At 72.1% G+C, this 55,737-nt stretch carries 53 protein-coding genes, 1 tRNA gene and 1 riboswitch (2 of these 55 running past the window's edge); of the genes, 32 read left to right on the forward strand and 22 right to left on the reverse strand.

Annotated elements, in window-relative coordinates:
* Window positions 1-941, reverse strand: partial view of an acetate--CoA ligase gene (acs, locus tag LTT61_RS20055; protein ID WP_233015613.1) — the 5' end (the start) only. It extends 1,012 nt beyond the left edge of the window; only the first 941 of its 1,953 coding nucleotides appear in the window; its start codon is at window positions 939-941; its stop codon lies beyond the left edge, outside the window.
* A 77-nt stretch (window positions 942-1,018) separates the two neighbouring features.
* Between acs and LTT61_RS20060 the strand changes: the two genes are divergently transcribed.
* From LTT61_RS20060 to LTT61_RS20080, 5 genes are read left to right on the forward strand one after another with little or no spacing between them, the layout of a single operon-like run.
* Window positions 1,019-2,662 carry a peptide ABC transporter substrate-binding protein gene (locus LTT61_RS20060; protein WP_233015614.1) on the forward strand — a complete coding sequence of 548 codons (1,644 nt, stop codon included), beginning with the start codon at window positions 1,019-1,021 and terminating at the stop codon, window positions 2,660-2,662.
* A gap of 6 nt (window positions 2,663-2,668) precedes the next feature.
* Window positions 2,669-3,595 (forward strand): ABC transporter permease, encoded by a 927-nt coding sequence (locus LTT61_RS20065; RefSeq protein ID WP_233015615.1) that lies wholly within the window; start codon window positions 2,669-2,671, stop codon window positions 3,593-3,595.
* Window positions 3,588-4,520, forward strand: coding sequence for an ABC transporter permease (locus LTT61_RS20070; protein WP_233015616.1), 933 nt, complete (start codon window positions 3,588-3,590; stop codon window positions 4,518-4,520). Before LTT61_RS20065 ends, LTT61_RS20070 begins: the two co-directional genes overlap by 8 nt.
* Window positions 4,517-6,163: an ABC transporter ATP-binding protein gene (locus LTT61_RS20075; RefSeq protein WP_233015617.1), complete on the forward strand. Its 1,647-nt coding sequence runs from the start codon at window positions 4,517-4,519 to the stop codon at window positions 6,161-6,163. The genes LTT61_RS20070 and LTT61_RS20075 overlap by 4 nt, the downstream gene beginning before the upstream one ends.
* Window positions 6,164-6,187: 24 nt before the next feature.
* Complete coding sequence (locus LTT61_RS20080) at window positions 6,188-6,937, forward strand: oxidoreductase (RefSeq protein WP_233015618.1); 750 nt, start codon at window positions 6,188-6,190, stop codon at window positions 6,935-6,937.
* A 372-nt stretch (window positions 6,938-7,309) separates the two neighbouring features.
* On the opposite strand, the gene LTT61_RS20085 is transcribed toward LTT61_RS20080, so the two are convergent.
* The gene (locus LTT61_RS20085; protein WP_233015619.1) at window positions 7,310-8,137 is read right to left on the reverse strand and encodes an HAD family hydrolase; all 828 of its coding nucleotides are present in this window, start codon (window positions 8,135-8,137) and stop codon (window positions 7,310-7,312) included.
* Between the two features lie 418 nt (window positions 8,138-8,555).
* Here LTT61_RS20085 and ssd point away from each other — a divergent pair, with 418 nt between their 5' ends.
* From ssd to LTT61_RS20120, 7 genes are all read left to right on the forward strand, one after another.
* Window positions 8,556-9,650 (forward strand): septum site-determining protein Ssd, encoded by a 1,095-nt coding sequence (ssd, locus tag LTT61_RS20090; RefSeq protein WP_233015620.1) that lies wholly within the window; start codon window positions 8,556-8,558, stop codon window positions 9,648-9,650.
* A complete protein-coding gene (locus LTT61_RS20095; protein WP_233015621.1) occupies window positions 9,647-10,846 on the forward strand; it encodes a TadA family conjugal transfer-associated ATPase in 1,200 nt (399 codons plus the stop codon). The genes ssd and LTT61_RS20095 overlap by 4 nt, the downstream gene beginning before the upstream one ends.
* Window positions 10,843-11,763, forward strand: coding sequence for a type II secretion system F family protein (locus LTT61_RS20100; protein WP_233015622.1), 921 nt, complete (start codon window positions 10,843-10,845; stop codon window positions 11,761-11,763). Before LTT61_RS20095 ends, LTT61_RS20100 begins: the two co-directional genes overlap by 4 nt.
* Before the next feature lie 118 nt (window positions 11,764-11,881).
* Window positions 11,882-12,457, forward strand: a complete 576-nt coding sequence (locus tag LTT61_RS20105) for a type II secretion system F family protein (RefSeq protein ID WP_420094822.1) — start codon at window positions 11,882-11,884, stop codon at window positions 12,455-12,457.
* A 57-nt stretch (window positions 12,458-12,514) separates the two neighbouring features.
* The gene (locus tag LTT61_RS20110) at window positions 12,515-12,718 is read left to right on the forward strand and encodes a DUF4244 domain-containing protein (protein WP_233015624.1); all 204 of its coding nucleotides are present in this window, start codon (window positions 12,515-12,517) and stop codon (window positions 12,716-12,718) included.
* Window positions 12,715-13,062: a TadE family type IV pilus minor pilin gene (locus tag LTT61_RS20115; protein ID WP_269821907.1), complete on the forward strand. Its 348-nt coding sequence runs from the start codon at window positions 12,715-12,717 to the stop codon at window positions 13,060-13,062. Before LTT61_RS20110 ends, LTT61_RS20115 begins: the two co-directional genes overlap by 4 nt.
* 56 nt (window positions 13,063-13,118) lie before the next feature.
* A complete protein-coding gene (locus LTT61_RS20120) occupies window positions 13,119-13,568 on the forward strand; it encodes an Rv3654c family TadE-like protein (protein WP_269821770.1) in 450 nt (149 codons plus the stop codon).
* Window positions 13,569-13,837: 269 nt separating this feature from the next.
* On the opposite strand, the gene LTT61_RS20125 is transcribed toward LTT61_RS20120, so the two are convergent.
* Complete coding sequence (locus LTT61_RS20125; RefSeq protein WP_233015626.1) at window positions 13,838-16,237, reverse strand: DEAD/DEAH box helicase; 2,400 nt, start codon at window positions 16,235-16,237, stop codon at window positions 13,838-13,840.
* 442 nt (window positions 16,238-16,679) lie between these two features.
* Here LTT61_RS20125 and LTT61_RS20130 point away from each other — a divergent pair, with 442 nt between their 5' ends.
* Window positions 16,680-16,886, forward strand: a complete 207-nt coding sequence (locus tag LTT61_RS20130) for a cold-shock protein (RefSeq protein ID WP_067648074.1) — start codon at window positions 16,680-16,682, stop codon at window positions 16,884-16,886.
* A 324-nt stretch (window positions 16,887-17,210) separates the two neighbouring features.
* On the forward strand, window positions 17,211-20,108 hold the full coding sequence (gene topA / locus LTT61_RS20135; RefSeq protein WP_420094670.1) for a type I DNA topoisomerase: 2,898 nt from the start codon (window positions 17,211-17,213) through the stop codon (window positions 20,106-20,108).
* Window positions 20,109-20,127: 19 nt separating this feature from the next.
* Here the strand turns inward: topA and LTT61_RS20140 are convergent, their stop codons facing one another.
* Window positions 20,128-20,511, reverse strand: coding sequence for a hypothetical protein (locus tag LTT61_RS20140; protein WP_233015628.1), 384 nt, complete (start codon window positions 20,509-20,511; stop codon window positions 20,128-20,130).
* On the opposite strand from LTT61_RS20140, the gene LTT61_RS20145 reads away from it, so the two are divergent.
* The 3 genes from LTT61_RS20145 to LTT61_RS20155 all read left to right on the forward strand — a co-directional run bounded on the left by LTT61_RS20145 (window position 20,489) and on the right by LTT61_RS20155 (window position 22,296).
* Window positions 20,489-20,956: a hypothetical protein gene (locus LTT61_RS20145; protein WP_233015629.1), complete on the forward strand. Its 468-nt coding sequence runs from the start codon at window positions 20,489-20,491 to the stop codon at window positions 20,954-20,956. The genes LTT61_RS20140 and LTT61_RS20145 overlap by 23 nt on opposite strands.
* 10 nt (window positions 20,957-20,966) lie before the next feature.
* Window positions 20,967-22,163, forward strand: a complete 1,197-nt coding sequence (locus LTT61_RS20150; protein WP_233015630.1) for a DNA polymerase III subunit delta' — start codon at window positions 20,967-20,969, stop codon at window positions 22,161-22,163.
* A 57-nt stretch (window positions 22,164-22,220) separates the two neighbouring features.
* Window positions 22,221-22,296: transfer RNA gene (locus LTT61_RS20155), tRNA-Thr, on the forward strand.
* Window positions 22,297-22,371: 75 nt separating this feature from the next.
* On the opposite strand, the gene LTT61_RS20160 is transcribed toward LTT61_RS20155, so the two are convergent.
* The gene (locus LTT61_RS20160) at window positions 22,372-23,145 is read right to left on the reverse strand and encodes a helix-turn-helix domain-containing protein (RefSeq protein ID WP_233015631.1); all 774 of its coding nucleotides are present in this window, start codon (window positions 23,143-23,145) and stop codon (window positions 22,372-22,374) included.
* Window positions 23,146-23,308: 163 nt separating this feature from the next.
* On the opposite strand from LTT61_RS20160, the gene cynS reads away from it, so the two are divergent.
* Window positions 23,309-23,773, forward strand: coding sequence for a cyanase (gene cynS / locus LTT61_RS20165; protein WP_233015632.1), 465 nt, complete (start codon window positions 23,309-23,311; stop codon window positions 23,771-23,773).
* Window positions 23,773-24,609, forward strand: a complete 837-nt coding sequence (locus LTT61_RS20170; RefSeq protein ID WP_233015633.1) for a formate/nitrite transporter family protein — start codon at window positions 23,773-23,775, stop codon at window positions 24,607-24,609. The genes cynS and LTT61_RS20170 overlap by 1 nt, the downstream gene beginning before the upstream one ends.
* An 82-nt stretch (window positions 24,610-24,691) precedes the next feature.
* On the opposite strand, the gene LTT61_RS20175 is transcribed toward LTT61_RS20170, so the two are convergent.
* The 3 genes from LTT61_RS20175 to LTT61_RS20185 form a co-directional block, all read right to left on the reverse strand.
* The gene (locus tag LTT61_RS20175) at window positions 24,692-25,834 is read right to left on the reverse strand and encodes a thiolase family protein (protein WP_233015634.1); all 1,143 of its coding nucleotides are present in this window, start codon (window positions 25,832-25,834) and stop codon (window positions 24,692-24,694) included.
* A 10-nt stretch (window positions 25,835-25,844) separates the two neighbouring features.
* Window positions 25,845-26,264: a Zn-ribbon domain-containing OB-fold protein gene (locus LTT61_RS20180; protein ID WP_233015635.1), complete on the reverse strand. Its 420-nt coding sequence runs from the start codon at window positions 26,262-26,264 to the stop codon at window positions 25,845-25,847.
* Between the two features lie 129 nt (window positions 26,265-26,393).
* Window positions 26,394-26,564 carry a helix-turn-helix domain-containing protein gene (locus LTT61_RS20185; protein ID WP_332909252.1) on the reverse strand — a complete coding sequence of 57 codons (171 nt, stop codon included), beginning with the start codon at window positions 26,562-26,564 and terminating at the stop codon, window positions 26,394-26,396.
* A 315-nt stretch (window positions 26,565-26,879) separates the two neighbouring features.
* Here LTT61_RS20185 and LTT61_RS20190 point away from each other — a divergent pair, with 315 nt between their 5' ends.
* Entirely contained in the window at window positions 26,880-27,371 is a 492-nt protein-coding gene (locus tag LTT61_RS20190; RefSeq protein WP_233015636.1) for an SRPBCC family protein, read from the forward strand.
* Here LTT61_RS20190 and LTT61_RS20195 read toward each other — a convergent pair.
* On the reverse strand, window positions 27,368-27,613 hold the full coding sequence (locus tag LTT61_RS20195; protein WP_233015637.1) for a hypothetical protein: 246 nt from the start codon (window positions 27,611-27,613) through the stop codon (window positions 27,368-27,370). The genes LTT61_RS20190 and LTT61_RS20195 overlap by 4 nt on opposite strands.
* A gap of 74 nt (window positions 27,614-27,687) precedes the next feature.
* Window positions 27,688-28,746 carry an alpha/beta fold hydrolase gene (locus tag LTT61_RS20200; protein WP_233015638.1) on the reverse strand — a complete coding sequence of 353 codons (1,059 nt, stop codon included), beginning with the start codon at window positions 28,744-28,746 and terminating at the stop codon, window positions 27,688-27,690.
* Window positions 28,747-28,993: 247 nt separating this feature from the next.
* Here LTT61_RS20200 and LTT61_RS20205 point away from each other — a divergent pair, with 247 nt between their 5' ends.
* Together LTT61_RS20205 and LTT61_RS20210 are read left to right on the forward strand one after the other, a co-directional pair.
* On the forward strand, window positions 28,994-29,410 hold the full coding sequence (locus LTT61_RS20205; RefSeq protein WP_233015639.1) for a DUF2752 domain-containing protein: 417 nt from the start codon (window positions 28,994-28,996) through the stop codon (window positions 29,408-29,410).
* A 33-nt stretch (window positions 29,411-29,443) separates the two neighbouring features.
* Window positions 29,444-29,632 carry a hypothetical protein gene (locus LTT61_RS20210; RefSeq protein ID WP_233015640.1) on the forward strand — a complete coding sequence of 63 codons (189 nt, stop codon included), beginning with the start codon at window positions 29,444-29,446 and terminating at the stop codon, window positions 29,630-29,632.
* Here the strand turns inward: LTT61_RS20210 and LTT61_RS20215 are convergent.
* Together LTT61_RS20215 and LTT61_RS20220 are read right to left on the reverse strand one after the other, a co-directional pair.
* Window positions 29,617-30,966 carry a M1 family metallopeptidase gene (locus tag LTT61_RS20215; RefSeq protein WP_233015641.1) on the reverse strand — a complete coding sequence of 450 codons (1,350 nt, stop codon included), beginning with the start codon at window positions 30,964-30,966 and terminating at the stop codon, window positions 29,617-29,619. The genes LTT61_RS20210 and LTT61_RS20215 overlap by 16 nt on opposite strands.
* Window positions 30,966-34,940, reverse strand: coding sequence for a Pls/PosA family non-ribosomal peptide synthetase (locus LTT61_RS20220; RefSeq protein WP_420094671.1), 3,975 nt, complete (start codon window positions 34,938-34,940; stop codon window positions 30,966-30,968). The genes LTT61_RS20215 and LTT61_RS20220 overlap by 1 nt, the downstream gene beginning before the upstream one ends.
* Before the next feature lie 245 nt (window positions 34,941-35,185).
* Window positions 35,186-35,299, forward strand: a riboswitch (SAM riboswitch).
* A gap of 44 nt (window positions 35,300-35,343) precedes the next feature.
* Between LTT61_RS20220 and LTT61_RS20225 the strand changes: the two genes are divergently transcribed.
* Window positions 35,344-36,660, forward strand: coding sequence for an aminotransferase class V-fold PLP-dependent enzyme (locus LTT61_RS20225; RefSeq protein ID WP_233015643.1), 1,317 nt, complete (start codon window positions 35,344-35,346; stop codon window positions 36,658-36,660).
* 18 nt (window positions 36,661-36,678) lie between these two features.
* On the opposite strand, the gene LTT61_RS20230 is transcribed toward LTT61_RS20225, so the two are convergent.
* The 3 genes from LTT61_RS20230 to LTT61_RS32980 form a co-directional block, all read right to left on the reverse strand.
* Window positions 36,679-37,143, reverse strand: a complete 465-nt coding sequence (locus LTT61_RS20230) for a flavin reductase family protein (RefSeq protein ID WP_233021106.1) — start codon at window positions 37,141-37,143, stop codon at window positions 36,679-36,681.
* Window positions 37,144-37,213: 70 nt separating this feature from the next.
* A complete protein-coding gene (locus tag LTT61_RS20235) occupies window positions 37,214-37,690 on the reverse strand; it encodes a YbaK/EbsC family protein (RefSeq protein ID WP_233015644.1) in 477 nt (158 codons plus the stop codon).
* Window positions 37,691-37,774: 84 nt separating this feature from the next.
* Window positions 37,775-38,095 carry a 2-oxo-4-hydroxy-4-carboxy-5-ureidoimidazoline decarboxylase gene (locus LTT61_RS32980; protein WP_233015645.1) on the reverse strand — a complete coding sequence of 107 codons (321 nt, stop codon included), beginning with the start codon at window positions 38,093-38,095 and terminating at the stop codon, window positions 37,775-37,777.
* Window positions 38,096-38,215: 120 nt separating this feature from the next.
* Here LTT61_RS32980 and LTT61_RS20245 point away from each other — a divergent pair, with 120 nt between their 5' ends.
* Entirely contained in the window at window positions 38,216-39,037 is an 822-nt protein-coding gene (locus LTT61_RS20245) for a crotonase/enoyl-CoA hydratase family protein (protein WP_233015646.1), read from the forward strand.
* Window positions 39,038-39,150: 113 nt separating this feature from the next.
* Entirely contained in the window at window positions 39,151-39,399 is a 249-nt protein-coding gene (locus LTT61_RS20250; protein ID WP_233015647.1) for a hypothetical protein, read from the forward strand.
* A 98-nt stretch (window positions 39,400-39,497) separates the two neighbouring features.
* Here LTT61_RS20250 and LTT61_RS20255 read toward each other — a convergent pair whose 3' ends face one another.
* Window positions 39,498-39,989, reverse strand: coding sequence for an inorganic diphosphatase (locus tag LTT61_RS20255; protein WP_233015648.1), 492 nt, complete (start codon window positions 39,987-39,989; stop codon window positions 39,498-39,500).
* Between the two features lie 145 nt (window positions 39,990-40,134).
* Here LTT61_RS20255 and LTT61_RS20260 point away from each other — a divergent pair, with 145 nt between their 5' ends.
* The 4 genes from LTT61_RS20260 (at window position 40,135) to hpt (ending at window position 44,484) form a co-directional block, all read left to right on the forward strand.
* Window positions 40,135-41,607 (forward strand): D-alanyl-D-alanine carboxypeptidase/D-alanyl-D-alanine-endopeptidase, encoded by a 1,473-nt coding sequence (locus LTT61_RS20260; RefSeq protein ID WP_420094672.1) that lies wholly within the window; start codon window positions 40,135-40,137, stop codon window positions 41,605-41,607.
* Between the two features lie 12 nt (window positions 41,608-41,619).
* On the forward strand, window positions 41,620-42,717 hold the full coding sequence (locus LTT61_RS20265) for a zinc-dependent metalloprotease (protein WP_233015649.1): 1,098 nt from the start codon (window positions 41,620-41,622) through the stop codon (window positions 42,715-42,717).
* Window positions 42,718-42,928: 211 nt separating this feature from the next.
* Window positions 42,929-43,900: a tRNA lysidine(34) synthetase TilS gene (gene tilS, locus LTT61_RS20270; RefSeq protein ID WP_233021108.1), complete on the forward strand. Its 972-nt coding sequence runs from the start codon at window positions 42,929-42,931 to the stop codon at window positions 43,898-43,900.
* A 26-nt stretch (window positions 43,901-43,926) separates the two neighbouring features.
* A complete protein-coding gene (gene hpt / locus LTT61_RS20275; RefSeq protein WP_233015650.1) occupies window positions 43,927-44,484 on the forward strand; it encodes a hypoxanthine phosphoribosyltransferase in 558 nt (185 codons plus the stop codon).
* Between the two features lie 70 nt (window positions 44,485-44,554).
* On the opposite strand, the gene LTT61_RS20280 is transcribed toward hpt, so the two are convergent.
* From LTT61_RS20280 to LTT61_RS20295, 4 genes are all read right to left on the reverse strand, one after another.
* Window positions 44,555-47,002, reverse strand: coding sequence for a serine/threonine-protein kinase (locus LTT61_RS20280; protein ID WP_233015651.1), 2,448 nt, complete (start codon window positions 47,000-47,002; stop codon window positions 44,555-44,557).
* 157 nt (window positions 47,003-47,159) lie between these two features.
* Entirely contained in the window at window positions 47,160-48,047 is an 888-nt protein-coding gene (locus LTT61_RS20285) for a LysR family transcriptional regulator (protein WP_233015652.1), read from the reverse strand.
* Window positions 48,048-48,403: 356 nt separating this feature from the next.
* On the reverse strand, window positions 48,404-49,231 hold the full coding sequence (locus LTT61_RS20290; protein ID WP_233015653.1) for an SDR family oxidoreductase: 828 nt from the start codon (window positions 49,229-49,231) through the stop codon (window positions 48,404-48,406).
* A complete protein-coding gene (locus LTT61_RS20295; protein ID WP_233015654.1) occupies window positions 49,228-50,781 on the reverse strand; it encodes an aldehyde dehydrogenase family protein in 1,554 nt (517 codons plus the stop codon). Before LTT61_RS20295 ends, LTT61_RS20290 begins: the two co-directional genes overlap by 4 nt.
* Before the next feature lie 153 nt (window positions 50,782-50,934).
* On the opposite strand from LTT61_RS20295, the gene LTT61_RS20300 reads away from it, so the two are divergent.
* Window positions 50,935-52,194 carry a PucR family transcriptional regulator gene (locus LTT61_RS20300; protein ID WP_233015655.1) on the forward strand — a complete coding sequence of 420 codons (1,260 nt, stop codon included), beginning with the start codon at window positions 50,935-50,937 and terminating at the stop codon, window positions 52,192-52,194.
* Window positions 52,195-52,196: 2 nt separating this feature from the next.
* Here LTT61_RS20300 and LTT61_RS20305 read toward each other — a convergent pair whose 3' ends face one another.
* Complete coding sequence (locus tag LTT61_RS20305; RefSeq protein ID WP_233015656.1) at window positions 52,197-52,469, reverse strand: DUF2277 domain-containing protein; 273 nt, start codon at window positions 52,467-52,469, stop codon at window positions 52,197-52,199.
* Window positions 52,470-52,559: 90 nt separating this feature from the next.
* On the opposite strand from LTT61_RS20305, the gene LTT61_RS20310 reads away from it, so the two are divergent.
* Window positions 52,560-53,405, forward strand: a complete 846-nt coding sequence (locus LTT61_RS20310) for a DUF1266 domain-containing protein (protein ID WP_233015657.1) — start codon at window positions 52,560-52,562, stop codon at window positions 53,403-53,405.
* Between the two features lie 22 nt (window positions 53,406-53,427).
* Here the strand turns inward: LTT61_RS20310 and LTT61_RS20315 are convergent, their stop codons facing one another.
* A complete protein-coding gene (locus LTT61_RS20315) occupies window positions 53,428-54,282 on the reverse strand; it encodes a hypothetical protein (RefSeq protein WP_233015658.1) in 855 nt (284 codons plus the stop codon).
* 432 nt (window positions 54,283-54,714) lie between these two features.
* Here LTT61_RS20315 and ftsH point away from each other — a divergent pair, with 432 nt between their 5' ends.
* Window positions 54,715-55,737, forward strand: partial view of an ATP-dependent zinc metalloprotease FtsH gene (gene ftsH, locus LTT61_RS20320; RefSeq protein WP_233015659.1) — the start only. Its footprint extends 1,401 nt past the window's final position; only the first 1,023 of its 2,424 coding nucleotides appear in the window; its start codon is at window positions 54,715-54,717; the stop codon falls past the right edge of the window.

Here is a 55,737-nt window from a genome sequence, read left to right on the forward strand (position 1 = left end):
CTGTGCCCGGTGACCCAGCCGATGTCGGCGGTGCACCAGTAGACGTCCTGCCCCGGCTTGTGGTCGAAGACGTAGTGGTGGGTGTAGGCGGCCTGGGTGAGGTAGCCGCCGCTGGTGTGCAGGATGCCCTTCGGCTTCCCGGTGGTGCCGGAGGTGTAGAGGATGAAGAGCGGGTGCTCGGCGTCGAAGGCCTGCGGCTCGTGGTGCGGGTCGGCGTTCGCGACCGTCTCGTGCCACCACAGGTCACGGCCCTCGGTCCACGGCACCTCGGTCCCGGTGCGGCGCACCACCAGCACGTGCTCGACGCTGTGCGGCACATCGCCGTTCGCGTAGAGCGCCTCGTCGACGGCCTCCTTGAGCGGGGCCGCCTTGCCACGCCGCCACTGGCCGTCGGTGGTGATCACCAGCCGCGCGCTGGCGTCGTCCACGCGCTGCCGCAGCGCCGAGGGGGAGAAACCGGCGAAGACCACCGAGTGGGTCAGCCCCAGCCGGGCACTGGCCAGAATGGCCACGATCGCCTCGGGGATCATCGGCATGTAGATGGCGACCCGGTCGCCCGCCTCCAGCCCGAGCTCGGTGAGGTAGTTGGCCGCGCGGCTCACCTCGTCGCGCAGCTCCGCGTAGGTGATGTCGCGGGAATCGCCCGGCTCGCCCTCCCAGTGGATGGCGACCTGCTCGCCGTGGCCGTCGTCGACGTGCCGGTCGACGCAGTTGTAGGCGACGTTGAGCTTGCCGCCGACGAACCACTTCGCCACCGGCGCGCCGGACCAGTCCAGCACGTCGGTCCACTTCTGCTCCCAGTGCAGCCGGTCGGCCTGCTCGGCCCAGAAGGCGAGGCGGTCCGCCGCCGCCAGCTCGGCGAGCTCGGTGCCCGCGTTGGCCGAGGCCACGAACTCCGCGGACGGTGCGTAGGAGGCCTGGTGTTCCGGATTCTCGGTCATCTCGTCTCGCCCTTCCGTGGTTCGCTCGGCATCGACAGTAGTTGCCCTGACAAGTGCGGCCCGTGTCGATACTGTCCATGACCAAGTTCTCGATCACCGCGAAATGGGGAGATGCGTTGCGATCGACACGAATCACCGCCCTGCTGGCCGCCGGCGTGCTCGCGCTCGGGCTCGCCGCGACCGCCTGCTCCAGCGGCTCGGCGGACACCGAGTTCGTCACCGTCAACGGCGGTGAGCCGCAGAACCCGCTGGTCCCCACGAACACCAACGAGAACCAGGGCGGCCGTGTGGTCGACCGGCTCTTCGCCGGGCTCAAGTACTACGACGCCGACGGCGAGGCGCACGACGAGCTGGCGCAGTCCATCGAGACCGCCGACCGGCGCAGCTACCGGATCACCCTGAAACCGGGCTGGACCTTCACCGACGGCACCCCGGTCACCGCGAAGTCCTTCGTGGACGCCTGGAACTACGGCGCGCTGAGCACCAATGCCCAGCTGCAGAACTACGTCTTCACCCCGATCGTCGGCTTCGACGAGGTGGCCGCCGAGAACCCGACGCAGACCACCATGGCCGGGCTGAAGGTGGTGGACGACCGCACCTTCACCGTCGAGCTGAAGCAGCCGTCGATCGACTTCGAGTCCCAGCTCGGCTACGCCCCCTTCTACCCGCTGCCCGAGGCGGCCTTCCGGGACATGCGGGCGTTCGGTGAGAACCCGATCGGCAACGGCCCGTACATGTTCAGCGACGCGGGAGCCTGGCAGCACAATGTGCAGATCGACCTGAAGCCGAACCCGGACTACCCCGGCGGCCGCCCGGCGAAGAACAAGGGGCTGCGCTTCGTCATGTACCAGTCCTTCGACACCGCCTACGCCGACCTGCAGGCGGGCAACCTGGACGCGCTCGACACCGTGCCGGACAGCGCGCTCGGCACCTACCAGCAGGATCTCGGCGACCGCGCGATCACCAAGCCCACCGCGCAGAACCAGCACATCGGCGTGCAGACCACGGTGCCGCACTTCGGCGGCGAAGAGGGGCTGCTGCGCCGCAGGGCCATCTCGATGGCGATCAACCGGGAGCAGATCGCGCAGAACATCTTCAACGGCACCAGGATCCCGGCCCGCGACTTCACCGCGAGCACGCTGCCCGGCTTCGACGGCAACCTGCCCGGCGCCGAGGTCTTCCGGTACAACCCGGAGGAGGCGCGCCGGATCTGGGCGCAGGCCGACGCCATCGCGCCGTGGTCCGGCCGATACGAGATCACCTACAACAGCGACGGCGGGCACCAGGCCTGGATCGACGCCGTGGCGAACAGCGTCAAGAACACGCTCGGCATCGAAGCGGTCGGCCGCGCGCTGCCCACCTTCAAGAACGTGCGCGACGAGGTGAACGCGGGCACCATCGGCACCGCCTTCCGCTACGGCTGGCAGGGCGACTACCCGTCCATGCTGCAGTTCCTGACCTCGCAGTACTACAGCTACTCGGAGACCAACAACGTCGACTACGACAACCCCGAGCTCGACCGGCTGCTCGACGCCGCGCTGGCCGCACCCACCCAGGACGAGTCGCACCGGATCATCGCGCAGGCGCAGGCCCTGCTGATCAGGGACATGGCCGACATCCCGGTCTTCGACTACGTGGCCGCGGCCGGGCGGTCGGATCGGGTGCAGCGCGCCGAGCTGGCCTGGAACGGGCTCTTCGACTTCGAGAACATCGAGAAGTAACCGCGCATGGGCTGGTACGTCGCGCGGCGGCTGCTGCAGATGATCCCGGTTTTCCTCGGCGCCACCCTGCTGGTCTACGCCCTGGTCTTCCTGATCCCGGGCAACCCGATCCAGGCGCTGGCCGGGGAGAAGCCGCTCACCCCGGCGGTGGAGGCGCAGCTGCGCGCCCGCTACCACCTGGACCAGCCGTTCCCGGTGCAGTACCTGCTCTACCTGAAGGGGATCGTCACCTTCGACCTCGGCACCTCGTTCTCCGGGCGGCCGGTCAGCGCGGAGCTGGCCCGCGCCTTTCCGATCACGCTGCGCCTCGCCTTCCTCGCGGTGCTGATCGAGGGCGTCTTCGGGGTGCTGTTCGGGCTCTTCGCCGGGCTGCGCCGGGGCCGGCTTTTCGACTCGACGCTGCTGGTGGCGAGCCTGGTGGTGATCGCGGTCCCGGTCTTCGTGCTCGGCTTCCTCGCCCAGTTCCTGCTCGGGGTGAAGTGGGGGATCGCGCCGGTCACCGTCTCCGGCCGGGCGAGCCTCGGTGAGCTGCTGGTCCCGGCCATCGTGCTCGGCTCGCTCTCCTTCGCCTACGTGCTCCGGCTGACCAGGAACGCGGTGGCGGAGAACATGATCGCCGACCACGTGCGCACCGCCACCGCCAAGGGGCTCTCCCGGCGGCGCGTCGTCATCGTGCACATCCTGCGCAACTCCATGATCCCGGTGGTCACCTTCCTCGGCGCCGACCTGGGCGCGCTGATGGGCGGCGCCATCGTCACCGAGGGAATCTTCAACATCCCCGGCGTCGGCGGCACGCTCTACCAGGCGATCACCCGGGTCGAGCCGCCGACCGTGGTCTCCTTCGTGACCGTGCTGATCGTGATCTTCCTGCTCACCAACCTGCTGGTCGACCTGCTCTACGCCGCGCTCGACCCGAGGATCCGCTATGCCTGAACGGCCCGGCCAGGAGTACTTCGTCGCGCCCGTCGAGGACGAACCCGTTGTCACCGACGGGGTACGGCTCGCCGGCGGCCCGACCAGCGTCTGGCTGGACGCCTGGCGCAGGCTGCGCCGCAACCCGGTCTTCCTGGCCGCCGCGGTGCTGATCGTGCTCGTCGTGCTGGTCGCGGCCTTCCCGGAGCTCTTCACCGACCAGGATCCGCGGTACTGCAACGGCGATGTCAGCATGGATCCGCGCGGGCCGGGCCACCCCTTCGGCTTCGACCGGCAGGGCTGCGACATCTTCGCCCGCACCGTCTACGGCGCGCGGGCCTCGGTGCTCACCGGGCTCGGCGCGACGCTGCTCTTCGTCGCGATCGGCGGCACGCTCGGCGCGCTGGCCGGGTTCTTCGGCGGTTGGCTGGACTCGATCGTCTCCCGGATCGCGGAGATCTTCTACGCGCTGCCGCTCATGCTGGCCGCCATCGTGCTCATGCAGCTGCTCACCCAGCGCACGGTCTGGACGGTGATCCTGATCCTGGCCGCCTTCACCTGGCCGCAGGCGGCGCGGATCGCCCGCGGCGCGGTGCTAGAGGCGAAGAACAGCGAGTACGTCACGGCGGCCGAGGCGCTCGGCGTCACCCGGCTCCGGGTGCTGCTCCGGCACGTCCTGCCGAACGCGGCCGGCCCGCTCATCGTGGTGACCACGCTCTGGCTCGGGGTCTTCGTCGTCACCGAGGCGACGCTCTCCTACCTGGGGGTCGGGCTGCCGCGCACCATCGTCTCCTGGGGCGGCGACATCGCCACCGGGCAGCGCGAGATCCGCACCGCACCGATCCTCTTCTACCCGGCCACCGCGCTGGCCGTCACGGTGCTGAGCTTCATCATGCTCGGCGACGCGGTGCGCGACGCGCTCGATCCGCGGGCGCGGGTGCGATGACCGGCGACCGGCCGCTGCTGCGGATCTCCGACCTCGACGTCGATTTCGGCACGACGTCCGCGGTGCGCGGGGTGAATCTCGCGGTGTACCCCGGGCAGACGGTCGCGCTGGTCGGCGAGTCAGGCTCGGGCAAGTCGACCACCGCGCACGCCGTCATCGACCTGCTGCCCGGCACCGGCCGGGTGACCGGCGGCTCGATCGAGTTCGACGGTACCGAGCTCACCACCGCCTCGAAGCGCGCGATCGTCGGGCTCCGCGGCACCGGGATCGGGCTGGTGCCGCAGGACCCGATGACCAACCTGAATCCGGTGTGGAAGGTCGGCTTCCAGATTCGCGAAACGCTGACCGCGAACGGCATCGCCACGGGGAAGGCCGCCCGCGAGCGGGCTGTCGAGCTGCTCGCCGAGGCCGGGCTGCCCGACGCCGCGCGCCGGGCCGGGCAGTACCCGCACGAGTTCTCCGGTGGTATGCGGCAGCGCGCGCTGATCGCGATGGCGCTGGCCTGCCGCCCGAAACTGCTCATCGCCGACGAGCCGACCTCGGCGCTCGACGTCACGGTGCAGCGGCAGCTCCTCGACCACCTCGACCGGCTCACCGGGGAGCTCGGCACGGCGGTGCTGCTCATCACGCACGACCTCGGGTTGGCCGCCGAGCGCGCCGAGCACGTCGCGGTGATGTACCGCGGCCGGGTGGTGGAATCCGGTCCGGCGCAGCGCATCCTGCGCGAGCCGCAGCACCCGTACACGCGCAGGCTGGTGGCCGCGGCGCCCGCACTGGTGAGCGGGCGCGGTGCGGTGCGGCGGGCACGCGCCGCGGTGCTGGCCAGGGCGGAATCCGCGGAGCCGTCCGACCACGTGGTGGTGGCGGAGCACCTGGTCAAGACCTTTCCGCTGCGCGGCCGGGTGCCGTGGCGGTCGGCGCCGCTGCACGCGGTGAACGACGTCTCCTTCCGCGTGGTGCGCGGTACCACCACCGCGGTGGTCGGCGAGTCCGGCTCCGGCAAGTCCACGCTCGCGCGGCTGGTGCTCGGCCTGCTCGCGCCGACCTCGGGCAGCGTGACCTTCGCGGGCCGCCCGGTCACCGGGCTCGATCGCGCCGCCGAGCTGGACTTCCGGCGCCGGGTGCAGCCGGTGTTCCAGAACCCGTACGGCTCGCTCGACCCGCTCTTCACCATCGCGCGGGCGATCGAGGAGCCGCTGCGCACGCACCGGGTCGGCACGCCTGCCGAGCGCGCGGAGCGGGTCCGCGACCTGGTCGAGCGGGTGGCCCTTCCCGCCGACGTGCTGCGCCGCTACCCGCACGAGCTCTCCGGCGGGCAGCGCCAGCGGGTGGCCATCGCCCGCGCGCTCGCGCTCTCGCCGGAGCTGGTGGTCTGCGACGAGGCCGTCTCCGCGCTGGACGTGCTGGTCCAGGCGCAGATCCTGGAGCTGCTCGACGAACTGCAGGCCGAGCTCGGGCTCAGCTACCTGTTCATCTCGCACGACCTCGCCGTCGTCCGGCGGATCGCGGACCACGTGCTGGTCATGCGGGACGGCCGGGTGGTGGAGGAGGCGAGCACCGCCGAGGTCTTCGAGAACCCCCGCGAGGAGTACACCCGCGCGCTGCTCGACGCCATCCCCGGCCGGGACCTGCGGGTGGGCTGAGCGTCGCCGGTAGCCTCGTATCCCGTGACCGACCCGCTGCAGCCCCTCGTCGACCTGCCCGGCGTCCGCGCGGCCGCCGACCGCGCCCGCGACGCGCTCGCCGCGGTGCACCGGCACAAGACCAACCGGCGCGGCTGGCCGACCACCGCCGCCGAGGCCGCGGTGCGCGCCGCCCGCTCGTCGGCCGCCATCGACGGCGGCAGCACCGACCTGCCCAGCGTGGACGGCCGGGTCGACGACCCGATCCTGGCTGGCGCGCTGCGGGTCGGGCAGGCGCTGGACGGCGACGCGCTGCGCAATCTGACCGGCACCTGGCAGCGGGCGCCGCTGCAGGCGCTGGCCCGGCTGCACCTGCTCGCCGCAGCCGACCTTACCGAGGAGGCGGCGCTCGGCCGCCCGCGCGCCGATGCCGGGGTCGCCGAACGGCTCGACCTGCTCGCCCAGATCGCGCTGACCTCCACCGCCCCCGCGCCGGTGCTCGCCGCGGTGGTGCACGGCGAGCTGCTCGGGCTGCGCCCCTTCGGCACCGCCGACGGGCTGGTCGCCAGGGCCGCGGCCCGGCTGGTCACGGTGTCCAGCGGCCTCGACCCGCACGCGCTCGGCGTGCCCGAGGTGTTCTGGCTGCGCCGCGGGCAGGCCTACCGGGACGCCGCCGCCGGCTTCGGCTCGGGCGAGCCGGAGGCCGTCGGCGGCTGGGTCATCTTCTGCTGCGGCGGACTGGAAGACGGCGCACGCGAGGCCACCTCGATCGCGGACGCGGCTGCCGGACAGTAGCCGGACACCAAAGCGGGCGGTGTGTCGGCATCGACTCACCGCCCGCGAGCACGGATCACCGGGCTACCAAGCGTGCTCGGTGGGTTGTGTTCTCCGGCCTCGGCGGATGGACCGGACTCCGGCGGTTCATCCCCGCAACCTGTGCGAGGCCATCGCCGCCACCAATCCGGAACCCGCAGGCCCACAACGCTTCTGCCCTTTCGCGGCGCGCTCCGCGTGGGTACCTGGCGTCCGTGCTGGGGAAGGTGGGTCGGGAGACTGAGCCTTCTCTTCCGGCTCCGCCCTTGCCTTCCGTCTTCCCGTGGCACCCATTCTTACATTGTGACCGCCCTCACATCAAGGGCTTCCACCGGCGGATTTGCCAGGCTGTTTCTACCGCTTGCGCAGCAACCGGTAGCTGAGCGCGCCTGCCACCAGCGCGCCGAGTCCGACCACCGCGGTGGCCGCCACCGTCGAGGACGAGCTCGGGAAGCGCGACCACAGCGACACCGGGTTCGAGAAGGTCAGCACCGGCCAGCCGCGCGCCGTCGCCTCCCGGCGCAGCGAGCGGTCCGGGTTCACCGCCGTCGGGTGCCCGACCGCGCTCAACATCGGCAGGTCGGTCACCGAATCCGAGTAGGCGTAGCAGCGCGCCAGCTCGTAACCCTTGTCGGCGGCCAGCTTTTCGATCGCGGCAACCTTGCCGGGGCCGTAGCAGTAGAAGTCCAGCTCGCCGGTGTAGTGGCCGTCCGCGACCACCATCCTGGTCGCCGCCACGTGGTCGGCGCCGAGCGCCGCCGCGATCGGCGCCACGATCTCCTCACCGGAGGCCGAGACGATCACCACGTCGTGCCCGCGGATGCGGTGATCGGCGATCAGATCCATCGCCTCGGCGTAGATCAGCGGCTCGACCAGCTCGTGCAGCGTCTCCGCCACAATGGATTTCACCTGCTCCACGTCCCAGCCCGCGCACATGCTGGTGAGGTGCGCGCGCATGCGCTCCATCTGGTCGTGGTCCGCGCCGGAGAGCTGGAAGAGGAAGTGCGCGTAGCTGCTCTCCAGCACCGAGCGCCGGTTCAGCAGCCCCTGGGCGTAGAACGGCTTGCTGAACACGAACGTGCTGGACTTGGCGATCACCGTCTTGTCCAGATCGAAGAACGCGGCCACGTGCCCGGCCCGAACCGGGGGCTCGTTCCGCGGGGCGGTGTCGTCGGCCGTCATCGGTCCAGAATAGGCATGCCGGGCGCGAGTGTGCCGGTGTGCGCGCGGTGGGTGTCACTGCGGGTTTGCCAGGCCGCCGAACGGCCGCGCGCGAGCGGCTCCCGCCCCGCTCAGGGGGCGACACGGCGGCGGAGAATGTGGCATGTCGGACTTGCGTCCGGTGCCGATCGTGGGTGTAGTATGGCCAGTACCTGGGATTCGTTCCAGGCGTGTTCAGCCCGACCCCCCGGGGCTGAACCCCGACGGCCCCAGCCTCCTCCCCCCCCGGCTGGGGCCGTCCTCTATTTCCAGCCGGGTGACCCGGTTTCGCCGAGTCTCCGCGCCGCGGCCGTCGGCGAGTTATCCACAGGCTCGGAGTTATCCACATTCGGTTGCCGGTGGCTGTCGCGGCCTCCCCGGTTCCACCACGCTGAACTGCATGGATACCGAGAACGGTGGCGGCGCCCCCGCCCTTGCGCTGGTGGCCGAGAGCGCCCTGCGCGCCGAGGTGCGCCGGGTCGCGGCAGCCGCCCAGCGGCCGCTCACCGAGCTGACGCCGCCGGTCGGCAGACATGCCTGGAGCGCGGCCCCGCTGGTCGTGCTCGACACCGCCGCGGCCACCGGCTGCGCGGAGGCCGGGCACCCGCGACGGGTCGGCGTCGTCCTGGTCACCGCGGGGGAACCGGAGCTGCCGGATTGGCGGGCCGCCGCGGCCGTCGGGGCCGAGCGGGTGGTCGCGCTGCCCGGTGCGGCCGTCGAGCTGGTGCAGAAGTTTGCTGAACACGCGGAGCCGCGCGCGGGCGACGGCGTCGTCGTCGCGCTCGCCGGCGCGGTCGGCGGGGCCGGCGCCTCCACCCTCGCCGCCGCCACCGCCCTGCGCGCCGCCGCGCGGCAGTTCCGCGGGCACACCGTGCTGGTCGACGGCGCACCGCTCGGCGGCGGCCTCGACCTGCTGCTCGGTATCGAAACCGCGGCCGGGCCGCGCTGGGCCGACCTCGCCATCGAAGACGGGCGGGTCGCCGCGAGCGCGCTGCACAGCGCCCTGCCCAGCGCCGCGCCCGGCCTCGCCGTGCTCTCCTGCGCCCGGCCCGCTGCCGGGAAGTTGCCCGCCCCGATCGGCGCCGCCGCGAGCCACGCCGTCGTCGAAGCAGGCCGCGCCGCAGGAGATCTCGTGATCTGTGACATATCAGGCGAGCGGGGGCCGCATGCCGAGCAGATGCTGGACGCCGCCGATCTCGTCGTCCTCGTGGTTCCCGCGCGGTTGCGGGCGCTCGCGGCGGCGGGCGCCGTCGCCACCACCATCCGCCGCCGGAACCCGAACCAGGGATTGGTGATCCGCGGCCCCGCACCCGGCAACCTGCGCGGCGCCGAGATCGCCGGTGCCCTCGACCTCCCGCTGCTCGCCGCCATCCGCGCCGAACCGGGGCTCGCCGGGCGGCTGGAGCGCGGCGGCCTCGGCCTCGGCCGCCGCACCCCGCTCACCGGGGCCGCCGACGCCATCCTCGCCGTACTCGGTGAGCGGAGCGGCCGGTGAGCGCCCTCGTCACCGCCGCGCTGCTCGACCGGGTCAGGGAGCGGCTCGCCACCGGCACCGGCCCGCCGGAGCCGGAGCAGCTCGCCGCCGCCATCAGAGCCGAGGCGGGCGGTGTCCTCGGCGACACCGACCTGCTGCGCGCCTTGCGGCTGCTGCAGACCGAGATGACCGGCGCGGGCGCGCTCGAGCCGCTGCTGCACGACCCGGCCGTGGCCGACGTGCTGGTCACCGGCCCCGGCGCGGTCTGGATCGACCGCGGCGGTGGGCTGGAGCGCACCAGCGTCACCTTCCCCGACGAGGCCGCGGTGCGCCGCCTGGCGCAGCGGCTCGCGCTCGCCGCCGGTCGGCGCCTCGACGATGCGCAGCCGTGGGTCGACGGCAAGCTCCCCGGCCACGCGGCCGGAATCGGCGCCGCCTTCGGGGTCCGGCTGCACGCGGTGCTCGCCCCGGTCGCGCACGGCGGCACCTGCCTGTCACTGCGCGTGCTGCGCCCGGCCACCCAGGGGCTCGACGCGCTCACCCGCGCGGGCGCCGTCGCCCCGGAGGCACGGGAACTGCTCACCGCGATCATCGGGGCGCGGCTGGCCTTCCTGGTCGTCGGCGGCACCGGCGCGGGGAAGACGACGCTGCTCTCCGGGCTGCTCGCCACGGTGTCGCGGAGCGAACGGATCATCTGCGTCGAGGACGCGGCCGAGCTCGCGCCGCCGCACCCGCACGTGGTCCGCCTCGTCGCCCGCCCCGCCAATGTAGAGGGTGCGGGAGCCGTGACGGTGCGCGACCTCGTGCGCCAGGCGCTGCGCATGCGCCCCGATCGGATCGTCGTCGGCGAGGTGCGCGGCGCCGAGGTCGTCGACCTGCTGACCGCGCTGAACACCGGGCACGACGGGGGAGCGGGCACCGTGCACGCCAACTCACCGCGCGAGGTCCCCGCCCGCCTCGAGGCGCTCGCCGCACTCGGCGGCATGGGCCGCGCCGCCCTGCACAGCCAGCTCGCCGCCGCGGTCCAGGTGGTGCTGCACGTGCACCGGCGCGCCGACGGATCGCGGGGGTTGCGCGAGATCGGGGTGCTGCGCAGGAGCGGCGATGCCGAGGTCCGCATCGAGGCGGCGTGGAGCGCCGAGGACGGGCCGACGCCCGGCGCCCCCGCCCTGAGCGCGCTGCTGGCCGAGCGCGGGGTCACCGGGTGGTGGACGTGAGCGCCGCATTCGCCTGCCTCGCAGTCGCTCTGCTGCTGGTGCCACCTCCCGCCGCACGTCGGCGGCTGTCCTCGCTCGGTATCGGCGGCTCGATGGCAGGCAGTGGTGGAGTGGTCGGCATCAGCGGCTCGCCGACAGGCAGTGGTGGAGTGGTCGGCATCAGCGGCTCGCCGACAGGCGTCGATGGTCGGGGGCGAGTCATCGGTGGTCGGCACCAGGGGCGGCTTCGCATCATCCTCGCCGACCACCGCGCCGAGGCCGTCTGCTTCCTTGCCACCGCGGCAGCCGCCCTGCTCGGCGTCGGCGCATCCATCGCCACCGGCGTTCTGGCGTGCACCGTCCTGCTCCGGATCCGCCGCTCCCGCATCGACCGCACCCGGGAAACCGGCTCCGCCGACCTGCTCGACGCACTCGAACTGGTCGTCGCCGAACTGCGAGTCGGCGCGCACCCCGGCGCCGCCGCCGAGTCCGCAGCCACCGACGCCTGCGGCGAAGCCGCCGCCGCCTTCGCCGTGGCCGCGGGCCGCAGCAAGCTCGGCGGCTCCGCCGCCGACGGCCTGGAACGCCCCACCTCCCCGATCGCCCCCGAACTCGCCCGCATCGCCACCGCGTGGCGCATCGCCGAGGAACACGGCCTCGCCCTCGCCGAACTCATCACCGCCGCCCGCACCGACCTGCACGCCCGCCAGCGCTTCCGCAGTCGCACCACAGCGGCCCTGGCGGGCGCCCGTGCCACCGCCACCGTCCTCGCCGCCCTCCCGATTCTCGGCATCGCCCTCGGCCACCTCATGGGCGCCGCACCCCTCGACGTCCTCCTCGGCCCCGGCGCCGGAACGATCCTCCTACCCCTCGGCGCCACCTTCGCCTGCGCAGGTCTCCTCTGGACCGACGCCATCACCCGATCGGTACTCCCATGACTGCCCTCCGCACCCCGGCCAGTTCTCGGACCGGCGCTACCGCCCCGCCTGGTGCTCCTTCGACCGGCACCGAACTCCGAGGAGTGGCGTGGTGACCAGCGCACTGATCCCCGCTCCCATGCTGCTGCTCGCACTCGCCCTGCTGGCCACGCCATCGCGGCCGCCGGGTGTGCGCCGACTGCGCACACCCGGCCCCGACGCGGAGCCCGAAGCCGAGAGCACCGCCGACCCGCTGGCGGGCGCCTCCGTCTTCGACCTCCTTGCCGCCTGCCTGCGCGCCGGGCTCCCGATGACGAACGCGGCCCGAGCCGTGGCCCCGACGGCACCACCCGTCGTGGCCGGGGCCCTGCGCCGCGCCGCGGAACTACTCGCACTCGGCGCGGAGGCGAGCACCGCGTGGCAGCGCGCCGCCGCCGAGTGCGCGAACCGCCCCGGTGCCGAGGAGATCGACGCCCTCGCCCGGCTGGCCCGCCGCTCGGCCCGCTCCGGCGCGGCACTCGCCACCGCCGTCACCGAACTCGCCGACCACCGCAGGGCAGCGGTCGAGGACGCGGCCGCCGCGCGCGCCGAACGCGCGGGTGTGCTGATCGCGGGCCCGCTCGGCCTCTGCTTCCTCCCCGCCTTCCTCTGCCTCGGCATCGTGCCGGTGGTGATCGGGCTGGCGGGCCGGGTCCTCGGAAACGGGCTGCTGTGAGGCGGCACAGGAACGGGCGGGCGCGCGGGGCGCCCGCCGGACAGGAAGGGGAGAGGGATGACCGAATCGGAGCGGACCGGGCTGCGCGCGCGGCTCCGGCACGCACTCGGCGCCGACGACGGCATGTCGACCGTCGAGTACGCCATCGGAACGATCGCCGCCGCGGCCTTCGGGGCGGTGCTCTACACCGTGGTGACCGGGGACAATATCCTGGACGCGCTCACCGGCATCATCGATCGGGCACTGCGGACGACGGTCTGACCGTCGCGCTCCGCGGCGATCGCGGCGCCGTCACCGTCGAGGCGGCAATCGCGATCGCGACCCTGGTCGCGGTGGTCGCGCTCTGCCTCGGAGCCCTGCTCGCGGCGTCGGCACAGGTCCGCTGTGTCGACGCCGCCCGCGAGGCCGCCCGGCTCGCCGCCCGCGGCGACGGGCCGCAGGCCGAAGCCGGGGCGCGACAGGTCGCCCCGACCGGCGCCGAGATCACGCTGCGGCAGGACGGCGCACTGGTCGTCGCACAGGTCACAGCGTCGGTGCCGCTGCTGCCCGGATTGCGGCTGCGGGCCGAGGCCGTCGCGGCCGTCGAGCCGGAGTCGGGCTGGTGAGGACGCACGTCAGCGCGAGCGTGCCTGCTGTCCCGGCGCACAGCAGGCGCGCCCGTGTGACCGCTCCGAGCGCGCGAGGCGAGCGTGGCGACGCGCCCGAACGGGCCGTCTGCGCCCACCGTCGTGGTGACGCGCCCGACCGGGCCGTCTGCGCCCACCGTGAGCGCGGCAGCGCGACGGTGATCGCCTGTTTCGCCCTGCTCGCCCTGCTGACGGTGACCGCGATGGTCGCCCAGCTCGGCGCCGCCGTCGCCGCCAGGCACCGGGTGCAGTCCGCCGCCGACCTGGCCGCGCTGGCGGCGGCGGGCGCGCTGCTCGAGGGGCCGGTGGCGGGCTGCGCGGCGGCCGACGAGCTCGCGGCGCGAGCGGGCACCCGGCTGCGCGAGTGCACCGTCGATCAATGGGATGTGACCGTCGTCGCGGAGCTGCGAATACCGCTAGGTCTGTTCGGTGCACGATTCGCCAGCGCAGCTGCTCGCGCCGGTCCGACGGACAAGATCGAGTGATCACGATGCGCTATTGCGCAACCCTCGGGACCGTCGCGATCAGAGTGAATTAATCGCGATTCTGCGGGAAATGCGAACGCTCCCACTAATGTGCGGAGAACCAATCGAAACAGAACGAAAAGAACCAATCGACCGCAATTGGATGACGTGGCAATAGTCCAGTTAACCTGAAATCTATCCTTTTTATTCGTTGGACGCCCTCGACGGCCGCTCGGCGACCGGCTGGGGCGAGCACGACGAGCTTCGACCCAGCGCCGGTGGCGGAGCGGTCACGAGGCGGCGTCGCCACCGTCACGGATCGGCGTTGCGCCGGTGATCTCCCGCAGTACCGCACCGAGCAGCCGAGCAGCGCCGTCCTTGTCCAGCGGATGGTTCCCGCTCCCGCACTGGGGCGACTGCACGCAGGACGGACACCCGGCCAGGCACTCGCAGGCGATGACCAGATCCCTGGTCGCCGCCAGCCAGCGCTCCAGGGCGGCGTACCCCCGCTCGGCGAAGCCGGCGCCACCCGGCTGCCCGTCGTACACGAACACGGTCGGCAGCCCGGTGTCCGGATGCTCGGCCACCGAGACCCCGCCGATGTCCCAGCGGTCGCAGGTCGCGATGAGTGGAAGCAGCCCGATGGCGGCGTGCTCGGCGGCGTGCAGCGCACCGGGAACGTCGACGATCCCCGCCGCGTCAAGCAGCGTGGGGGTCACCGTGTACATCACCGCGACCGAGGGGAGGATCTGCTCCGGCATGGCGAGTTCGACCAGGTCGAGCACGGCGCCGTCGGCCAGGGTGCGCAGGTAGCCGACGACCTGCCCGGTCACCCGGACTTCGGCGAGCGAGGCCACCACGCGACCGGAAACCCGCTGGTCGATGGTGTGCACGACCTCGATCGATGTCGTCTGCCTGGCGTGCGTGGTCCACCCGGGATCCTCCGCCCGGACGAAGGCGACGCCTTCGTCCAGGTCGAGCTCCTCCACCTCGAAGGTCTCGCCCTGGTGCAGGTGCACGGCGCCGGGGTGCAGGGTGGCGAGCGCCCGTCCGGCGTCGGCGGTGCCGAGCAGCCTGCCGGTCTCGCTGTCCACGATCACCACCGGATCGCCGATGCCGCCGCGCACATCCACCCCGTCGTGCGGCTGGCTGCCCGCGGTCACGTGCCAGCGTGCGGGTTCGTCGGCGGTCCGCCCCGGCCGCCGCCGGATCAGCCCGTCGGCGACCAGCTCGGCCACCACGGCGCGGGCGTCGAGCGCGTCGATCTCGTTCTCGGTGAGCGGCAGCTCACAAGCCGCGCAGAGCAGGTGCGGGCCGAGTACATAGGGGTTGCGCGGGTCGGTGATCGTGGCCTCCACCGGCTTGCCGAGCAGCGCCTCCGGGTGGTGCACCAGGTAGGTGTCGAGCGGATCGTCCCTGGCCACGAGCAGGACGAGCGCACCCTGCGTGCGCCGCCCCGCCCGCCCGGCCTGCTGCCGGAAGGAGGCGACGGTGCCGGGAAAGCCGGACATCACCACGGCGTCCAGCCCCGCGATGTCGATGCCGAGCTCCAGCGCGTTCGTGGTCGCGACCCCGAGCAGTTCCCCCTCGGAGAGCGCCGCCTCCAGCGCCCGGCGATCCTCCGGCAGGTACCCGGCCCGGTACGCCGCCACCCGCCCCACCAGCTCCGGATCGACCGCCGCGAGCAGCCTGCGCGCCTCCAGCGCGGTCGCCTCGGCGCCCCGCCGGGAGCGAACGAAGGCCAGCGTGCGGGCGCCCTCCAGCACCAGGTCGGCGAGGAAGCGGCCGGCCTCGCCGGTGGCCGAACGGCGCACCGGCGCCCCGTTCTCCCCGGTCACGCCGGTGAGCAGCGGCGGCTCCCAGAGCGCGATGGTGCGCGGCCCGCTCGGCGAGCCGTCCTCCGTCACCGCCGCGCACTCCCGCCCGATCAGCCGGGACGCCGCGGCCGCCGGGTCGGCGGCGGTGGCCGAGCACAGCACGAAGGTCGGGTCGGCGCCGTAGCGCGCGGCCAGCCGCCGCAGCCTGCGCAGCACCAGCGCCACGTGCGACCCGAAGACGCCCCGGTAGGCGTGGCATTCGTCGACCACGACGTAGCGCAGCCCGCGCAGCAGCCGCCCCCAGCGCTGATGCGAGCGCAGCACGCTGAGGTGCAGCATGTCCGGGTTGGTGAAGACCAAGCGCGCGTTGGCCCGCACCCACTGCCTGACGTCGGGCGTTGTATCGCCGTCGTAGCCGCCCGGGTGCACCTCGCGCAGCGCACCGGTGTGCGTGAGCGCGCCCGCCGCGCGCAGCTGGTCGGCGCCGAGCGCCTTGGTCGGGGCCAGGTAGAGCGCGGTGGCCCGCGGGTCGTCGTGCAGGGTGCTGAGCACCGGCAATTGATAGGCCAGCGATTTGCCGGACGCCGTCCCGGTCGCCAGCACGACATCGGCGCCGGAGAACGCCAGCTCCGCCGCCTGCCGCTGATGCCGCCACGGCTCCGGCACCCCGGTCTCCCGGAAAGCGGCGATGACCTCGGGCGGAGCCCATTCCGGCCAGGAATCCGGCGCCGCGGGCCGCGCGGGCAGCTCCGCCACGTGCGTCAACTGCCCGTCGAATTCTGGACCATTGACCAGAACACGGTTGAGCAACGATCGACCATAGGACAGCGGTAATTCGGGCGCCGCGCACGCCGCGGGCTGCTTGCTACTCATGCGTAACCGCCCCTTCCGGCCTCCGGCGCTGTGAACAGTGTGTATCGGCGTGCCGTCGAGGGTGTATTCGATACCAAATAGCGACCTGCATCACAGCCCGTTTGCCGTACTCGGACTTGGTTATCGACCGGCAAACCGACCTGGAGTATGGATTCCACCAATGGGTTCCGCACCTGCGCATTCGCAAGATCAAGTTTTTTGCAAATTACTGGTAACTCGGCTGTTGAATTCGTGAAGGACATGGTTCACTGGTTCACTGGTTCCTGGTCGCAAGCTTCTGTGTTCGAGGGACGGATCCAAAGTCCAAACCGTCAGCAGGATCGAGTTGCGAACGGTGTGCTCGGGCTTTCCTGCAGGGGGAAACCAACAGTACAGCGGTCTCAACGGGCCCGGTGGACGAACCAGTTGTCCGCCGTTCCGGGTAAGAAAGAGAAGGAACAGAATGGCACAGGGAACTGTGAAGTGGTTCAACGCGGAGAAGGGGTTCGGCTTCATCGCGCCCGAAGACGGCTCCGCTGACGTCTTCGTCCACTACTCCGAAATCCAGGGGGCCGGCTTCCGTACCCTCGAGGAGAACCAGAAGGTCGAATTCGAGGTCGGTCAGGGCACGAAGGGCCCGCAGGCCACCGGAGTGCGCGCGCTCAGCTGAGCCACGCATCAGCGTTCGTCCCTCACCACCGGCGACGGAGGTGAGGGACGAAGCCGTTTCCGGGGGAGGTCCGGGTCCGTCGCGGACCCTGCTCAGGGGGGTGCTCGCAGGGCCGGCGCGTCCGGCGCGGAAGCATCACGCTCGTGGTTCGGTGCATACTGAACCGCTGAGAGGTCGTACGCTCGGTATTTCCACCGCGCTCGCGGTGTGCAGGCCGAGGGTATAAACGTCTCTGGCGGCGACGGTCGTTCCGCGCCGCCCACTGCAACCGCGCCTGGCGTATACGCGCCGTGCGGGTAGAGAACGAAAGGTGTGGAGTCGCCGGTGGCAACACGAGACCGCGGTACAGCCGACCAGGGCCGGCCCCTGCGTCGTCTCGTGATCGTGGAGTCCCCGACCAAGGCCAGGAAGATCGCCCCCTACCTGGGCCGCAACTACACGGTGGAGGCCTCGGTCGGCCACATCAGGGATCTGCCGCGTGGCGCCGCCGACGTGCCAGCCAAGTACAAGGGGCAGCCGTGGGCGCGGCTCGGCGTCGACGTCGACAACGACTTCGAGCCCATCTACGTGGTGAGCCCGGACAAGAAGTCCAAGGTCACCGAGCTCAAGAGCCTGCTCAAGGACGCCGACGAGCTCTACCTCGCCACCGACCCGGACCGCGAGGGCGAGGCCATCGCCTGGCACCTGCTGGAGACGCTCAAACCGAAGATTCCGGTTCGCCGGATGGTCTTCCACGAGATCACCGAACCCGCCATTCGCGCCGCCGCCGCCGACACCCGCGATCTGGACAGCGACCTGGTCGACGCGCAGGAGACCAGGCGCATCCTGGACCGGCTGTACGGCTACGAGGTCAGCCCGGTGCTGTGGAAGAAGGTCATGCCACGGCTCTCGGCAGGCCGGGTGCAGTCGGTGGCCACCAGGGTCATCGTGCGCCGCGAGCGCGAGCGGATGGCCTTCCGCTCGGCCGAGTACTGGGATATCGCCGCCAAGCTGGACGCGGGCGAGCAGGAGGCCGCGAGCAATCCGCGGATCTTCGGCGCCCGCCTGGTCGGCGTGGACGGCGCCCGGGTCGCCTCGGGCCGCGACTTCGACTCCAGCGGCGCGCTCAAGTCGGCCGCCGGGGTCGTCGTGCTCGACGAGGCGCACGCGCGCAGGCTCGCCGAGTCGCTCGACGGCGTCGACCTGACCGTCAGCTCGGTCGAGTCCAAGCCGTACACGCGCAAGCCGTACCCGCCGTTCATGACCTCGACGCTGCAGCAGGAGGCCGGGCGCAAGCTGCGCTTCACCTCCGAGCGCACCATGCGGGTGGCGCAGCGGCTGTACGAGAACGGCTACATCACCTACATGCGCACCGACTCGACGACGCTCTCCGAGTCGGCCATCGCCGCAGCGCGCGCGCAGGCCACCCAGCTCTACGGCGCCGAGTACGTGCACCCGACCCCGCGGCAGTTCACCCGCAAGGTGAAGAACGCGCAGGAGGCACACGAGGCGATCCGCCCCTCCGGCGACACCTTCTCGACCCCGGGCCAGCTGCACTCGCGGCTGGACACCGACGAGTTCCGGCTCTACGAGCTGATCTGGCAGCGCACCGTCGCCTCGCAGATGGCCGACGCCAAGGGCACCACGCTGACGGTCCGGGTCACCGGGCACGCGGGCACCGGCGAGGAGTGCGTGTTCTCCACCTCCGGCCGCACCATCACCTTCGCCGGCTTCCTCAAGGCGTACGTGGAGAGCGTGGACGAGGAGGCCGGCGGCCAGTCCGACGACGCCGAGTCCAGGCTGCCCGCGCTCACCGAGGGCAAGGCCGTCACCGCGGTCGAGCTGAACCCGGACGGGCACAGCACCAACCCGCCCGCCCGCTACACCGAGGCCTCGCTGATCAAGACGCTCGAGGAACTCGGCATCGGCAGGCCGTCGACCTACGCCTCGATCATCAAGACCATCCTCGACCGCGGCTACGTCTACAAGCGCGGCAGCGCGCTCGTCCCGTCCTGGGTGGCGTTCGCGGTGATCGGGCTGCTGGAGGCGCACTTCGGCAGGTTGGTCGACTTCGACTTCACCGCCGCCATGGAGGACGACCTGGACGCCATCGCCGGCGGCAGGGAGCGCCGCGGCGACTGGCTGGCAGGCTTCTACTTCGGCGGCGAGACCGGGGCCGAGGGCTCGGTCGCGCGCTCCGGCGGGCTGAAGCGGATGGTCGGCGAGCGGCTGGATGAGATCGACGCCCGCGAGGTCAACTCGATCGTCCTGTTCCGCGACGACGAGGACCGGGACGTCGTGGTCCGGGTCGGCCGGTTCGGCCCGTACCTGGAGCGGCTCGTCACCGACCCGGACGACCCGGAGGGCGACCCGGTCTCGCAGCGGGCCAACCTGCCCGACGACCTGCCCCCGGACGAGCTCACCCCCGAGCTCGCCGAGAAGCTCTTCGCGACCCCGCAGGAGGGCCGCTCGCTCGGCACCGACCCGGAGTCCGGGCACGAGATCGTGGCGAAGGAGGGCCGGTTCGGCCCGTACGTCACCGAGCTGCTGCCCGCCCCGGAGAAGACCGAGGCGACGAAGACGGTGAAGAAGCCCGCCGCGGCCAAGCCGCGCACCGGCTCGCTCTTCAAGTCTATGGATCCCGCGACCGTCACCCTCGACGAGGCGCTGAAGCTGCTCTCGCTGCCGCGGGTGGTCGGCAAGGATCCCGCCTCCGGCGAGGAGATCACCGCGCAGAACGGGCGCTACGGGCCGTACCTGAAGAAGGGCACCGACTCCCGCTCGCTCGCCGACGAGAGCCAGATCTTCACCGTCTCGCTGGAGGACGCGCTGAAGATCTACGCCGAGCCCAAGCGGCGCGGCAGGCAGGCCGGGGCCACGCCGCCGCTGCGTGAACTCGGCGCCGACCCGGTGACCGAGAAGCCCATGGTGATCAAGGACGGGCGCTTCGGCCCGTACGTCACCGACGGCGAGACCAACGCCAGCCTGCGCAAGGGTGACGAGGTCGAGAGCATCAGCGACGCGCGCGCCGCCGAGCTGCTCGCCGAGCGGCGGGCGCGCGGGCCGGTGAAGAAGGTGGCCAAGAAGACGACGAAGAAGGCGGCCGCCAAGAAGGCTCCGGCCAAGAAGACGGCGGCCAAGACCACCGCGACCAAGGCGACCGCCGCCAAGACGGCCGCGAAGAAGGCTCCGGCCAAGAAGGCGCCCGCGAAGAAGGCGGCCGCGCGCAGCGCCAGCGAGTAGACCGGCGGTGGTCCGGTCGCTACGCCGACGCGGGCCGGTGGCCGTAGGCGGCGATATCGATCGCGCCGGGTTCGGCGAAGTGGTCGACCCAGGAGCGCTCCGGGCGGTGCGGCCGGGCGGCCTGGAGCGCGAGGTACCCGCGCAGCAGCGCCGGGGCGATCACGGTGAGCGGGCGCGGCGGCGCGGCGAGGCGGTGGGCTGCCCGCAGGTGGTCGTCCATGAGCAGCCGCAGCACGCCGCCGCCGATCGCCCCGGCCGGGCCGGGGAACCAGCGGGCCCGCCAGTCGGCGAAGAGCTGGTCGACCAGCGCCCGGCCGCCCTCGGTGTACCCGTAGTGCGCCCGCTCGTACTCCAGTGCCCAGCCGAGGAACGCCGCGGCGGTGTCCGGAACCGCGAGCCCCATGCGCGCCCCGACCCCACGCCAGAAGTGGTACTGCGCAAGCGCTTCCGCGCTGAGCACCTTCGGCGACGCCGAGGCCCCCGACGCCTTCACCGGCCGCATGCTGGACGCCGCCGTCGCCGTCTGGCAGCGCCACGCCCCGCTGCTCAACGCCTGCGTGCAGGCGCGCGACAGCGACCCGCAGCTCGGCGCCATGTGGGACGACTTCATCGGCGCCTTCGTGCGCAAACTGGTCGGCTTCGTCGAGGCCCAGGTGGCCTCCGGCCGCGCCGCCCCGCCGGTCGACGACATTCCCGCGCTGGTCACGGCGCTGTTCAGCATGACGATCGGGGTGCTGCGGCAGGAGAGCGTGCCCGCCGCCGATGTTCCGGTCGAGCGCGCGCTCGCCGCCGCGCGCGCCGTCTGGCTGACCGCCGTGTGGGGGCGCGGCGTCGGTGGCCCCGGCTAGGGTGGTTGCCGTGGCGGGAGTCTTCGATCGATTGGTCGGGCAGGAAACGGTCGAGGCCGAGCTGACCGCCGCCGCGACCGCGGCCCGCGAGGGCCGGATGTCCGGCGCCATGACGCATTCCTGGCTGTTCACCGGCCCGCCCGGCTCCGGCCGGTCGGTGGCCGCCGTGTGCTTCGCGGCGGCCCTGCAGTGTACGACGCCCGGGATCGTCGGCTGTGGCCACTGTCATGCCTGCGCCACCGTGCTCGCCGGCACGCACGGCGACGTGCGCCGGATCGTGCCGGAGGGGCTCAGCATCAGCGTCAGGGAGATGCGCGACATCGTGCAGATCGCCGCCCGCAGGCCGAGCACCGGCCGCTGGCAGGTTGTGGTCGTCGAGGACGCCGACCGGCTGACCGAGGGCGCGGGCAACGCCCTGCTCAAAGCGGTCGAGGAGCCGCCCGAGCGCACCGTCTTCCTGCTCTGCGCCCCCACCGTCGACCCCGAGGACATCTCCATCACGCTGCGCTCCCGCTGCAGACACGTCCACCTGGTGACCCCTTCGGTGCCCGCCATCGCCCGGGTACTGAAGGAACGCGACGGCCTCCCCGCCGACGCCGCCGACTGGGCCGCCTCGGTGAGCGGCGGCCACGTCGGCCGCGCCCGGCGGCTCGCCACCGACCCCGAGGCGCGGGCCCGCCGCAAGAAGTCGCTCGCCCTCGTCGGCGCCGTCGGCCGCGGCAACGGCTACACCGCCGCCGACGAACTGGTCAAAGCCGCCGACGACGAGGCGAAGGAGATGAGCGCGGACCGCGACGAGCCGGAGCGTGAGGAACTCGCCACCGCACTCGGCGCTGGCGGCACCGGCAAGGGCGCCGCCGGCGCCACCCGCGGCTCGGCCGGCGTGCTCAAAGATCTCGAACGCCGCCAGAAATCTCGCGCCACCCGCACCGGCCGCGACGCACTCGACCGCACCCTGATCGATATCGCAGGCGTCTACCGCGACGCCATCGCCGTCCGCTTCGGCGCCGTCCGCGCCGGCGTCTCGCTCACCCACCCCGACCTCAGCGACCCCATCCACGACCTCGCCGACCGCGTCTCCCCCGAGGGGCTGCTCCGCTCCGTCGAAGCCGTCCTCGCCTGCCGCGAAGCGCTCGACCTGAACGTCAAACCGCGCTTCGCCGTCGCCGCGATGGTCGCCGCGCTCATCGAGGCCCAAACGAAGTGACCACCTGTTTTCGTGATCCCGGGTCGGGGACGATAGACTGCCCTGGCCGAAAGGCACGCCGCCTTAGCTCAGTCGGTAGAGCGCTTCACTCGTAATGAAAAGGTCGCGAGTTCGATTCTCGCAGGCGGCTCCATGAATCAGGTAGGCAGTGGTCGGGCCGACCGCGCGGCCGAGGATATCGGCGGTCGCGCGAGCCGGGCGCCCGGCGTCAGGCCAGCTCGCGCAGGAAGCTCGTCGGCGAGTGGCCGAAGTGCCGACGGAAGGCGCGGGTGAAGGTGCCGGGGTCGCTGAAGCCGCTGTCGTAGCAGGCGGTGCCGACGGCTGCGCCGCGTTCCAGGAGGCGGCGGGCGAATTCCAGTCGGGTGCGGCGGATCTCGTCGCCGGGGGCGCGGCCGGATTCGGCGAAGAGCGCCTGCACCGAGCGGACCGAGACGTGGTTGTTCCTGGCCAGGGCGGCGACGGTGAAGCCGGGGTCGCGGAAGTGCTCGTGGACCTGGCGGAGCAGTTCGTCCCGGAAGGCGGAGCGGGTGCGGCCGCCGAAGGCGTCGGCGCGGCGGGCGACTTCGCGACGGGTCCAGGTGTCGCGCTGGTGCTCGGCGGCGACGCGGTCGGAGGCGTCCTCGAAGGCCAGCAGGGTGCAGTCGGAGCCGGGCAGGGCGCGGGTGGACCACAGCACCGGGAGCGGGCGGCCGGTGCGCGTGGTGAACCACTCGGTGCCCGCCCGCGGGTGCGGGCCTGCCCGGCCGACTATGGGGCAGCTCTCGGCGGGGTATTCGGAGCCGTCGGGGCGCCGGTCGTGCAGGGTGCAGTGGCTGGGGCGGCCGAGCAGTTCGCCGGGGCCGGGGTAGCCGAGCAGCGCGACCGCGGCCTGGTTCACCAGCCGGACGGCACCGCCGGGTGCGATCACCCAGAGCGGTGTCGGGGTCTCCTCGACGATCGCCGCCAGCAGGTCGGCGTCGGTTTCCGTGCACGAAGTCGTCATCACCACCACCTCGGGGCAGTTTGACCCTCGGGCGTGTCGGCGCCGTTGCTGCCCGGTCTCACCGGTGTGAACGCGCACGAATTGCCCATTTTCCTGCGCGAATGTCCTCGGCGGTCGGCGGGGCGGTGGCTTTCCATGGGAGCTGTTCGAAGGAGGAGAACCCATGACCTACAACCCGGCGCTGCGCGAACGCGCGGCGAACGAGGTCGACGGACAGCGGATCGCGAAGGGCTACAGCTGGCAGCAGCTGGCCGAGCACCTCGGCAAGCCGCCGGTCTGGACGGTCGCCGCGCTGCTCGGCTCGCACCCGATGACCGCCGAGGACGCCGAGCGGATCGGCGCGCTGCTCGACCTCGCCCCCGAGACGGTCCGCGCGTTGCAGCGGCAGCCCTACCGGACCGCCGATGCCGCGATCGCGACCGACCCGACGGTCTACCGCTTCCATGAACTGCTCGCGGTGTACGGCCCGGCGTTCAAGGCGCTGATCCACGAGGAGTTCGGTGACGGGATCATGAGCGCGATCAACTGCAATGTCTCGATCGCGCGCCGGGCGCACCCGGGCGGCGACCGGGTGGTCGTCACGATCGACGGCAAGTTCCTGCCGTACGAGTGGAACGCGGCCGAGTGATGTCGTACGTGAAACCGGCCGAGCTGGCCACCCGGATTCTGGACGCGGGCGAGTCGAAGGTCTTCATGTCCACCCGGGACACGCTGATCCGCGCCTACATGGCCGGGGCGATCCTGGCGCTGGCGGCGGCCTTCGCCGTGACCATCACCGTCAAGACCGGGAACGCGCTGGTGGGCGCGGTGCTCTTCCCGGTCGGGTTCTGCATGCTCTACCTGCTCGGCTTCGACCTGCTCACCGGGGTCTTCACGCTGGTGCCGCTGGCCTGGCTGGACCGCCGCCCCGGGGTGACGATCGGTGCGATGCTGCGGAACTGGGGGCTGGTGTTCCTCGGCAACTTCGCCGGCGCGATGACCACCGCGGTGCTGATGGCGATCTACTTCACCTACGGCTTCAGCGTGGAGCCGGATGCGGTGGGGCAGGCGATCGGGCACATCGGGGAGGGCCGCACGCTCGGGTACGCCGAGCACGGCGCGGCAGGCATGCTCACGCTCTTCGTGCGCGGCGTGCTGTGCAACTGGATGGTCTCGACCGGCGTCGTCGGCGCCCTGATGTCGGACAGCCTGCCGGGCAAGGTGATCGCCATGTGGATGCCGATCATGATGTTCTTCTACCTCGGCTTCGAGCACTCCATCGTCAATATGTTCCTGTTCCCCTCCGGGCTGCTGCTCGGCGGCGACTTCACCGTCGTCGACTACCTGGTGTGGAACGAGATCCCCACGCTCGTCGGCAATCTGGTAGGCGGGCTGGCCTTCGTCGGGCTGGTCATCTACGCCACGCACGCGCGGACCGGCCCGACCAGGAAGCCGAAGGCGACCGCAGGCCAGGTTCCGGCCTGAACTCGGCGGTGGTGGCGTCCGGCGGGCGGCTTGCCCGGGTTCGGCTCGGTCGCGGGGACCGGGCCGAACCCGCCAACCGCTCTCAGGTGGTGAGCACCGACGCCGCCGCGGTACCCGGCGCGCCGTAGACCTGTGCGAACCCCACCTTCGGGTTTCCAGGCACCTGCCGCTCCCCGGCGTTCCCGCGCAGCTGCTGCACGATCTCGTACACCTGCCGGATCCCGGAGGCCCCGATCGGCTCCCCGTTGGCGAGCAGCCCGCCATCGGTGTTGATCGGCAGCCGCCCACCGATCTCGGTCGCCCCCTCGGCGAGCAGCTTCTCCTGCTCCCCGTCCTTGCAGAAGCCGTTCTCCGCCATGTGGATGATCTCGGCGCCCGCATCCGTGTCCTGCAGCTGGATGACGTCGACGTCGCCCGGCTCGATGCCTGCCGTCTCGAAGGCGGCGCGGGAGGCGTAGACGGTGGGCGAGACGTCCTCGTCGATCGCGGCCCAGGTGCTGTGCACCTCGTAGGCGCCGTAGCGGCGGGTGCGGATCGCGCTGGAGCGCAGGTAGATCGGCTTGGTGGTGTAGCGGGCGGCGAGGTCGCCGCGGCACATGATGACCGCCGCCGCGCCCTCGTCGGGCGAGCAGAACATGTACTGGGTGAGCGGGTAGTTCAGCATGGTCGAGTTGAGGATGTCGTCCTCGGAGATCGGCTTGCGCCGGAAGGCGTTCGGGTTGAGCGCCCCGTTGCGGAAGTTCTTGGCGGCGACCTTGGCCAGGGTGCGCTGCGAGATGCCGTGCTCGTGGATGTAGCGGTTGGCCTTGATGCCGAAGAACTGGGTGGTCACGAACTGGCCGTTCTCCGCGTACCAGGACGGGAGGCCGAGCTTGGCCGGGTCGTCGGTGAAGGCGCCGCGCGGGTGCTTGTCCATGCCGACGGCGATGCCGATGTCGTAGCGGCCGGAGCGGATGGCCTCCGCGGTCTGCTCGATCGAGCTGGCCGCGGTGGCGCAGGCGTTGAACACGTTGGTGAAGGGGATGCCGGTGAGCCCGACCAGGCGGGTGACGGCGTCCGGGTTGCTCACCTCGTAGCTGCCGCCGAAGCCGAACTGGATGTCCTTCCACTGCACCCCGGCATCGGTGAGCGCGAGCTGGATCGCCTCGGCGCCGAGCTCGATGGCGGTCTTCTGGAAGCGGCCGAACGGGTGCAGCCCCACGCCGATGATGGCGACGTCGTTCATCTGTCTCTCCTCACTGAACCGGCTGGAAGGCGCAGGTCATGACCTCTTCACCGGCGTCGTCGGTGTACAGCGGGACGAAGGTCAGCTCGACGTCCATGCCGAAGCGCAGCACCTCGGGGTCGGATTCGGTGAGTCTGGCCTCGACGCGCACGTCCTCGCCGAGCTGCACCAGCCCGACGCCGAACGGCTGGAAACTGTCGGCGTTCTCCTTGCCCGCGTAGGGCAGCTTCGGGACGAAGCCCTGCGTGGTCCAGGCGATCAGGGTCCCGCTCCGGGGCAGCAGCAGATCGGTCATCTCCGGGCCGCTGCACCGTGGGCAGCGCGACTGCCGCGGCCAGGTGGTGGCGGCGCAGGTGCCGCACCGGCTCCCGATCAGCTGCGGGTTGTCCTCGGGCCAGGTCGACACCTCTGCCGCAAGCGCTTTGGCCATCCGTAATCCTCCTTGTGAGAATTATATTCTCATTTTGGAACTACAGATTTCCATGAGGGTGCCGCGCAGTCAACCTGCTGTTGCGTTTGCGCTGGTGCGGGCTGGTTGCCGGGGGTGATCCCATGAGAATTACATTCTCATCGCGCGGCGGTGGGCGCCAGGTGTGACGCCGATGCGCGCTCGGAAGCGGCGGCGCAGGTTGACGGCGGTGCCGAGGCCGACGCGGGCGGCGATGGCCTCGACCGGGAGGTCGGTCTGCTCCAGCAGGGCGCGGGCGGTATCGATCCGGCGGGCGAGCAGCCAGGCGCCGGGGCTGGTGCCGAGCCGCGAACCGCCGGGAAAGACGCCGGAGTCAGAGCGTGACGAGCCCCGCGCCCGGGGCGTGTGCGGCGCGCAGCGCCGCTCGCTCGGCGGGGGAGGGCGGAGTGTCGACGGGCAGCCACCCGAAGATGATCACGGTGTCCGCGTCGGCCGGTGCGGTGAGGTCACGGGTGACGGCGATGTCGTAACCGGCCGTCGTCGGGGGCCTCGGTGCAGACCTCGAACGCGTAGCGCAGCGGGGTAACTCTGCATCAGAGCTGCCTTATATAAGTACACACTGATATGATTCACCCCGTGAAGTACACCAACTCGATCGAGATCGCGCTGCCGCGGGAGCGGGTGGCCCAGTTGCTCGCCGACCCGGCGCACATCCCGAAGTGGCTGCGCGGGGTGGTGCTGCACGAGCCGGTCAGGGGGGTGCACGGGGAACTCGGAACCGAATCGCGGGTGGTGCTGCGGACGGGTAATCGTGAGGTCGAGTGCGTCGAGACGATCACCCGCCGCGAGCCCGCGGAGCTGCGCGACATTCCCGCCGGTGCCGTCGTGCGCTTCGACCGGGAGATCGTCGGCGCGGGCATGTGGAGCGCCGTGCGCGACCGGCTGACCGAGGCCGGTCCCGGGACGACGCACTGGGAGAGCGAGAGCGAGTACCGGTTCGACAGCCGGCTGATCCGATTGCTCGGGCGGCTGCTGCCCGGTTCCTTCCGCAAGCAGTCGCAGCAGCACATGCTGGACTTCAAGGCGTTCGCCGAAGAGGGAAGGGACGTCCGGGAGGGAAGCGGCTAACCGCAGCAGAACGGGTCGTCGCAGGGGCGCCCGACCTCACTGCCGTAGACGGCGAACTCGCGCAGCGGCGCGAGCGCACGCCGCGCCGACCAGCGATTCACCCTGCTCAGACCGGCGCGAAACCCGAGCCACGCCTCCGGAACCTCGGTGAAGTCGAAGCGCACCTCGCCGTCGACGAAGAGCGTGTACATCTCGTGGTCCGGGAACGGGTTCAGCCGCGCCACCCACCACCGGCCGTCCACTTCGGCGGCCGCGGGGAAGCGGTGATCACCGGTGCGGCCCCAGCGGACCGCGACCTCGGCTTCGGGGAAAGCGGTCAGCCCGCCACCGCCGCGACCCCGCGCGACATCCCCGCCATCCTGGCGATCTCCGCGTTGAACCGCTCGGCCTCCTCGACGTTCCCGAGGTGCCCGGTCGGCCACACCTGGTAGTCGACCGTTCCGCCCGCCTTGACGATGTGCTGCACGATGGGCCGGGAGAGCCGCTCGGGCAGCAGCCTGTCGTGCTCGCCCGCGATGACCGTGGTCGGCACCGCGGCCAGGTGCGCGGCGGCTTCGCCGAGGTCGAGTTCGGCGAGCGCGGCGGCGTGCAGGCCGCGGGAGAGCGGGCGGCAGGAGCGGACGACGCCGAGCGCGAAGGAGACCTGCTCGTCGGTGGCCCTGCTGGTCATCACCCGGTGCTTGAGCGCGAGCCCGACCGGCCAGACGTCCGGTACCGGTACCGGGGCGAAGAGCAGCGCCTCGGCCAGGAACATGGGCATCCGGACGGCGGCGCCGAGCAGGGTGAGCGGATTGCCGCCGACCGAGAGCTGCTTGTTCAGCAGCGGCAGCAGGTCGGTCTCGTGCGCGATGTCCTTCGAGGCGGTGTTCGCGAGGATGACGCCCGCCGCGCGGCGGGCGACCTGCTCGGGGTAGCGCTGCGCCCAGGCCTGGATGGTGATGCCGCCCATGCTGTGCCCGACCAGCAGCGCCTTCTGACCCGGCCGCAGCGTGGCGTCCAGGACGGTGGCGAGGTCGTCGGCGAGGGTATCGCCGCTGGGGGCGATCCGGCCGAGGTCGCTGTCGCCGTGGCCGCGCTGATCGTAGGAGATCACGCGGTAGTTCTCGGCGAAGGCATTGATCTGCGGGTTCCAGTACTCGATGCAGCAGCTCCAGCCGTGGATCAGCACGATCGCGTCGGCATCGGCGGGGCCGTAGGCGTGCACCCGGAGTCTGGCGCCGTCGACGGTGGTGACCGGGAAGACCTCCGGCTCGGCGGCGGGCCGGTTCAGCGAGGCGGAGCCGTAGGTGCGCGAGCGCAGCCCGGCGCGGTAGGCGGCGGTGAGGGGCTCGGCGCCGCGAAGCCCGGCAACCGTCCGCATCGACTTGACCAGCATGCGAGCACTCCTTTGTGTCTAACGGCACACCCTACGCTGCAAGCAGAGTGCTTGCCAGAGCAAGCGCCGCCCTGCGTAAATCCTCGCTCTTGCAGCTTTTATACCCGGATTTCGGAGCCCGATACCTGTTTTGGACAGCAGATATATTGCGCACGATGCAAGCGGCTTCTTTGTGAGATCCGGCCAAAACCGTCGGGCCGTTACGGTGGCCGATCTTCGGGTATCCGGTGCGCTACCGTTGGAAGCCGTGACTACCGCTACCCGCAGCCGGCTCGGAGTGCTCGCGCCGCTGGCCGTCGCGGGCGCCGGGATCGGCGCGGCCGTGCTGCTGCATGTGCGCGATCCGCACGTCGAAGGCTCCTACGGGCTGTGCCCGGTCTACGCGCTCACCGGGTGGTACTGCCCGGGCTGCGGCGGCCTGCGCGGCACGCACCTGCTCACCGAAGGCGACCTGTTCGGCTCGCTGCACAGCAATATTTTGGTGCTGCCGCTGGTGCTCGCCTTCGTGCTGTGGGTCGCCGACTGGACTCGCCGGGCCTGGCGCGGCGACGCGGTGCGGGCGCCGGGGCTGGAGAAGTGGATGCTCTGGGCGTTCCTCGGGGTGATGACGGTCTACACGGTGCTGCGCAACTCGCCGTGGGGCGGCTGGCTCACCCCGGTCTAGATTCGCGGCCGCCACGCAGGGAACGCCGGGGGTATGAGTGACACGCTGAAATCCCGGATCAGGGAGAAGTTGGAGCGCCAGCTCACCGAGGACGGCATCCCCGACCCGGAGCACGACGACACCAGGCAAAACGCGGTCCGCACCGACCTCATCGAGCTCGACGCCGTGGCCGACGACGACCCGCTGGTCGAGGAGCTCGCCGCCCGCTACCTGGCGCCCTGAACCCCGCTGAGCGGCGGCAGCTGGGGGAGCGGCGCGCTGTGCAGCCAGGACTCCCAGAGCGGGCGCAGCGGGAGCGTGGTGTAGTGCCCGGCCAGGTCGGTGAACTCCTCGGTGATCACCGAGGAGTGCCGGTAGCGGGTGGTCCACTCGCGCAGCAGCGCGAAGAAGGCGCGGTCGCCGAGCTCGAGCCGGAGTGCGTGCAGCGTCAGCGCGCCGCGCTTGTAGACCCGGTCGTCGAACATCCGGGCCGCGCCGGGGTCGCCGACGACGATGTCCAGCGGCTGCCTGGCCAGGTTGTGCCGCGCGGCGCGGGCCATCCGGTCGGCGCCGGGGCCGCCGCTCTCCTCGGACCAGAGCCACTCCGCGTAGCAGGCGAAGCCCTCGTGCAGCCAGATGTCGCGCCACTGCCGGATGGTGACGCTGTTGCCGAACCACTGGTGCGCGAGCTCGTGCGCCACCAGCCGCTCGGCGCTGCGCCTGCCGTCGCAGTGGTTGGCGCCGAAGATCGAGATGCCCTGCGCCTCGATCGGGATCTCCAGTTCGTCGTCGGTGACGACGACGGTGTAGCCGGCGAACGGGTAGGGGCCGAAGCGCTCGGTGAACAGCTCCATCATCCGCGGCTGCCTGGCGAAGTCGTGCTCGAAGGCGGCGCGCAGCCGGGTCGGCACGACGGCGTCCATGGGGACGGCGGCGTGCGCGGGGCCGATCCGGTGCCTGCGGTAGTGCCCGATCTGGATGGTGGCCAGGTACCCGGCCATCGGCTCGGGCTGCTCGTAGACCCAGGTGGTCTGGCTGGCCTTGGTCTGCTTGCCGACCAGGGCGCCGTTGGCGAGCGCGTAGTACGGCGAGTCGGTGGTGATCGCGATGCGGTAGCTGGCCTTGGAGCTCGGGTGGTCGTCGCAGGGGAACCAGGAGGCGGCGCCGTTCGGCTGGCTGGCGACCAGCGCGCCCTCGGTGAGCTCCTCCCAGCCGACCTCGCCCCACGGCCCGCGCACCGGCCGCGGGGTACCGCCGTACTGCACGGTGATGGTGAGCGCGCCGCCCGCCGGGATCTTCTGCTGCGGGGTGACGACGAGCTTGTTGTGCTGGTGCACGTAGCGCGCGGCCTTGACGCCGTTGACGAGGACCTTGGTCACCCGCATGGCCTGCGCGAGGTCGAGCGCGAAGCGGTCGCGGACCTCGGTGGTGACCGCGGTGAGCACGGCCCGGCCGGTGAGCCGGTTGCCGGCCACCCGGTAGCCGAGCTCCAGTTCGTACCGGGAGACGCGGTATCCCCGGTTGCCGTTCTGCGGGAGGTACTCGTCGATGGGGGCGTCGAAGAACTTGCCGCCCATCACACCGTCCCTGGATCGTTCAGGTACCAGGGGGCGATCGGGTTGCCCCACCAGCGGGTGGAGGCGGGGACGGTGTCGCCGCGCATGACCAGCGAGGCCGGGCCGATGGTGGCTCCCGCGCCGATGGTGGCGGCTGGCAGCGCGACGCAGTGCGGGCCGAGGGTGGCGCCGTCCTCGAGCACGACGGTGTCCATCGCCATGATCCGATCGTGGAACAGGTGGGTCTGCACCACGCACCCCCGCTCCACCGTCGCGCCGTCACCGAGCGTCACCAAATCGGCCTCCGGCAGCCAATAGGACTCGCACCATACTCCGCGGCCGATCGTGGCACCGAGTCCGCGCAGCCACAGGATCATCACCGGTGTACCCGTCGCGGCCCGGGCGAACCAGGGCGCGGCGACGGTCTCCACGAAGGTGTCGGAGACCTCGTTGCGCCAGACGAAGGAGCTCCACAGCGGGTGCTCGTCACGGCTGATCCGGCCGACCAGCAGCCACTTGGCCAGCACCGCGATGCCGCCTGCCACCGCGCCGGCGATCATCAGCACGATGCCGCTGAGCAGCGCGGTCACCAGGTGTCCCGCGGTGCGGGCCAGCGCGGCGAGGCCGAAGAACACGCCGAGCCCGATGCCGAAGGTGACGAGCACCGGGATCAACCGGCAGGTCTCCACGGCGGCGCGGGCCAGCCGCAGCCGCGGCGGCGGGTCGAAGGTGCGGGTGGTGTCGGAGTTCTCGGCGGCCCGGCGCAGCCGCACCGGCGGGCTGCCAAGCCAGGACGACCCGGCCTTCGCCTTCGACGGCGCCGCGGAGAGCACCGCGACCAGGCTGTTCTTCGGCACCCGGCGGCCCGGCGCGGTCATCCCCGAGTTGCCGAGGAAGGCGCGCTTGCCGACCTTCGCCTCGCCGATGCGCAGCCAGCCGCCGCCCAGCTCGTAACCGGCGATCATGGTGTCGTCGGCGAGGAAGGCGCCGTCCGCGACGGTGGTGAACTTGGGCAGCAGCAGCACCGTCGACGCCTCGACGCTCTTGCCGATCTTCGCGCCGAGCAGCCGCAGCCAGATCGGGGTGAGCAGGCTGGCGTAGAGCGGGAAGAGGAAGGTGCGCGCGCCGTCCAGCAGCCGCTCGGTGGACCAGGCCTGCCAGCCGACCCGGCTGCGCACCGGGTGGTACCCCTCGGTCAGCCCGATGGCGAGCAGCCGCACCGCGACGATCGTGATCGCCGCGTAGACGCCGAGGCTGAGCAGCACGGCCGGCGGCAGCAGCAGGAAGGCGCGCATCGCGCCCTGGCCCAGTGTGGTGGTGTCGCGGATCATCCAGGCCAGGAAGAGCCCGCCCGCGGCGAGGCCGATGATCGGCACCGCGGCGAGCCCCATCGAGGTGACGCCGAAGATGGCGACCCAGTGCGGCGCCCGGTCCGGGCGCTGCGTGGGCCAGCGGTGCCTGGCCTTGCCGACCTTGCCCGCGGGCGACCCCGCCCACTCCTGTCCGGCCTTGACCTTTCCGGCCACGGCGGAGCCGGGCGCCACCTCGGCGCCGCGGCCGACCTTGCTACCCGGCAGCAATACCGAGCGGGAGCCGACGACCGCGCCCGCGCCGACCACGATCGGGCCGATGTGCACGACGTCGCCGTCGATCCAGTACCCGGCCAGATCCACCTCGGGCTCGACGCTGCAGCCCTCGCCGAGCTCGAGCATGCCGGTGACCGGCGGCAGGCTGTGCAGGTCGACGCCGCGGCCGATCTTCGCGCCGAGCGCGCGGGCGAACGGGATCATCCACGGCGCACCGGAGAGATTCTCCGCGCCGGAGGCCTCGGAGAGCCGGACCGCGGCCCAGAGCCGCAGGTGCACCGAGCCGCCGCGCGGGTAGCTGCCCGGCCGCAGCCCGGCGAGCAGCGTGCGCGCCCCGGCCACGCAGAGCGCCATCCGGCCGGGCGGGGAGATGAAGAGCGCGAACGCGATCAGCGTCCACCACCAGGAGAGCGCGGGCAGCCACGGCAGCGAGCCGGACCACGCCGCCACATTGCCGACGATGGCGACCCAGGTCAGCCACTGCAGCCCGGTCAGCGTGGTGAGCGGGACGGTCGCGAGCACCTGGGCGAGCTGCGCCCGCCGCGGGGTCGGGCGGACCGTGCGGTCGACGACGGCGACCGCGGGCGTGCTCTGGTCGAGCAGCTCGGCCATCGCGCCGAGCCGGGGGTGGTCGTAGATATCGGCGACGGCGACCGTCGGGTAGCGCTCGCGCAACGCGGTGACCAGCTGTGCCGCCGCCAGCGAGCCGCCGCCCAGATCGAAGAAGTCGACGTCGGGACCGGTGATCTCGGCGCCGAGGATGGAGTCCCAGATCCCGGCGATCCAGAGCGCGGTGCCGGTGAGCTCGTTCTCCGGGTCGTCCTCGGCGGCGTTCGGCAGCGGCCACGGCAGGGCGTCGCGGTCGACCTTGCCCGAGGTCCTGGTCGGCATGTCGTCGACGATGGCGAGCCGGGGCACCAGCGGGGCGGGCAGCTGCCCGGCCAGCGCGGCGCGGGCGGCGCGCAGGTCGTAGTCGGTGTCCGGGCCGGTCAGGTAGCCGATCAGGACCTTGTTGCCCGCCTTGGTGGTGCGGATGGCGGCGGCCGCGCCGGTGACGCCGGGCAGGTGCTGCAGCGCGTTGTCGATCTCGCCGAGCTCGATCCGCCTGCCGCCCAGCTTGATCTGGTCGTCGGCGCGGCCGAGGAAGACCAGGCCGGCGCGGTCGTTGCGCACGAGATCGCCGCTGCGGTAGGCGCGGTCCCAGCCGAGCGCAGGCAGCGGGGCGTACTTCTCCGCGTCCTTGGCCGGGTCCAGGTAGCGGGCCAGGCCGACGCCGCCGATCACCAGCTCGCCGGTCTCGCCCTCCGGCACCGGCTCGCCATCGGCGTTCACCACCACCAGGTCCCAGCCGTCCAGCGGGAGCCCGATGCGCACCGGCGGCTCACCGGTCAGCCTGGCCGCGCAGGCGACGACGGTGGCCTCGGTGGGGCCGTAGGTGTTCCACACCTCGCGCTCGGTGTCGCGGGCGAGCCGCTCGGCCAGCTCCGGCGGCACCGCCTCGCCGCCGAAGATGAGCATCCGGACGCCTTCCAGCGCCTCCGCGGGCCAGGTGGCGGCCAGCGTCGGGACGGTGGAGACCACGGTGATGCCGCGCCGCATGAGCCACGGGCCCAGGTCGGCGCCGGTGCGCACGAGGTCGCGCGGGGCCGGGACCAGGCAGGCGCCGTTGCGCCAGGCCAGCCACATCTCCTCGCAGGAGGCGTCGAAGGCGACCGAGAGCCCGGCCAGCACCCGGTCGCCGGGGGCGATCGGGTCGTCCGGCAGGAAGAGGTTGTGCTCGGCGTCGACGAAGGCGGCGGCATTGCGGTGCGTCACCGCGACGCCCTTGGGGGTGCCGGTGGAGCCGGAGGTGAAGATGATCCAGGCGTCGTCGTCGGGGGTGGGCAGGTCGGCCCAGCCGCTGTCGTCGGCGGGCGCCTCGGCGGCATCGCGGGTTCCGGGCAGGATGCCGTCGGCGGTGACGATCACCGCCACCTTCGCCTCGCCGAAGACCAGCCTCGCGCGCTCCTCCGGGTCGTCCGCGTCCACCGGGACGTAGGCCGCGCCGCCGTAGAGCACCGCGAGAATGGTGACGTACAGCTCTCGATTGCCAGAAGGTAGCCGAATGCCGACGCGGTCTCCGCGACGCACCCCGGCCTTGGCGAGCCGGTTCATCGCCGCCTCGATCTCGACCACGAGTTCCAGGTAGCTGAGCACCGTCTCGCCGTCGTCGATGGCGGCGGCGTCCGGGAATTCCTGGGCGGTAGCGGTGACGATGTCGACGAGCGTGCGCGGGGGCGCGGCGAGCGCGCCGCGGCGCAGCGGGTCGGGGAGCGTGGCGGTACCGGGCGGCGCCGAGCCGGGGGCAGCGGAATCGAGTTCCTCCGGATGGAGCTGTGGTCGGACCATGACGTCCCCACCACCTTTCATCGATGTGCCCACACTTCCCGCTCGTTCTGCCATGTTCGGGTTACCAGCGGGCGAACCCGCTGGCGACCGGTTGTTCACGGTACTCGGCCGGACGGGCATTTGCGCTGGTCGAGCGGGTGCGTCGCTGTTCATCCGGCGTTCACCCGGCGACTCCTGCCTGGTGGGGTGCGCGCCGCGGGCGGGCTGTGATCTTCGCCGGAGCCGCCCTTGACAACCCGGGCGCGGCTTTGTCAGTCTCTTCGGCAGGTCATGAGTACCAGCGTTCAGCCCCGGCTTGCTGGTCGGCAACCCTCCTCCGCGGCGGGGTGCTCCGGGTGACGACCGGGCCGTCGTCCGACCGGACGCGGCAAGCGCGGACTCGGCACTTCTGATGTTGCGGGTCCCCGAACGTTGGGATGACGTGATGACCGCTGTTCTGGAACCGACCTGTGCCCCGCTCGCGGCGACCTCCGGTGACGACCTCGCCGTCCCGCTCGTGCAGGGCGGCACCGTCGGCTACGCGAACTTCGACTACGCCGCGAGCGCCCCCGCCATCGCCGCGGTGACCGACCGGGTCTCGGCGCTGCTGCCGTACTACGCCAGCGTGCACCGCGGCGCAGGCTACGCCTCCCGGGTCTCCACCGACTGCTACGAGAGCGCGCGCGGCACCGTCGGCGCCTTCTTCGACGCCGCCGACGACCAGGTCACGGTCTTCACCCGCGGGACAACCGACTCGCTGAACCTGCTGGCGGGCTGCGTGCAGGGCGACACCGTTGTGCTCGACATCGAGCACCACGCCAACCTCCTGCCCTGGCTCGCGGGCGGGCGCCGGGTGGTGACCGCGGCCGACACCGTCGCCGAGACGCTGCGCGGGCTCGTCGCCGAGCTGTGCCGCGAGCCCGCCGCGCTGCTCGCCGTCACCGGCGCCTCCAACGTCACCGGGGAGCTGCTCCCGCTGCGCGAGCTGGCCGAGATCGCGCACAGCTGCGGGGCGCGGCTGCTGGTGGACGCGGCGCAGCTGGCGCCGCACCGGCGGATCTCGCTGCGCGACACCGGGATCGACTACCTGGTGTGCTCGGGGCACAAGCTCTACGCGCCGTTCGGGGCCGGGGTGCTGGTCGGGCGGCGGGACTGGCTGGACACGGCCGAGCCGTACCTGGCCGGGGGCGGGGCCGTTCGCTCCGTCTCGGTGACCGGGACCGAGTGGGCTCCGGCGCCGCAGCGGCACGAGGGCGGGTCGCCGAACGTGCTCGGGGCTGCGGCGCTCGCCGCGGCGTGCGAGGCGCTCGCCGCGATTCCCGAGGAGCGGTTCGTCGCGCACGAGCGGGCGCTGACCGAGCGGCTGCGCGCCGGGCTGGCCGGGGTGCCCGGGGTCGCGCAGCCGCGGATCTTCACCGACAGCGGCGAGGGGGTGGGGATCGTGGCGTTCACGGTGGAGGGGTTCGCGCCGGGGCACGTCGCCGCGTACCTCTCCGCGGAGCACGGGATCGGGGTCCGCGACGGGCGTTTCTGCGCGCACCCGCTGCTCGAGCGGCTCGGCCTGCCCGCCGCGCTGCGGGCCAGCGTCGGGGTGGGGACGACCGTGGAGCACGTGGACCGGCTGATCTCGGCGCTGCACGCGCTGGTGCGCGGGGAGTCCGCGTGGTCCTACGCCGCCGAGGGCGGGGCATGGAGCCCGGTCCCGGAGACCCGTCCGCTCGGCGCCGATGCCCTCGGCACCGCGCCCTGCGCCGGATTCTGACCCCGGTACCGGGCGCGCTCAGCCCAGTTCGGTGGGCTGGTGGTAGCGGCCGTCGTAATAGAGGAGCGGCGCGGCGGGCGACGCGCCCCGCGTCTCGTCGTGGACGTGGGTGACGAGCCCGGCGACGAAGGTGTGGTCCCCGATGTCGAACCGCTGGTGCACCACCGCGCGCAACCGGAGCGGGGTCTCGTGCAGCACCGGCTCCCCGGACTCCAGCTCGGACCAGAGCGCCGGATCGGCGAACCGCTCCGCGGCGCTGCGCGAGAACCGCTGCGCCAGCTCCCGCTGATGCGCCCCGAGGAAGTGGATCACCACCGACTCGGCGGCGAGCAGCGCCGCCAGGCTGGACGAGGTGTGCGCGATATTGAACGACACCAGCGGCGGGTCGAGCGAGAGCGAGGCGAACGAGGTGGCGGTGAAGCCGACGGGGCCGTGCGCGGCCCGCAGCGTCACGATGGTGACGCCCGCCGGGTAGTGCCGCATGGAGGCGCGGTACTGCTCAGCGGTGATGCCGTCGGAACTGAGTGCACTCACAGCAACGAACGTACGCGGTTCAGCCCATGTCGACCGGCTGTCCGGCGGTGATCCGCACCAGCTCGGTGAACGAGGTGCGGAACAGCGTGCCCGGATGCCCGCCCGCCGCCCACAGCTGCGGGTGCGCGGCGAGCGCGGTGTCCACCCAGGTGGAGAGGTTCGCCGGGTGCCCGAGCGGGGCGACCCCGCCCGCGGGCTGCCCGGTGACCTCCCGCGTCAGCGCCTCGGGGGCCGGGGTGAGCGCGCCCTCCAGCCGCTCCGCGGTGCGCGCCAGGTGCACCCGGCGCGCACCGGCGACCAGGAGCAGCACCGGTTCGTCGTCCAGCAGGAAGACCTGGGCCTCGACGATGGCGCCCGGGTCGACGCCGAGTGCGCGCGCGGCGTCCTCGGCGGTATCGATGGGTTCGGGCCGGGTCAGGATCACGCCGTGATGCCCCCGCGAGATCAGGGTGTCGGAGACCCGGATCGCGCCCGGCGGCAGGCTCGACTTGCGCATGCGACCAGGGTAGGGCCGCAACCCCGCTCCGGGGTCGCGGTTCGGCTGCCGCGCAGTCTCGATGCGGCAGTTGACGATCCGCGCTCAGTACTCGGGGTAGCCGCACTCGGGGCCGAGCATCCGCTCGATCCGCGCCGAAACGATCTTGGCGAGCGTCGTCACCGTGTGATCGCCGCAGGCCTCGTGCAGGACGGAGTCGAAGGCGCGCTCCAGGTCGCCGGGGGAGAGCGCGAGCAGCTCCAGCTCGACGGCATTGTGCAGGTCGTCGTGGTCCCGGTAGGGCCGCCCCGCGCTGATCCGCGCCGCCCAGGTGACGCAGCAGCAGCACTCGAAGAGCGCGTGCACGGCGCGGCCGTTCGGCATGGCGTTGAAGCGGTCGAGCCCGATTCCCTGATGCATCAGCATGGCGACCTCCGAGGGGCGAGATGACCATCATCGGCTCCGCTTCACTGCCCGCACCAGCACCGGAGCCTGAAATTAGCACAAGCTTTACAAGCCGGGGCAGCACCTCGATACGCTGTACAAATGACTGATTGGCAGGCCTTCACGGTCGAGACGAAGGACCAGGTCGCCCAGGTGACGCTCACCGGGCCGGGCAAGGGCAACGCCATGGGCCCGGATTTCTGGCGGGAACTCCCGGAGATCTTCGACGGCCTCGCCGCCGACCCCGAGGTCCGCGCCATCGTGCTGACCGGCTCCGGCAAGCACTTCTCCTACGGGCTCGACCTGCCCGCGATGGCCGGTTCGTTCGGCCCGCTGCTGGCGGACCGGGCGCTGGCCGCGCCGCGCACCGCCTTCCTGAACGACATCCGCACCATGCAGGCATCGATCACGGCGGTGGCGAACTGCGTGAAGCCGGTGATCGCCGCGGTCTCCGGGTGGTGCATCGGCGGCGGGCTGGATCTGATCGCCGCCGCCGACATCCGCTACGCCAGCGCCGAGGCCAAGTTCAGCCTGCGCGAGGCCAAGGTGGCGATCGTGGCCGACGTCGGCTCGCTGCAGCGGCTGCCCGCGGTGATCTCCGAGGGGCACCTGCGCGAGCTCGCCTTCACCGGAAAGGACATCGACGCCGCCCGCGCGGAGCGGATCGGCCTGGTCAACGAGGTCTTCGACGACCAGGAGGCGGTGCTGGAGGCGGCGCACGCGCTGGCCAGCGAGATCGCGGCGAACCCGCCGCTGGTGGTGCAGGGCGTGAAGGACGTGCTGAACGAGCGGCTCACCGCCGAGGTGGCGGCGGGGCTGCGCTACGTCTCCGCGTGGAACGCCGCGTTCCTGCCGTCGGGCGATCTCACCGAGGCCATCCAGGCGGTCTTCGAGAAGCGGGAGCCGCGCTTCGAGGGTAGGTAGCGGCTCGCCCCAGGGGTGCGCTTCGCCACCCCTAGGGGTGGCTGTACCAGGGCTTTTCCGCTCGTAATGTTCCTGTCGACAGAGCAAGGCGAACCACCGACAGGAGCAACGAAATGCGTATCAAGTCCTTCGCCATGGCCGGTTTGCTGGCTGCCGCAGCCGTCGTCGGGGTGTCGACGGCTGCGACGGCCTCGGCCGCGCCGGAGTACCGCACGGTCGAGACCATCTGGGTCGGCACCTACTCCACCTACGCCGCCTGCTCCGCCGACGGCGAGTACGGCCCGGCGCACCCGGACTGGAAGTACTACGAGTGCGTCCTGAACTACGACGGCGAGTGGGATCTGTACTACTCCACCTGGTGACCCGGCCGGCCTCCCCTCCACCGGCCAGGCACCGCAACCGAAGAGCGGGAAGTCCGAATCCATCGGACTTCCCGCTCTTCGCGTGTGTGGGGCGGGGCTCAGTGCCCGCCGCTGTCCTGCAACCGCTGCAGCGAGGCTCGCACCTCGGCCTCGGCCTCGGCGCGGCCGACCCACTCCGAGCCCTTGACGAACTTGCCCGGCTCCAGGTCCTTGTACCGCTCGAAGAAGTGCTTGATCGCGGCCAGTTCGAACTCCGGCACGTCCTTCAGATCCTGGATGTGGTCCCAGCGCGGGTCGCCCGCGGGCACCGCGAGGACCTTGTCGTCGCCGCCGGCCTCGTCGGTCATCCGGTACATGGCGACCGGCCGCGCCTCGACGATCACGCCGGGGAAGACCGACTCGGGCAGCAGCACCAGCGCGTCCAGCGGGTCGCCGTCCTCACCGAGGGTGTTCTCGATGAAGCCGTAGTCGGCCGGGTACGCCATGGAGGTGTAGAGGTAGCGGTCCAGCTTGATCCGCCCGGACTCGTGATCCACCTCGTACTTGTTCCGGGAACCCTTGGGAATCTCGATGGTGACGTCGAACTCCACGCCATCTCCTTCATCGGTCGTGCGGAGTCTGCCGACTGCGCCAGGTTGTACTGAGGAACGATTGCGCAACGAGGATAGTGTGGGCGTCGAGCACTCGGGTGCGGGAGGCGGCCGCGCGGGCGGCCGGAGGAGGAGCGGCGGACACGTGACGGGTGGGAACAACAGGAACACCGGCGATCTGGCCGCGCGGCGCCGCCGCCGCACCCGGCTCTGGGTGGGGCTGGCGCTGGCGGTGCTGGTCTCGCTGGTCGCGTCGGTGGCGCTGATCGTGCAGCCGTGGACGCCGGAGTTCGAGCACGGCGGGCTGACCGTCGCGGCGCCGCCCGCCCCGGTCACGGTCGACCCGAAGGTCGATCCGGCGCCCTCGGACGCCGCGGCGCCGAGCCGCGGCGGCATCGAGGCGGCGCTGACCGGCGTGATCGCCAACCCGGATCTCGGCGCCTTCGCCGGGCAGGTCACCGACGCCGACAGCGGCGCGGTGCTGTGGAGCGGCGGCGCGGACACCCCGATGATCCCGTCCTCCACGCTCAAGATGCTGACCACCGCCGCCGCGCTGCTCGCGCTGCCCGCCGACAGCAGGGTGACCACGCGGGTGGTGGCCGGAGCCACGCCGAACGAGGCGGTGCTGGTGGCCGCGGGCGACCCGACCATCACCGCCCGCCCGGACGGCAAGGGCTACTACCCGGGCGCAGCCAAACTCGCCGACCTGGCGGCCGGGCTGCGCGGCCGCGGTATCGACAGCATCGTGGTCGACACCTCCGCCTACACCGGCCCGACCATGGCGAAGGGCTGGGACCCGGCCGACATCCCCGGCGGCTCGATCGCACCGCTGGAGCCGGTGCTGATCGACGGCGGGCGGCTCGACCCGCTGGTCGAGTACGCGCCGCGCAGCACAACCCCCGCGCTGGACGCGGGCAGGCAGCTGGCCGCCCAGCTCGGTATCGACCCGGCGAAGGTCGAGCTCGGTACCGCCGCGCCGGGCGCGGCCGAGCTGGCGAGCGTGCGCTCGGCGCCGCTGCGCGACCGGCTCAGGCAGCTCATGGTGTGGTCGGACAATGTGCTGGCCGAGACGGTCGGCCGCGAGGTGGCCGCTGCGCGCGGGCTGCCGCAGAGCTTCGACGGCGCCGCGACCGCGGTGCGCACCGTGCTCACCGAGGCCGGGTTCGACCTCACCGGGGTGAGCCTGCACGACACCAGCGGGCTCTCGGTGGACGACCGGGTGCCCGCCCGCGCGCTCGCCGCCGTGCTCACCGCCGCCGCCGAGCCGACCGGAGCCGATCCGACCGGAGCCGTCGCCGGGAAACCGGCCGGGACCAGCGCGAAGCCGGAGGGCGGCGCGTTGGCCGCGAAGCTGGCGCCGCTGCTCGACACGCTCCCGGTCGCCGGGGCCACCGGGTCGCTGGCGAGCCGGTACACCGGCGGCGACCCGGTCGGCGCGGGGTGGATCCGGGCCAAGACCGGAACTCTCTCGGTCGCCAGCGCGTTGGTCGGGTACGTGCTCGATCGCGATGGGCGCGTGCTGACGTTCGCGCTGATGTCGAACGACCGGCCACCGGAGGTGAGCCGGCCCGCACTCGACGCCATCGCGGGCACGCTGCGCAACTGTGGCTGCTCCTGACGGGTGGGTGAGATGAGCGAAGGATCCAACGGGGCCGACGTGGGCCTGGTCGAGGCCGAACCGCGGCGTTCCCCGCTGACCGGGGCCGTGGACTGGCGGCTCGCCGCCCGCACCGGCGGCGCGCTGGTGCCCGCGGGGCCGCGCACCTCCCGCTACTCGGCCGAGCAGGTGGTGAGCGAGCTGGCCGAGGCGTCGCGGCGGGCCGAGGGGCCGGTGCGCGAGGTCAGCCTGCTGCTCGACGACCGGCCGGTGCCGTCCGCCCGGATCGTGGACCGGCCGGGCTGGATCGAGGCCGCCGCGGCCTCCATGGCCCAGCTCACCGACGGGCCGGAGGGCGGCGTCGCGGGCAGCCGGTTCGCGGGCAAGCCTGCCGGGGTGCAGGCCGGCGCCATGCTCGCGCTGCTCTCCACCGCGATCCTGGGCCAGTACGACCCGTTCACCGGCGAGGACGGCACGCTGCTGCTCGTCGCGCCGAACATCATGGCGGTGGAGCGCGCGCTGCGGGTCTCGCCGAGCGACTTCCGGCTCTGGGTCTGCCTGCACGAGGTGACGCACCGGGTGCAGTTCTCCTCGGCGCCGTGGCTGGCCGAGTACATGCGGAGCACCGTGGCGACGCTCGGCGCATCCGCCGACGAGCCGCCGAGCGAGCTGATCGGCAGGCTCGTCACCGAGGTGCGGCGCAGGCGCGGCGGCACCGGCGCGGACGATCCGAGCAACCAGGGCGTGATCGGGCTGCTTCGTGCCACCCAGGCGCCCGAGCAGCGCGCCGCGCTGGACAAGCTGCTCGTCCTCGGCACGCTGCTCGAGGGCCACGCCGACCACGTCATGGACGCGGTCGGCCCCGCCGTCGTCCCGAGCGTGGAGCAGATCCGCGCCGCCTTCGACAAGCGCCGCAAGCGCGCGGTGAACCCGGTGCAGCGGGTGCTGCGCGCGCTGCTCGGCGTCGACGCCAAGCTCGCGCAGTACGTGCGCGGCAAGAAGTTCGTCGACGAGGTGGTGCGCACCGTCGGCACCGCCCGCTTCAACGTCGTCTGGACCGACGAGACCACGCTGCCGCTGCCCGACGAGATCGACGAACCGGGGCGCTGGATCGCCCGTGTGCTCGGATAGGGGGGGTTTTTCCGGGCCTCCGGCCCGGACCCCGGCCGACCCGGTCGGCGGCGGTGCGCCCGGCTCGGGCAGCGGACTGCGATCCGAACCCGGGGGTGGCGGCACGCCGGACCTGAGCCGCGTCGCGCCCGCGCCCCTGCTACCTCCGCGGATTCGGACCGCGCGCGGGCCCCGCCCCGCCCCGCCCCTGCTGCCGGAGACCGGCGCCGCACTGGTCGTGCGGCGGGCGGTTCGCAATTGGCTGGGAGCGTACGCGGCGCCGAACACCGAAGTAGCCGTCGCGCTTTCCGGGGGCGCCGATTCGCTGGCGCTGACCGCGGCCGCCGTCGCCGAGGCCGGTGCGGTGCACGCGCTCGTGGTCGACCACCGGTTGCAGGCGGGCTCGGGGCGGATCGCGGAAGTCGCGGCCGAGGCGGCGCTGGAACTCGGGTGCGCGTCGGCCACGGTGCTTCCGGTCGAGGTCACCGGCCCCGGCGGGATGGAAGCCGCGGCGCGGGCCGCGCGCTATGCCGCGCTGGACGGGGCCCGTGCCGGGCAGCAGGTCCTGCTCGGGCACACCATGGACGACCAGGCCGAGACCGTCCTGCTCGGCCTGGCCCGCGGCTCCGGCCCGCGCTCGGTGCGCGGCATGGCCCCGCACACCCCGCCCTGGGGCCGTCCGCTGCTCGCGGTCCGCCGCGCCGACACCGTCGGCCTCTGCGCCGACCTCGGGCTGCGGCCGCACGTCGACCCGCACAACTCCGCCCCGGAGTTCACCCGCGTCCGGCTGCGGCACGAGGTGCTCCCGCTCCTGGAGGACGTCCTCGGCGGCGGGGTCGCGGAGGCGCTCGCCCGCACCGCCGCGCAGCTCCGCGAGGACACCGCCGTCCTCGACGACCTCGCCGCGGAGTTGCTGAGCACCGCCCGCACCGCGGGCACCGGCCCGCACCCCGACCTCGCTCTGCCCCCGCTCGGCACCGCCCCCGCCGCGCTCCGGCGCAGGGCGATCAGGTCCTGGTTGCTCGAGGCGGGCGCCCGCCCCCCGGGCGACACCACCCTGCGCGCGGTGGACGCGCTGATCGTGCGCTGGCGCGGCCAGGGCGCGGTCGCGGTCGGCGGCGGTACCCCGGCCCGCCGGTTGGTGGTCGAAAGGGAACATGGCAGGCTGACCCTGCGGCTCCGCGGCCGGGCGGACGGTGCGTGATCGACCACGGAAGGACACCAACGGACGTGTACGGGGACGACATCGCCTCGGTGCTCATCACCGAAGAGGAAATCGCCACGAAGACCAAGGAGCTGGCCGAGCGGATCGCCGAGCGGTTCCCAGCCGGCGCCCCGGAGGGCGATCTGCTGCTGGTCGGCGTGCTGAAGGGTGCGATCTTCTTCATGACCGACCTGGCGAAGGCGCTGCCGATCCCGACCCAGATGGAGTTCATGGCCGTCTCCTCCTACGGCTCCTCCACCTCGTCCTCCGGCGTCGTCCGCATCCTCAAGGACCTGGACCGGGACATCGCGGGCCGGAACGTGCTGATCGTCGAGGACATCATCGACTCCGGCCTCACGCTCTCCTGGCTCAAGCGCAACCTCTCCACCCGCAACCCCGCCACGCTCGAGGTGGTCACGCTGCTGCGCAAGCCGGACGCGCTGCGCACCAAGGTCGATGTGGCCATGGTCGGCTTCGACATCCCCAACGACTTCGTCGTCGGCTACGGCCTCGACTACGCCGAGCGCTACCGCGACCTGCCCTACATCGGCCTGCTCGACTCGAAGGTGTACGGCGGCAACTAGTCCGGCACCACGGCGGAGCCGCCGATCCGGCGCCACGGCGGAGCCGTCAGTCCGGCACGACGCGGAGCCGTCAGTCCGGCTCTGTGGGCGCGACAACTCGCTCCAGCGCCTTCAGATCCGCCTCCAGCGCGCGGAACAGCACGTAGGAGCCGATGAAGGCGATGATGCCGCCGACGCAGAGCCCCCGCACCGCCACGATCACCGACGGAATGTCCTGCGGCGGAAGGAAGGTCACCCCGGCGACGGCGAGCAGCGGCACCGAGGCGGCCACCGCGAGGTAGCGGGTGCTGCGCCTGGCCAGCCCGCGCAGCCGCACCGCGTCGCTCTCGTCCACCGCGCCGTGCCGGAGGAAGATCGGGTAGATGCAGCGCACCAGGTAGAAGTTGGCGAGGAAGAACGGGTACGAGACGGCGATCGCGCCGCACACCACCAGCGACGCCAGGAAGTGCACCACCGCGCCGCCGTCGATGTCGCCGGTGGCCAGCCACAGCGTGAACGGGAACGCGATGCCCGCGATCACCCACATGGCGAACGGGATCACCACCGCGCGGTCGCCGAAGGCGAGCGTCTGGTCCCTGGCCCGGCGCAGCGTCGGCACGTCGTACCTGCGGCCGCGCCGGAGCCCGGGCGGCACCGAGACCATGGTGCGCGACAGGTACACCAGCAGCAGGAAGCCGAGCGGGAAGAAGACCCCGTTCACCGTCCCGGTGGCGGCGGTGAAGGTGCGCTGCGACTCCTCGGTCAGCCGCTCCACGATCAGGTTCTGGTTGTGGTGGATGTTGTAGAGCGAGGCGAGCATGTTCGGCACGCCGACCGCGATGGTCAGGATCGGGACCAGCCAGGCCCGCAGCCGGACCCGCCAGCTGTCCGGCGGCGGGTCGACCAGCTCGCGCGCCCTCGGGTCGAGGCACAGCTCGAACTGCTTGGCCAGGTTGGTCCCGCTGGACCAGCGCCGATCCCGGTCCGGGTCGAGGCAGGTGCGCAGGATCCGGAGCAGCGCGGTCGGGGTGCCCGGCGGCACCCGGTCCAGCACGCTGGTGTCCAGGCCGCGGGTGCGGCGCTCCAGCATGGCCTCGAAGGTGGTGTCGTCACCCCGGCCGTCCGCCTCGGCGGTGCTGTCGTCGAAGGGCTTCGCGCCGGTGAGCAGCTCCCAGAGCACCACGCCGAGCGAGTAGATGTCGCTGCGGGTGTCCAGGTCGGCGGCGGTGCGGTCCATGCCGGGGTGGCACGCCTCCAGCTGCTCCGGCGACATGTAGGCCAGCGAGCCGCCGAAGTACGCCACCGGGCTGGTGCCTTCGACATTGCGGCTGAAGCTGATGTTGAAGTCGGCGAGCTTGGGCACGGCCTCGGCGGTGAGCAGCACATTGGCCGGCTTGATATCGCGGTGCAGCACGCCGTGCTCGGCCGCGTAGTGGAGCGCCTCGGCCAGCCGCCTGCCCAGCCACGCCACCGTCTCCGGCCAGCTCAGCGCGGCGATCTCGGCCCGGACGCTTGAGTCGGTCGGCCGGATCTCGCCCTTCTCCTCCATGGCCGCGTCCACCGCGTCGAGCAGCAGCCGCCCGGTGCGCTCGGACTCCGCGGTGGCGCGCACCCAGCGCAGCACCCCGAGCAGCGTGCCGCCGGGCAGGAACTGCATGTAGAGCAGGCGCAGCCGGCGCGCAGCCAGATCGCCGGGCCGGGTGTCGAGCAGCTTCTGGTCGAAGATCCGGACGATGTAGTCGTGGTCCAGCTGGGCCAGGGTCTGCGGCTCGGTGCCGTGGTCGGCGGAGATCTTCACCGCGACGAGCCGCTGCAGCGAGCGCTGGCGGGCGAGGAAGACCCGCGCGAACGCCCCGCTGCCGAGCCCGGTGAGCAGGTCGAAGTCGTCGATGCTCCGCCCGACCTCGATCCGGTCGAGGATGTCGAGCCGGCCCGCGTCGGAGACGCCGGTCGACGGCGTGCTCGGCAGGGCGGTCGCGGTTCCGGTCAGATCACCTCGGGGCACCGGGGTACCACGGCGCAGCACCGTCTCCTGGTTCACCGCGTAGGTGGCGTCCGGGTCGGGCGGGTCGGGCGGCTCGGCCCGGTGGGTGCTCTGGTCCGGGTCGTCGGCGTTGAGCAGCGCGCGCAGCGCGCCCGCCTGCGCGGGGTGCTCGCTCAGGCACTGGCCGGGATCGAGCCGCTCGCCGCTGTGCCTGCGGATCACGAATTCCTCGTAGATCAGCTCGGCGGGTAGCGCGGCCGGGTCGAGCTCGTCGAACTCGCCGCAGTAGTCGCGCAGGTGCTTGCGGGTGTGCTCGGCCGCGCTGCGCCCGACCCAGCGCTCCCAGAGGTCGACCCGGATGAGCTCGACCAGCGCCTCCCGGCGCAGGGTGGTGGCGTCGGGCAGGTACTCGGCGAGCACCGGCGGGCCCGCGGCGTCGAGCACCGCCGAATCCCAGGCCGCGGCGAAGGCGGCGACCCTGGTGTCGGTGTGGGCACCGCCCCTGCCGCTCGGGTCGGCTCCCGGCGCGGGGCTCGGCTGCGAATCGGCGCTCATGCTCTCGACGGCCTTCTGTTCCGGTGGCGCTTCCCGCTGGACGGCCACGGCTGGGTGGGCCTTGCCCGGCGGAACCCGCGCGCCCATCGGGCGGGCACAGGGCAGGAACCGAGCCAGGGAAAATCCTATCGCGTCCGCGCCCCGTGGACCCGGCGGATCAGCCCGCCAGCGCCGCCGGGCGTCCGGCGAAGCCGCCGTCGGTGGCCCGCGCGGCGAACTCCAGGATGGTCGGGCGGGAGTCGTCGGCCCGCCAGGCCACCGCGAGCTCGCACGGGGGGAGCCCGGCGACCGGCCGCGCCGCCAGCCCCGGCCAGCGGTACATCGGCACGTTGTTCTCGGCGAGCAGGCAGATCCCGAGCCCGAGGCTCACCGCCTCCAGCCGATCCTCCGGAGTGGTCGCCTCGGCGCCGATCCTGGCCTGGCGGCCGTGCCTGGCGTCGTTGCCGACCCAGAAGTCGCGCACCGCGCCCGCCTCGGCGGGCAGCGCGACGAAGATCTCGTCGGCGATGTCGGTGAACTCGATCCGGTCCTGGTCGGCCAGCGGGTGCGTCTCCGGCAGCAGCACCCAGCGCGGCTCGCTGCGCAGCACCTGCCAGCGGTACCGGTTCGGGTCCGGGAGCGGGAGCCAGACCAGGGCGAGATCGGCCTGTCTGCCCGCGAGCCCGCTCGAGCCGTCGGTCCAGGAGGCGGCGTGCAGCGCGAGCCGGTGCCCGCTGGCCGATTCCAGCTCGTTGAGCAGGCCGCGGCCGAGCGCGGATTGGATGCCGACCCGCAGCACCTCGCCCGCCTCCTGCAGCGAGGAGTTGGTGTTCTCCCAGAGTTCGAGGATCTTGCGGGCGCCGTCGAGCAGCTCCTTGCCCGCGACGGTGAGCGCGACGCTGCGCTGATTGCGATCGAAGAGCACCACGTCGAGCTGACGTTCCAGCTGACGGATCTGACGCGACAGGGTGGGCTGTGCGATGTGCAGCCGCTGAGCGGCGTTCGTGAAATGCAATTCCTCAGCGACGGCGACGAAATACCGCAGATCGCGCAAGTGCGGGTCCATAGCTACTTGCTATCAGAATTCGTGGCTGATTTCCAGCCTAATCAAGCCTCGAAGTTCGGACCGGCCCTGAAAAACAGACGTCAGGTTTGTTAGGGACATCATATGGCGTATACGGGTCGCCTGCACGCCGGGCCGGGCGAATTGGTGGCATTCGGTCTTCCGTCCAACTCGGCGCCCTACTGTGCGGTATTGACCAGGTGGGATGTGAAAATCTGCAAAGTCGCACGGGGCTATCGGCGACCGTCGCGCGAACCCGGCGACCGTCCAGTGAAGCCCGGCGATGCGCCAGTGGACCGGAAGTGGCCCAGCCCTCTGTGATATATATCACACAGGGCTGGGCCTGGACAGGAGCGGCTTCAGACCGTGCGGGCGCGGTCCTCGTACGCCTTGCGCTGGTCGCTGTCGACGTCCTCCAGGAAGGTGTGCGAGGCGCCGAGCGAGCGGGCGATGGCGTCGCCGACGGACTCCGGCAGGAAATTGACAACCCGGGAGATCGCTCCGGCGACCTTCGTCACCCGCACCTTCGACCTCGGCTTGGCGATCAGTGCGGCGATGGCCGCGGCGATCTCCTCCGGCTCGGCGGGCGGCATCACCTTCGGCGTGCTGACCCCGGAGCCGAGCTCGGTCTTGGTCAGCGTCGGCAGCACCGAGGAGAAGTGCAGCCCGGTGCCGCGGTACTCCTCGCGCAGGGTGTCGGTGAAGCCGAGCACCGCGTGCTTGCTGGCGTTGTAGGTGGCGAGCCCGGGGATGTGCGATTCACCCGCCAGCGAGGCGATGTTGATGACGTGGCCGCTGCCGCGCGGCAGCATCCTGACCGCGGCCAGCTTGGAGCCGAGGATCACGCCGTAGACGTTGATGTCAAGGATGCGCCGGGTGAGCGCGTCCGGCTCATCCACGAGCCTGCCGGTCGGCATGATCCCGGCATTGTTGATCAGCACGTCGATCGGGCCGAGCTCGCGCTCCACCTCGTCCAGGAACCGGGTGAACGACTCCGCGTCGGTCACGTCGAGCCTGCCGTAGACCTCGAAGTCGTGGTCGGTGCCGGACTGCTTGACCGTGGTCTCGTCGATATCGCCGATCGCGATCTTCGCACCCTGCTCGCGCAGCGCACGGGCGGTGGCGAGGCCGATGCCACGCGCCCCGCCGGTGATCACGACGACCTTGCCGCGGACGGCAGTGCTCACTTGTCTCCTCCTCGGATCTTGCGGATGGTGGCGGGGTCGAGCCTGCGCTTGCCGCGGGCGCCCGCCGCGCGCATGGCGCCGAGCGCGACCATGAGTTTCGGCATCTGGTACGGGAACCAGGTCAGTTCCTTCTGCGCGGTCGGCAGCAGCGGGGTGGTGATCGCCTTCTGCCTGCAGTACTTCCGCACGCCCGCCGCACCGCCCCAGCGAGCGCCGATCCCGGACTGCTTCCAGCCGCCCATCGGCAGCGCGAAGTTGAACAGGTTGGCGAAGACGTCGTTGATGTTCACCGCGCCCGCGTTCAGCTGCCGGGCGACCCGCTCGCCGCGGGCCTTGTCCGCGGTCCAGACCGAGGCGGAGAGGCCGTACTGGGAGTCGTTCGCCAGCCGGATCGCCTCGGCCTCGTCGGCCACCCTGACCACCGGGAGCGTCGGGCCGAAGGTCTCCTCGCGGATGCAGGACATGGAGTGGTCGACGTCGAGCAGCACCGTCGGCTGGAAGAGCGTGCCCTGGCCGGTGCGCTGCCCGCCGGTGGCCACCCGCGCGCCGGCCGCGACGGCCTCCTCGATGTGCCGCTGCACGATGGCGACCTGGGCCTCGTTGGCCAGCCCGCCGACATCGTGCTTCGACTCGCGGCCGTCCAGCCCCTGCCGCAGGTTCGCGACCGCGTCGGTGAGCTTGGCGACGAACTCGTCGTACACCGGCGCCTCGACGTAGACCCGCTCGACCGAGATGCAGACCTGCCCGGAGTTGAACATGCCGCCGAAGGCGACGCCGTGCGCGGCCCGGTCCAGGTCGGCATCGGCGAGCACGATCGCCGGGTCCTTGCCGCCCAGCTCCAGGCTGTACGGCACCAGCCGCTCGACGCAGGCCGCTGCGATCTTCTTGCCGGTCGCGGTGGAGCCGGTGAACTGGATGTAGTCGGCGTTCGCCACGACCGCGGCCCCGGTCGCGCCGCCGCCGGTGACCACGGCGAAGACCGGAGGGGCGCCGATCTCGGCCCAGCCGCGGGCCAGCTCCAGCGCGGAGAGCGGGGTGACCTCGGAGGGCTTGAGCAGCACGGCGGCGCCCGCGGCCAGCGCCGGGATGACATCCAGCGCGGGCATGGCCAGCGGGAAGTTCCACGGGGTGATCACGCCGACCACCGGGTACGGCGAGTACACCGTGGTCAGCCGCTTGACCCTGGCCAGCGGGCTGTGCGGGGACGGGTGGTCGTCGGCGAGGAACTTGCCGGCCCGGCGCGCGTAGAAGCCGATCAGGTCGACGGCGAAGGCCGGGTCGATGAGGGCGTCGGCGCGCGGCTTGCTGGTCTCCGACTGCAGCACGTCGGCCAGCTGCTCGGTGTTGTCGATGATCCAGTCCTGCAGCTTCATCAGCCATTCCTTGCGCCCGTCGGCGCCGATGGCCTCCCACTCGGGCTGGAAGAGCCGCAGCTCCCTGACGGCCGCCGCCACCTCGTCGGCGGAGCGGTCGGGCACGGCGCCGACCAGGTCGCCGGTGCCCGGATTGCGGACCTCGATCGCCGGTGTCTCGGCCTCGGTATTGGTCACGGCTGTTCTCCCACTTCGTCGTGTACTGCGGAAACCGCTGTGAATCAGCTCACTGACCTATGAGGGTGACACAATCGGAGGTGACATTCTTGGCCCGATCCGTCAACGGAGCGGCGCCGGTTTGTGTCAGCGGCACAAAAGAGGGAGCGGCGGATGTCTTCGAGCACGCGCGACGAGATCATCAGGGACTGGCTGGCCGAGTACGCCTTCGAGACCATGCGCACGCAGACCCTGGACCAGGTGGTCGAGCGGCTGGACGCGGTGATCGTGGAACGGGTGCCCGAGCTGCGCGACCACGACATCCGGCGCGACCTCACCGCGAGCACGCGGGCGCACGCCCGGCTCCTGCTCGGCGGGCTGACCAGCGACAGCTTCGACATCCCGCTGCCGGAGGAGGTGCACGCGCTGGCCAGGACCATCGCGCAGCGCGGCTACGACCTGCGGCTGCTGCTGCGCACCTACCACGTCGGGCTGGAGGCGGTGCTCGACTACCTGCGCGAGTTGTTCGACGAGCGGCGGGCGCCGCCGGAGATCGAGCGCACGGTGCTGGTCCGGACCTTCGAGCGCGCCACCCGCTGGGTGAACACCTCGGTCGAGCTGCTCACCGAGACCTACCTGGCCGAGCGCGAGCAGGTGCTGCGCGCGGCGCTGAACCGCAGGGCCGAGACGGTGCGCGCGCTGCTCGCCGGCGACGACGTCGACCCGGAGCAGGCAGCCGTTCGGCTCGGCTACCGGCTGAACCAGCAGCACCTCGCCTTCGTGCTGTGGAGCGACGAGCCCTTCGGCGGCGAGGGCGACGTGATCGGCGGGCTGGAGCGGGTCGCGCACCGGATCGCCACCGCGCTCGGCACCAACCGGCTGCTCACCGTCGCCTCCGGGGCCAGCGGGATGTGGGCGTGGGCCGGGCTGGACGACGGGCAGGCCGCCCGGCTGGCCGGGCCGGAGGAGCCGCTGCTGCTCGCGGGCGCGGAGCTCGAGCCGCCGGTGCGGGTCGCGTTCGGGGTGCCCGCCCCGGCCGCCGCCGGGTTCCGGCGCGGGCATCGGGAGGCGGTCTCCGCCAGGCAGGTGGCCGAGCGCTCGGGGGCTCCGGTCACGGGGTACCGGGCGGTGGAGATCGCCTACCTGGCCGGGGTGGACCGGGCGGCCATGCGCGGGCTGGTCCGGCGCGAGCTGCGGGCGCTGGCCGGGCGGGACGCCGCGACCGCCCGGCTGCGCGAGACGCTGCACGCCTACCTGCGCAACCAGCGCAGCCCGGAGGCGACCGCGCGGCAACTCGGGGTGCACAAGAACACCGTGCGCTACCGGATCCAGCGGGTCGAGGAGCTGCTCGGGTACTCGGTGCAGGAGCGCGGGCTGGCGCTCGAGGTCGCGCTCACCTGCGTCGCCGCCTACGGCCCCGGCGCGCTGGACTGAGGCTATTCGGCGCTGTTCTCGGCGGTCTCCCGCGCGGCGATCCGGCGCAGCGGCGGGTCGGTGCTCGGCGGCACCCGCCGGTCCGGCAGCTCGTCGAGCAGCTGGGTGGTCGCCGCGGCGATGGCCGCGACCGCGCGGTCGACCGCTGGTTTGGTGGTGCTGCTCAGGCCGGAGACACCACCGACCTTGCGCACGTACTGCAGTGCGGCAGCATAGATCTCCTGCTCGGTCGCGGCTGGTTCCAGGCCACGCAGGACGGTGATGTTTCTACACATGGATGCACGATAGCCCCCTGGCACGCCCGGGGTCGGGCCAAGAAGCGCAACTGAACCAGCGACCTGTAGGGGAGCACCTAGACTCCGAGTATGCCTTCCCGCGGTAAAGCGACGTTGACACCCTTTCCGTACGAGGAGCTGGACAATCGCGAAGAGGACCACTGGTCCGGGGCGCAATTGGACGACGACCGGTTGCGGGCGCTCGCGCTCGGTGCCTTCTACTCGGCGCGCTGGGACGCCTTCCACGACGGGCTGGTGCTCGGCCCGGAGCGCGAGCACCCGCTCGGCGACCGCCGCGAGCTCGCCATCGACACCCTCACCGGCGCCTGGGGCATCACCGACGGCACCGAGGCGCAGGCATCGATGGAGCAGCTGCTGAAGGGCATGCACGCCCCGCTCTACGCGCTGGTGCACCCGCTGGTCACCGCGGCGCTGACCGCGGGGGAGCGGGACCGCTTCGGCGAGCGCGCCGACCGGCACCGCGCCTTCCTCCGGCAGGTGGCTGCCTTCCGCGGCATGGAGAACCCGGAGGCGCTGGTCCGCGACTACGACATCTGGTGTCAGGCGATCAAGATCGGCTTCACCTCGCACCTGGCCCGGCCGGTCGCCACCTGCATCCACGCCTGGGACCTGGCCAGGGTGACGGCGGTGGCCAGGATGGCCTACACCGCCGGCTACCTGGAGGCCGACGTCGCCTGGAGCTACATGGCCCGCGCGCTGCCGCTGGCCCAGCGCAAGTACCGCAACTGGCGCCAGTTCGGCGACGCCTACCTGGCCGGCTGGACCTACTGGCAGGCCTGCGAGGACCTCGCCGTGCTCAAGGACGGCGGCGTCGACCGCAGGATGGAGCTGCTCCGGCTCTGGACCCGCCCGACCAGCCCGTGGCGCCGGATCGAGCTGCACCCGCGCCCGGAGGCGAAGGAGATCCCCGCCTAGCGGCTCAGCAGCGACCCAGCGGTCAGCAGCGGTCCGGCAGCGAGCGCAGGATGCCGCGGCCGAACCGCTGGAACTGGCTCTCGTCCACCATGCCGAGCGAGTGCCGCTCGACCAGCAGCTCCCACTCCGCGTAGAGCGTGGAGACGCCGGGGTCCGGTGGCGCGATGGCGCCGTGCGCCGCCTCCAGCCGGACCGCGAAGTTCACCGCGCGCGCCATCCGCTCCAGGTCGGCCCGCTCGCCCGCGACGAACTCGAGCGTCAGGAAGCCGTCGTGCACCGAGAGCACGGTGCGCAGGTCGCTGTCCCGGTCGGCGCCGGTGCGCGCCCAGAGCACGGCGGGGACCGGCAGTTCGTGCGCGACCCGCAGGTCGAGCGCGATGAAGAGCAGCCTGGTCGTGGTCGCCGCGATCAGCCCCTGGCCCGCATCCGGCACCCGCGCGGAGACCACCGCGGTCTCCAGCAGGTACTCCTCCGGCGTGACGTAGCGCTGCAGCGCCGCGATCGCCTGGCTCGCGCCGCGCCGCGGCGTCATCCGCTGGGTGGCCGTGTCGACGTCCGCCCGCGCCGGGCCGGTGCGGCCCCAGGTGGGGGCGGGCGGCTCCAGGTCCGGCTGCTCGATCTCGACCCGGCGCGCGGCCAGGATCTGGGTGTTCAGCTGGGCGACGATCTCGGTGGCCGCGGGTACGTCGTGCTCGGCGATCAGCACCGGCAGCGGGGTGCGGTCCGCGGGCACGCCGACCAGCAGCGGCGCCGGGTCGCGCAGGTAGATCTCGATCACGACGGCGTCGTCGGCGCGCCGGTTCAACCTGGCCTTGAGCAGGTCGGAGATCGGGACGTCGAGCACCGCCTCGCCCTCGGTCCCCGGTCGCAATACCACCAGCCGGCCGCGTCCGTGCCGCAGGATCGCGGTGGGCGTCCGTAACTCGACTATGTCCATACCCCCTGCGCTCGTTCGATTCGATCGCGCGCCCGGGGTACTTCGCTGGCCACGCGATTCGCCGCTCCGGCCGGAGGGCGGTGAGGCTCTGTCGTCGCTCACCATAGGCCGGACATGCCATGATTGTTGCCACTTGCAATAAGCCGGACGGGGCTCCTCGGGAACCAACGCGGTTCCCCGGCCGTTGACCACATCGACTGCACCAGCAGCCGAACTGTGCATGTATGCGAGTAGACCGTACGCGGTAACGTGGCATGTCCGCATCCGCACCCACCCGCAGCGGTGGGCAGGAGCGGGGTGGCGCGCGCGAGCCCGCATCGCTAGGCACAACCGGAGACACCCGGAAAGGACTGGCCGCCCGGCCTACGCTCTATGAACCGCAAGACAGTGTTCCGCACCCTGGCCATAGTCTCGGGCATTCTGCTGGTCATCTACGCGTTCAGCTACTTCGGCAACGACACCCGCGGCTGGAAGAGCGTCGACACCTCGGTGGCGCTGAGCCAGCTGGCGGACAAGCCGAATGTCAAGAACGTGCAGATCGATGACCGGGAGCAGCAGCTCCGCATCGAGCTGAACAACGGCAACGACGCGACCGGCGGCGAATCCAGGATCCTCACCAAGTTCCCCGGCGGCAGCGAGACCTCCGCGCAGATCTTCGACGCGGTGCGGCAGTCCGGCGCCCCCTACAACACGGTGGTCAAGCAGGAGAGCTGGTTCACCCAGATCCTGCTGTTCGTGCTGCCGATGGTGATCCTGCTCGGCCTCTTCATCTTCGTCATGGCGCGCATGCAGGGCGGCGGCCGCGGCGGGATGATGGGCTTCGGCAAGTCCAAGGCCAAGCAGCTGAGCAAGGACATGCCGAAGACCACCTTCGCCGACGTCGCCGGCGCCGACGAGGCGGTCGAGGAGCTCTACGAGATCAAGGACTTCCTGCAGAACCCGGTGCGCTACCAGGCGCTCGGCGCGAAGATCCCGAAGGGCGTTCTGCTCTACGGCCCGCCCGGCACCGGCAAGACGCTGCTGGCGCGCGCGGTCGCGGGCGAGGCGGGGGTGCCGTTCTTCACCATCTCCGGGTCGGACTTCGTCGAGATGTTCGTCGGCGTCGGCGCCTCCCGGGTGCGCGACCTGTTCGAGCAGGCCAAGCAGAACAGCCCCTGCATCATCTTCGTGGACGAGATCGACGCGGTCGGCCGCCAGCGCGGCGCCGGGCTCGGCGGCGGCCACGACGAGCGCGAACAGACCCTGAACCAGCTGCTGGTCGAGATGGACGGCTTCGGCGACCGCACCGGCATCATCCTGATCGCGGCCACCAACCGGCCGGACATCCTCGACCCCGCGCTGCTCCGCCCCGGCCGCTTCGACCGGCAGATCCCGGTCGGCAACCCCGACCTGGCC

Origin of the sequence: Nocardia asteroides, assembly GCF_021183625.1 — a bacterium.
GTDB classification, from domain to species: domain Bacteria; phylum Actinomycetota; class Actinomycetes; order Mycobacteriales; family Mycobacteriaceae; genus Nocardia; species Nocardia asteroides_A.

What these genes read in the sequence shown, in the direction of transcription:
- ssd (WP_233015620.1), top strand. Translation starts at nt 8,556, where the DNA reads ATGGATACCGAGAACGGTGGCGGCGCCCCCGCCCTTGCGCTGGTGGCC.
- LTT61_RS20125 (WP_233015626.1), bottom strand. Translation starts at nt 16,237, where the DNA reads ATGAGTAGCAAGCAGCCCGCGGCGTGCGCGGCGCCCGAATTACCGCTG.
- LTT61_RS20075 (WP_233015617.1), top strand. Translation starts at nt 4,517, where the DNA reads ATGACCGGCGACCGGCCGCTGCTGCGGATCTCCGACCTCGACGTCGAT.
- LTT61_RS20300 (WP_233015655.1), top strand. Translation starts at nt 50,935, where the DNA reads ATGTCTTCGAGCACGCGCGACGAGATCATCAGGGACTGGCTGGCCGAG.
- LTT61_RS20250 (WP_233015647.1), top strand. Translation starts at nt 39,151, where the DNA reads ATGCGTATCAAGTCCTTCGCCATGGCCGGTTTGCTGGCTGCCGCAGCC.
- LTT61_RS20225 (WP_233015643.1), top strand. Translation starts at nt 35,344, where the DNA reads ATGACCGCTGTTCTGGAACCGACCTGTGCCCCGCTCGCGGCGACCTCC.
- LTT61_RS20210 (WP_233015640.1), top strand. Translation starts at nt 29,444, where the DNA reads ATGAGTGACACGCTGAAATCCCGGATCAGGGAGAAGTTGGAGCGCCAG.
- LTT61_RS20220 (WP_420094671.1), bottom strand. Translation starts at nt 34,940, where the DNA reads ATGAAAGGTGGTGGGGACGTCATGGTCCGACCACAGCTCCATCCGGAG.
- LTT61_RS20110 (WP_233015624.1), top strand. Translation starts at nt 12,515, where the DNA reads ATGACCGAATCGGAGCGGACCGGGCTGCGCGCGCGGCTCCGGCACGCA.
- LTT61_RS20105 (WP_420094822.1), top strand. Translation starts at nt 11,882, where the DNA reads ATGCTGCTGCTCGCACTCGCCCTGCTGGCCACGCCATCGCGGCCGCCG.
- LTT61_RS20130 (WP_067648074.1), top strand. Translation starts at nt 16,680, where the DNA reads ATGGCACAGGGAACTGTGAAGTGGTTCAACGCGGAGAAGGGGTTCGGC.
- LTT61_RS20265 (WP_233015649.1), top strand. Translation starts at nt 41,620, where the DNA reads ATGAGCGAAGGATCCAACGGGGCCGACGTGGGCCTGGTCGAGGCCGAA.
- LTT61_RS20065 (WP_233015615.1), top strand. Translation starts at nt 2,669, where the DNA reads ATGGGCTGGTACGTCGCGCGGCGGCTGCTGCAGATGATCCCGGTTTTC.
- LTT61_RS20170 (WP_233015633.1), top strand. Translation starts at nt 23,773, where the DNA reads ATGTCGTACGTGAAACCGGCCGAGCTGGCCACCCGGATTCTGGACGCG.
- LTT61_RS20235 (WP_233015644.1), bottom strand. Translation starts at nt 37,690, where the DNA reads ATGCGCAAGTCGAGCCTGCCGCCGGGCGCGATCCGGGTCTCCGACACC.
- LTT61_RS20200 (WP_233015638.1), bottom strand. Translation starts at nt 28,746, where the DNA reads ATGCTGGTCAAGTCGATGCGGACGGTTGCCGGGCTTCGCGGCGCCGAG.
- LTT61_RS20060 (WP_233015614.1), top strand. Translation starts at nt 1,019, where the DNA reads ATGACCAAGTTCTCGATCACCGCGAAATGGGGAGATGCGTTGCGATCG.
- LTT61_RS20285 (WP_233015652.1), bottom strand. Translation starts at nt 48,047, where the DNA reads ATGGACCCGCACTTGCGCGATCTGCGGTATTTCGTCGCCGTCGCTGAG.
- LTT61_RS20140 (WP_233015628.1), bottom strand. Translation starts at nt 20,511, where the DNA reads ATGGGGCTCGCGGTTCCGGACACCGCCGCGGCGTTCCTCGGCTGGGCA.
- LTT61_RS20305 (WP_233015656.1), bottom strand. Translation starts at nt 52,469, where the DNA reads ATGTGTAGAAACATCACCGTCCTGCGTGGCCTGGAACCAGCCGCGACC.
- LTT61_RS20085 (WP_233015619.1), bottom strand. Translation starts at nt 8,137, where the DNA reads ATGACGGCCGACGACACCGCCCCGCGGAACGAGCCCCCGGTTCGGGCC.
- LTT61_RS20245 (WP_233015646.1), top strand. Translation starts at nt 38,216, where the DNA reads ATGACTGATTGGCAGGCCTTCACGGTCGAGACGAAGGACCAGGTCGCC.
- cynS (WP_233015632.1), top strand. Translation starts at nt 23,309, where the DNA reads ATGACCTACAACCCGGCGCTGCGCGAACGCGCGGCGAACGAGGTCGAC.
- LTT61_RS20175 (WP_233015634.1), bottom strand. Translation starts at nt 25,834, where the DNA reads ATGAACGACGTCGCCATCATCGGCGTGGGGCTGCACCCGTTCGGCCGC.
- LTT61_RS32980 (WP_233015645.1), bottom strand. Translation starts at nt 38,095, where the DNA reads ATGCTGATGCATCAGGGAATCGGGCTCGACCGCTTCAACGCCATGCCG.
- LTT61_RS20160 (WP_233015631.1), bottom strand. Translation starts at nt 23,145, where the DNA reads ATGACGACTTCGTGCACGGAAACCGACGCCGACCTGCTGGCGGCGATC.
- LTT61_RS20180 (WP_233015635.1), bottom strand. Translation starts at nt 26,264, where the DNA reads ATGGCCAAAGCGCTTGCGGCAGAGGTGTCGACCTGGCCCGAGGACAAC.
- LTT61_RS20280 (WP_233015651.1), bottom strand. Translation starts at nt 47,002, where the DNA reads ATGAGCGCCGATTCGCAGCCGAGCCCCGCGCCGGGAGCCGACCCGAGC.
- LTT61_RS20215 (WP_233015641.1), bottom strand. Translation starts at nt 30,966, where the DNA reads ATGGGCGGCAAGTTCTTCGACGCCCCCATCGACGAGTACCTCCCGCAG.
- LTT61_RS20070 (WP_233015616.1), top strand. Translation starts at nt 3,588, where the DNA reads ATGCCTGAACGGCCCGGCCAGGAGTACTTCGTCGCGCCCGTCGAGGAC.
- LTT61_RS20310 (WP_233015657.1), top strand. Translation starts at nt 52,560, where the DNA reads ATGCCTTCCCGCGGTAAAGCGACGTTGACACCCTTTCCGTACGAGGAG.
- LTT61_RS20230 (WP_233021106.1), bottom strand. Translation starts at nt 37,143, where the DNA reads ATGCGGCACTACCCGGCGGGCGTCACCATCGTGACGCTGCGGGCCGCG.